General features: G+C 70.5%; 52 protein-coding genes (1 of these 52 only partly in view). 25 read left to right on the top strand and 27 right to left on the bottom strand.

Features of this window, described 5'->3' with window-relative positions:
- Together HGB44_RS27120 and HGB44_RS27115 are read right to left on the bottom strand one after the other, a co-directional pair.
- Positions 1-814 carry the 5' portion of an APC family permease gene (locus HGB44_RS27120; protein WP_061080968.1) on the bottom strand. Its footprint begins 458 nt before the window's first position, so only the first 814 of its 1,272 coding nucleotides appear in the window; the start codon lies at positions 812-814; its stop codon lies off the left edge, out of view.
- Between the two features lie 419 nt (positions 815-1,233).
- The gene (locus HGB44_RS27115) at positions 1,234-1,740 is read right to left on the bottom strand and encodes a dsRBD fold-containing protein (RefSeq protein WP_082768393.1); all 507 of its coding nucleotides are present in this window, start codon (positions 1,738-1,740) and stop codon (positions 1,234-1,236) included.
- Positions 1,741-1,880: 140 nt separating this feature from the next.
- Here HGB44_RS27115 and HGB44_RS27110 point away from each other — a divergent pair, with 140 nt between their 5' ends.
- The 4 genes from HGB44_RS27110 to HGB44_RS27095 all read left to right on the top strand — a co-directional run bounded on the left by HGB44_RS27110 (position 1,881) and on the right by HGB44_RS27095 (position 5,870).
- Entirely contained in the window at positions 1,881-2,558 is a 678-nt protein-coding gene (locus tag HGB44_RS27110) for a class I SAM-dependent methyltransferase (RefSeq protein ID WP_061080967.1), read from the top strand.
- A 123-nt stretch (positions 2,559-2,681) separates the two neighbouring features.
- Positions 2,682-3,242, top strand: coding sequence for a TrmH family RNA methyltransferase (locus tag HGB44_RS27105; protein WP_061080966.1), 561 nt, complete (start codon positions 2,682-2,684; stop codon positions 3,240-3,242).
- Positions 3,243-3,480: 238 nt separating this feature from the next.
- Positions 3,481-4,863 carry a hemolysin family protein gene (locus HGB44_RS27100; protein WP_061080965.1) on the top strand — a complete coding sequence of 461 codons (1,383 nt, stop codon included), beginning with the start codon at positions 3,481-3,483 and terminating at the stop codon, positions 4,861-4,863.
- Positions 4,860-5,870: a hemolysin family protein gene (locus tag HGB44_RS27095; protein WP_061080964.1), complete on the top strand. Its 1,011-nt coding sequence runs from the start codon at positions 4,860-4,862 to the stop codon at positions 5,868-5,870. The genes HGB44_RS27100 and HGB44_RS27095 overlap by 4 nt, the downstream gene beginning before the upstream one ends.
- A 180-nt stretch (positions 5,871-6,050) precedes the next feature.
- Here HGB44_RS27095 and HGB44_RS27090 read toward each other — a convergent pair whose 3' ends face one another.
- From HGB44_RS27090 to amaB, 4 genes are all read right to left on the bottom strand, one after another.
- The gene (locus HGB44_RS27090) at positions 6,051-6,317 is read right to left on the bottom strand and encodes a hypothetical protein (protein WP_231972457.1); all 267 of its coding nucleotides are present in this window, start codon (positions 6,315-6,317) and stop codon (positions 6,051-6,053) included.
- A gap of 608 nt (positions 6,318-6,925) precedes the next feature.
- Entirely contained in the window at positions 6,926-7,354 is a 429-nt protein-coding gene (locus HGB44_RS27085) for an organic hydroperoxide resistance protein (RefSeq protein ID WP_061080962.1), read from the bottom strand.
- A gap of 67 nt (positions 7,355-7,421) precedes the next feature.
- Complete coding sequence (locus tag HGB44_RS27080) at positions 7,422-7,889, bottom strand: MarR family winged helix-turn-helix transcriptional regulator (RefSeq protein ID WP_061080961.1); 468 nt, start codon at positions 7,887-7,889, stop codon at positions 7,422-7,424.
- A gap of 145 nt (positions 7,890-8,034) precedes the next feature.
- Positions 8,035-9,585 carry an L-piperidine-6-carboxylate dehydrogenase gene (gene amaB / locus HGB44_RS27075; RefSeq protein WP_061080960.1) on the bottom strand — a complete coding sequence of 517 codons (1,551 nt, stop codon included), beginning with the start codon at positions 9,583-9,585 and terminating at the stop codon, positions 8,035-8,037.
- A gap of 195 nt (positions 9,586-9,780) precedes the next feature.
- Between amaB and HGB44_RS27070 the strand changes: the two genes are divergently transcribed.
- Positions 9,781-10,875, top strand: coding sequence for a hypothetical protein (locus tag HGB44_RS27070; protein ID WP_061080959.1), 1,095 nt, complete (start codon positions 9,781-9,783; stop codon positions 10,873-10,875).
- Between the two features lie 79 nt (positions 10,876-10,954).
- On the opposite strand, the gene HGB44_RS31650 is transcribed toward HGB44_RS27070, so the two are convergent.
- A complete protein-coding gene (locus tag HGB44_RS31650) occupies positions 10,955-11,380 on the bottom strand; it encodes a hypothetical protein (protein WP_061080958.1) in 426 nt (141 codons plus the stop codon).
- Positions 11,381-11,766: 386 nt separating this feature from the next.
- Between HGB44_RS31650 and HGB44_RS27060 the strand changes: the two genes are divergently transcribed.
- Both HGB44_RS27060 and ctaD read left to right on the top strand, forming a co-directional pair.
- Complete coding sequence (locus HGB44_RS27060) at positions 11,767-13,590, top strand: polysaccharide deacetylase family protein (RefSeq protein WP_231972467.1); 1,824 nt, start codon at positions 11,767-11,769, stop codon at positions 13,588-13,590.
- Positions 13,591-13,697: 107 nt separating this feature from the next.
- Positions 13,698-15,377, top strand: a complete 1,680-nt coding sequence (ctaD, locus tag HGB44_RS27055) for an aa3-type cytochrome oxidase subunit I (RefSeq protein WP_168444162.1) — start codon at positions 13,698-13,700, stop codon at positions 15,375-15,377.
- 50 nt (positions 15,378-15,427) lie between these two features.
- Here the strand turns inward: ctaD and HGB44_RS27050 are convergent, their stop codons facing one another.
- Entirely contained in the window at positions 15,428-16,888 is a 1,461-nt protein-coding gene (locus HGB44_RS27050; protein ID WP_061081416.1) for an aldehyde dehydrogenase family protein, read from the bottom strand.
- A 61-nt stretch (positions 16,889-16,949) separates the two neighbouring features.
- Between HGB44_RS27050 and HGB44_RS27045 the strand changes: the two genes are divergently transcribed.
- Positions 16,950-17,639: a TetR/AcrR family transcriptional regulator gene (locus HGB44_RS27045; RefSeq protein ID WP_061081417.1), complete on the top strand. Its 690-nt coding sequence runs from the start codon at positions 16,950-16,952 to the stop codon at positions 17,637-17,639.
- A 208-nt stretch (positions 17,640-17,847) separates the two neighbouring features.
- Positions 17,848-18,915: a glycoside hydrolase family protein gene (locus HGB44_RS27040; RefSeq protein ID WP_061081418.1), complete on the top strand. Its 1,068-nt coding sequence runs from the start codon at positions 17,848-17,850 to the stop codon at positions 18,913-18,915.
- Positions 18,916-18,921: 6 nt separating this feature from the next.
- On the opposite strand, the gene HGB44_RS32885 is transcribed toward HGB44_RS27040, so the two are convergent.
- Genes HGB44_RS32885 through HGB44_RS27005 form a run of 7 tightly spaced genes read right to left on the bottom strand, consistent with a single transcriptional unit; the run spans position 18,922 to position 25,758 of the window.
- Positions 18,922-19,263 carry a Tn3 family transposase gene (locus HGB44_RS32885; protein ID WP_168444161.1) on the bottom strand — a complete coding sequence of 114 codons (342 nt, stop codon included), beginning with the start codon at positions 19,261-19,263 and terminating at the stop codon, positions 18,922-18,924.
- A gap of 34 nt (positions 19,264-19,297) precedes the next feature.
- Positions 19,298-20,992 carry an adenine deaminase C-terminal domain-containing protein gene (locus tag HGB44_RS27030; RefSeq protein WP_061081419.1) on the bottom strand — a complete coding sequence of 565 codons (1,695 nt, stop codon included), beginning with the start codon at positions 20,990-20,992 and terminating at the stop codon, positions 19,298-19,300.
- A 35-nt stretch (positions 20,993-21,027) separates the two neighbouring features.
- A complete protein-coding gene (locus HGB44_RS27025) occupies positions 21,028-21,993 on the bottom strand; it encodes a nucleoside hydrolase (protein WP_061081420.1) in 966 nt (321 codons plus the stop codon).
- On the bottom strand, positions 21,990-23,051 hold the full coding sequence (locus tag HGB44_RS27020) for an ABC transporter substrate-binding protein (RefSeq protein WP_061081421.1): 1,062 nt from the start codon (positions 23,049-23,051) through the stop codon (positions 21,990-21,992). The genes HGB44_RS27025 and HGB44_RS27020 overlap by 4 nt, the downstream gene beginning before the upstream one ends.
- On the bottom strand, positions 23,048-24,070 hold the full coding sequence (locus HGB44_RS27015; RefSeq protein WP_061081422.1) for an ABC transporter ATP-binding protein: 1,023 nt from the start codon (positions 24,068-24,070) through the stop codon (positions 23,048-23,050). Before HGB44_RS27015 ends, HGB44_RS27020 begins: the two co-directional genes overlap by 4 nt.
- Before the next feature lie 21 nt (positions 24,071-24,091).
- The gene (locus HGB44_RS27010; protein WP_061081423.1) at positions 24,092-24,880 is read right to left on the bottom strand and encodes an ABC transporter permease; all 789 of its coding nucleotides are present in this window, start codon (positions 24,878-24,880) and stop codon (positions 24,092-24,094) included.
- Positions 24,877-25,758 carry an ABC transporter permease gene (locus tag HGB44_RS27005; RefSeq protein WP_325097002.1) on the bottom strand — a complete coding sequence of 294 codons (882 nt, stop codon included), beginning with the start codon at positions 25,756-25,758 and terminating at the stop codon, positions 24,877-24,879. Before HGB44_RS27005 ends, HGB44_RS27010 begins: the two co-directional genes overlap by 4 nt.
- A gap of 233 nt (positions 25,759-25,991) precedes the next feature.
- Here HGB44_RS27005 and HGB44_RS27000 point away from each other — a divergent pair, with 233 nt between their 5' ends.
- Positions 25,992-26,984, top strand: a complete 993-nt coding sequence (locus HGB44_RS27000) for a LacI family DNA-binding transcriptional regulator (RefSeq protein WP_061081425.1) — start codon at positions 25,992-25,994, stop codon at positions 26,982-26,984.
- A gap of 239 nt (positions 26,985-27,223) precedes the next feature.
- Complete coding sequence (fabG, locus tag HGB44_RS26995) at positions 27,224-27,979, top strand: 3-oxoacyl-ACP reductase FabG (protein WP_061081426.1); 756 nt, start codon at positions 27,224-27,226, stop codon at positions 27,977-27,979.
- 194 nt (positions 27,980-28,173) lie between these two features.
- Here fabG and HGB44_RS26990 read toward each other — a convergent pair whose 3' ends face one another.
- Positions 28,174-29,169: a zinc-binding dehydrogenase gene (locus HGB44_RS26990; RefSeq protein ID WP_061081427.1), complete on the bottom strand. Its 996-nt coding sequence runs from the start codon at positions 29,167-29,169 to the stop codon at positions 28,174-28,176.
- Positions 29,162-29,755, bottom strand: coding sequence for a TetR/AcrR family transcriptional regulator (locus HGB44_RS26985; protein WP_082768432.1), 594 nt, complete (start codon positions 29,753-29,755; stop codon positions 29,162-29,164). Before HGB44_RS26985 ends, HGB44_RS26990 begins: the two co-directional genes overlap by 8 nt.
- A 77-nt stretch (positions 29,756-29,832) precedes the next feature.
- Between HGB44_RS26985 and HGB44_RS26980 the strand changes: the two genes are divergently transcribed.
- Genes HGB44_RS26980 through HGB44_RS26970 form a run of 3 tightly spaced genes read left to right on the top strand, consistent with a single transcriptional unit; the run spans position 29,833 to position 31,888 of the window.
- The gene (locus HGB44_RS26980; RefSeq protein ID WP_061081429.1) at positions 29,833-30,219 is read left to right on the top strand and encodes an MmcQ/YjbR family DNA-binding protein; all 387 of its coding nucleotides are present in this window, start codon (positions 29,833-29,835) and stop codon (positions 30,217-30,219) included.
- Positions 30,216-30,575, top strand: a complete 360-nt coding sequence (locus HGB44_RS26975; RefSeq protein ID WP_061081430.1) for an MmcQ/YjbR family DNA-binding protein — start codon at positions 30,216-30,218, stop codon at positions 30,573-30,575. Before HGB44_RS26980 ends, HGB44_RS26975 begins: the two co-directional genes overlap by 4 nt.
- Positions 30,572-31,888 (top strand): replication-associated recombination protein A, encoded by a 1,317-nt coding sequence (locus HGB44_RS26970; RefSeq protein ID WP_210752234.1) that lies wholly within the window; start codon positions 30,572-30,574, stop codon positions 31,886-31,888. The genes HGB44_RS26975 and HGB44_RS26970 overlap by 4 nt, the downstream gene beginning before the upstream one ends.
- A gap of 151 nt (positions 31,889-32,039) precedes the next feature.
- Here the strand turns inward: HGB44_RS26970 and HGB44_RS26965 are convergent, their stop codons facing one another.
- Complete coding sequence (locus tag HGB44_RS26965; RefSeq protein ID WP_061081432.1) at positions 32,040-32,648, bottom strand: TetR/AcrR family transcriptional regulator; 609 nt, start codon at positions 32,646-32,648, stop codon at positions 32,040-32,042.
- Positions 32,649-32,899: 251 nt separating this feature from the next.
- On the opposite strand from HGB44_RS26965, the gene HGB44_RS26960 reads away from it, so the two are divergent.
- Together HGB44_RS26960 and HGB44_RS26955 are read left to right on the top strand one after the other, a co-directional pair.
- Complete coding sequence (locus HGB44_RS26960) at positions 32,900-33,778, top strand: NmrA family NAD(P)-binding protein (RefSeq protein ID WP_061081433.1); 879 nt, start codon at positions 32,900-32,902, stop codon at positions 33,776-33,778.
- A gap of 63 nt (positions 33,779-33,841) precedes the next feature.
- Entirely contained in the window at positions 33,842-34,618 is a 777-nt protein-coding gene (locus HGB44_RS26955) for a tyrosine-protein phosphatase (RefSeq protein ID WP_061081434.1), read from the top strand.
- A gap of 431 nt (positions 34,619-35,049) precedes the next feature.
- Here HGB44_RS26955 and HGB44_RS26950 read toward each other — a convergent pair whose 3' ends face one another.
- Positions 35,050-36,060: a LacI family DNA-binding transcriptional regulator gene (locus HGB44_RS26950; protein ID WP_061081435.1), complete on the bottom strand. Its 1,011-nt coding sequence runs from the start codon at positions 36,058-36,060 to the stop codon at positions 35,050-35,052.
- 217 nt (positions 36,061-36,277) lie between these two features.
- Between HGB44_RS26950 and HGB44_RS26945 the strand changes: the two genes are divergently transcribed.
- The 7 genes from HGB44_RS26945 (at position 36,278) to HGB44_RS26915 (ending at position 45,143) form a co-directional block, all read left to right on the top strand.
- On the top strand, positions 36,278-37,324 hold the full coding sequence (locus HGB44_RS26945) for an ABC transporter substrate-binding protein (protein ID WP_061081436.1): 1,047 nt from the start codon (positions 36,278-36,280) through the stop codon (positions 37,322-37,324).
- Positions 37,325-37,371: 47 nt separating this feature from the next.
- Positions 37,372-38,181, top strand: coding sequence for an ABC transporter permease subunit (locus tag HGB44_RS26940; protein ID WP_210752233.1), 810 nt, complete (start codon positions 37,372-37,374; stop codon positions 38,179-38,181).
- Complete coding sequence (locus tag HGB44_RS26935; protein ID WP_061081438.1) at positions 38,178-38,939, top strand: ABC transporter permease; 762 nt, start codon at positions 38,178-38,180, stop codon at positions 38,937-38,939. The genes HGB44_RS26940 and HGB44_RS26935 overlap by 4 nt, the downstream gene beginning before the upstream one ends.
- Positions 38,936-40,054 (top strand): ABC transporter ATP-binding protein, encoded by a 1,119-nt coding sequence (locus HGB44_RS32880; RefSeq protein WP_061081439.1) that lies wholly within the window; start codon positions 38,936-38,938, stop codon positions 40,052-40,054. Before HGB44_RS26935 ends, HGB44_RS32880 begins: the two co-directional genes overlap by 4 nt.
- 72 nt (positions 40,055-40,126) lie before the next feature.
- Entirely contained in the window at positions 40,127-40,903 is a 777-nt protein-coding gene (locus HGB44_RS26925; protein ID WP_061081440.1) for an MBL fold metallo-hydrolase, read from the top strand.
- A 635-nt stretch (positions 40,904-41,538) separates the two neighbouring features.
- Positions 41,539-44,760 carry a GDSL-type esterase/lipase family protein gene (locus HGB44_RS32755; RefSeq protein ID WP_168444160.1) on the top strand — a complete coding sequence of 1,074 codons (3,222 nt, stop codon included), beginning with the start codon at positions 41,539-41,541 and terminating at the stop codon, positions 44,758-44,760.
- Between the two features lie 26 nt (positions 44,761-44,786).
- Positions 44,787-45,143: a hypothetical protein gene (locus tag HGB44_RS26915; protein ID WP_168444157.1), complete on the top strand. Its 357-nt coding sequence runs from the start codon at positions 44,787-44,789 to the stop codon at positions 45,141-45,143.
- Positions 45,144-45,427: 284 nt separating this feature from the next.
- Here the strand turns inward: HGB44_RS26915 and HGB44_RS26910 are convergent, their stop codons facing one another.
- From HGB44_RS26910 to HGB44_RS26890, 5 genes are all read right to left on the bottom strand, one after another.
- Positions 45,428-46,906: a tyrosine-type recombinase/integrase gene (locus HGB44_RS26910; protein WP_061081465.1), complete on the bottom strand. Its 1,479-nt coding sequence runs from the start codon at positions 46,904-46,906 to the stop codon at positions 45,428-45,430.
- Between the two features lie 2,732 nt (positions 46,907-49,638).
- Positions 49,639-50,124, bottom strand: coding sequence for a hypothetical protein (locus HGB44_RS26905; protein ID WP_061081443.1), 486 nt, complete (start codon positions 50,122-50,124; stop codon positions 49,639-49,641).
- 571 nt (positions 50,125-50,695) lie between these two features.
- The gene (locus HGB44_RS26900; RefSeq protein WP_210752232.1) at positions 50,696-51,613 is read right to left on the bottom strand and encodes a protein kinase family protein; all 918 of its coding nucleotides are present in this window, start codon (positions 51,611-51,613) and stop codon (positions 50,696-50,698) included.
- Positions 51,614-51,681: 68 nt separating this feature from the next.
- On the bottom strand, positions 51,682-52,425 hold the full coding sequence (locus tag HGB44_RS26895) for a hypothetical protein (RefSeq protein ID WP_061081444.1): 744 nt from the start codon (positions 52,423-52,425) through the stop codon (positions 51,682-51,684).
- A gap of 139 nt (positions 52,426-52,564) precedes the next feature.
- On the bottom strand, positions 52,565-53,077 hold the full coding sequence (locus HGB44_RS26890) for an ATP-binding protein (RefSeq protein ID WP_231972492.1): 513 nt from the start codon (positions 53,075-53,077) through the stop codon (positions 52,565-52,567).
- Positions 53,078-53,362: 285 nt separating this feature from the next.
- On the opposite strand from HGB44_RS26890, the gene HGB44_RS26885 reads away from it, so the two are divergent.
- The gene (locus tag HGB44_RS26885) at positions 53,363-54,847 is read left to right on the top strand and encodes a hypothetical protein (RefSeq protein ID WP_231972493.1); all 1,485 of its coding nucleotides are present in this window, start codon (positions 53,363-53,365) and stop codon (positions 54,845-54,847) included.
- Positions 54,848-54,857: 10 nt separating this feature from the next.
- On the top strand, positions 54,858-55,403 hold the full coding sequence (locus HGB44_RS26880) for a GNAT family N-acetyltransferase (protein WP_061081445.1): 546 nt from the start codon (positions 54,858-54,860) through the stop codon (positions 55,401-55,403).
- Between the two features lie 83 nt (positions 55,404-55,486).
- Here the strand turns inward: HGB44_RS26880 and HGB44_RS26875 are convergent, their stop codons facing one another.
- The 3 genes from HGB44_RS26875 to HGB44_RS26865 all read right to left on the bottom strand — a co-directional run bounded on the left by HGB44_RS26875 (position 55,487) and on the right by HGB44_RS26865 (position 57,044).
- Positions 55,487-55,666, bottom strand: coding sequence for a hypothetical protein (locus HGB44_RS26875; RefSeq protein ID WP_061081446.1), 180 nt, complete (start codon positions 55,664-55,666; stop codon positions 55,487-55,489).
- A 14-nt stretch (positions 55,667-55,680) separates the two neighbouring features.
- Complete coding sequence (locus HGB44_RS26870) at positions 55,681-56,184, bottom strand: hypothetical protein (RefSeq protein ID WP_168444159.1); 504 nt, start codon at positions 56,182-56,184, stop codon at positions 55,681-55,683.
- 86 nt (positions 56,185-56,270) lie between these two features.
- Entirely contained in the window at positions 56,271-57,044 is a 774-nt protein-coding gene (locus tag HGB44_RS26865) for a tetratricopeptide repeat protein (protein ID WP_168444158.1), read from the bottom strand.
- Between the last annotated feature and the right edge of the window lie 166 nt (positions 57,045-57,210).

The raw sequence follows: 57,210 nt of genomic DNA, 5'->3' as shown, positions 1-57,210 counted from the left end.
AGTCGAACCCGGCCACCCGGACGGCGTCGACCATCGGGGTGTCGGTGGTGGACAGGCGCTCGCGGCCCAGCACGATCAGCAGTCCGGTGCCGATGACCAGGTAGAGCACCAGTACGCCGCCCAGGGAGATGTTGACGGCGCGGGGGATGGTGGTCTGGGGGTCGCGGACCTCGCCGCCCAGGGTGGCCACCCTGGCGTATCCGGCGAAGGCGAAGAAGATCATCCCGGAGGCGCCGAGCACGCCGAAGGAGCCGGGCCAGGGCCCCAGCCCCTCCACCTGGGCGACGGCGGCCAGGCGCCCGCTGAGGAGCATGGCCACGCACACGGCGGCCAGGACCGCCAGGACCGCGGCCAGCAGGATCTTGATCACCAGTGTGGAGCGCTGGATCCCGCGGTAGTTGAGCGCGGTGAGCGCGACCACGGTGGCCACCGCCAGGGCCTTCTCCCATCCGGGGAGGAGGTAGGCGCCGAAGGTCAGCGCCATGGCCGCGCAGGAGGCGGTCTTGCCGACCACGAAGGACCAGCCCGCCAGGTAGCCCCACAGCTCGCCCAGGCGCTCGCGGCCGTAGACGTAGGCGCCGCCGGACTCGGGGTGGCGGGCGGCGAGCCTGGCCGAGGATACGGCGTTGCAGTAGGCGACGATCCCCGCGATGAGGATGGCCACGGGCAGCCAGGCGCCCGCGCCGAGCGCGGCCGGGGCGAAGACGGTGAACACCCCGGCGCCGAGCATCGCGCCCGCGCCGATGGCGACGGCGTCGACGGTGCCCAGGACGCGGGCGGGTCTGGCCTGGGGGCCGGAGGAGGAGGTGGTCAACGGGGTCTCCCTTGCGTGAGTACTCCCGGCTCGCGCCGGGCGGCAACGCTCCCTTCCCCGGACGCCTCCGGTAAAAGCACAGCGGTACCTCGGGACGTGACGGCGGACCTCGTGTGCCCTGCTGGCGCACCCTCCCCCGTCACGGCCTGACCGGACACGGCGGAGGTCCCGACCCTTCGGGGGCCGGGGCGTCCCCACGCCGCCGGGGCGGCGGTCGTGTCCGACTTCCGAGTGTGCCCGATCCCGGTGACCACCGGGAGCAGTCCCGCCATGACGAAGGTGGCCGGTATCGGTCCGTACGGTGTCCACGCGGTGGCGCGGGCCGCCCAGGCACGGCGCCGCGGGCCCGGACCGGCTGTCCGGTCCGGGCCCGCGGCCACTCCTGGTCCCCCGCGGTCGGCCGCGGGGCCGCCACCGGCTCAGGTGGGGCGCCAGGGCGTTCCGGTGTTGTCGGTGATGTCCTCGGCCGCGACCTGGCGGAGCTGGCGCGAGAGGTCGGACAGGGCGCGCGAGACCGCGAGCTCCTCGCCGATCTCGGGGATGTCCAGGTCCGTGGGGTGCTTGCGGGCCATCCCGTGTCCCCGCAGCGCCGTCCCGTCGTCGGCGACCAGGCCGACCTCGGCCCAGGTGCGTGCGCTGTCGCCCTCGCTCTCCTCGGCGACGACCACGTCGACGTTCCAGCGCTTCGTCGTCTGCATGGCATCGGCCCCCTCTGCGTTCGCGCCCGTGCCGCCGGGCGGGTGTTCGATGTGCGCGTCCGGTCCCGGGTAGACCAGGTCGTCGTGGCCCTGTTCGGCGTGGGCCCAGTGCACCCGGTACGGGGGCTCCCCGCCGGGCCCCCCGACCTCGGTGACGACGCCCGTCCTGCGGTGGGCTTCGGCGCACGGGCTCTCGACCACCAACCGGTCCCCTACGTGTGCTCGCATGGATTCCCCCGCAAACGTCGGATACCTCCATCTTCGGCACTGCGGCGCCGGCGGGCGCCGGGGTTGGCCCTTTGTTGGCGTGGGGCTGGGAGGTTTTTGCCGTGTGCCGTGGTCGGGGCCGCCCCTGGTAGCGTCACGGCGTGGCTCAGCACTACTTCGACTCCGATCCGGGCGCCGCCAGCCGCCCCTCCACCGCCGACCTGGTCCTGCCGGACCTGCACCTGCGGCTGCGCACCGACCGGGGCGTGTTCTCCCCCGACAAGGTCGACCTCGGCACGCGGGTGCTGCTGGAGTCGGTCCCGGCGCCGCCCGAGGGCGGACGCCTGCTCGACCTGGGGTGCGGCTACGGCCCCATCGCCCTGACGATGGCCTCGCGGGCGCCGGGGGCGCGGGTGCTGGGCGTGGACGTCAACGCGCGGGCCGTGGGGCTGGCGCGGCGCAACGCCGCCGAGCACGGGCTGGGCAACGCGCGGTTCGCGGTGGTGGGAGCCGAGGGCGGGCTGTCCGTGGAGCAGGGCGCGGCCGCCGGGGAGGGCGCGCAGGCACAGGAGGGCGCGGCCACCGCCGAGGACCTGCTGGGCCCCTTCGACGCGGTGTGGTCCAACCCGCCCATCCGGGTCGGCAAGGGTGTGCTGCACTCCATGCTGCGCACGTGGCTGGGGCGGCTCACCCCCGAGGGCGTCGCCCATCTCGTGGTCCAGCGCCACCTGGGTTCGGACTCGTTGCAGAAGTGGCTGGACCAGCAGGGACTGCCCGCCGAGCGGGTGTCCTCCCGGGCGGGTTTCCGGGTGCTCGCGGTGCGGCGTTCCGTGGCTTGACGCGGCTTTTGCCGCGATGTGTCACGGGTCATGCGTGCGCCCACGCACGGTGACCTGTACTCTGTGGCGAACAGATGGCCTCCGGGACCAGCCCGGGAACACCCGCCGAGGAAAACACCGCAGTTGAGCACGCAGTTGCGTCCCACGGACGTCAAACGCCTGAACCGCCAGTGGCGCAGGCGCACCGAGGGGCGACTCGCCCTTCTCGTCGAATCGGTCACCCAGCCCTACAACCTGGGCTCGATCCTGCGCACGGCTGCGACCTTCGGTGTCGACCGGCTCTGGTTGACCGGCAACAGCGCCGACCCGGACGATCCCAAGGTCGGCAAGACCGCCCTGGGCACCGCCGCCAAGGTCGAGCACACCCGGATGGCCTCCACCGCCGACGCCCTGGCCGCCGCACGCGCGGACGGGTACCGGGTGGTCGCGGTCGAGCTGGCCTCCGGCGCACTCCCGCTGCACGCGGCTCCCCTGGAGCCCGACGTGTGCCTGGCCGTGGGCGCCGAGGACCACGGCTGCTCCCCCGCCCTGCTCGCGGGCGCGGACGCCGTCACCTACGTTCCCCAGATCGGACGGGTGGGATCGCTCAACGTGGCCGTGGCCACCGCGATCGCGCTCGCCGAGGCCCGCCGCCGGGAGTGGGCCGGGTTCGGCGGAGAGGCCGACGCCCCCGCCGGAAGCTGATCCCCCCGGAAACACCGACCGCCGGGGAACAATCACCCCAGGCCGATCGTCTTCACCCCAGTAGTTCCATATCACCACAACGCGCATAAGGCGCAGAGAGAGGAACAGTGGACCCGTCCCGAAGTACCGGCAGCGTCCTGAACGGATGCTGTGACACAGACGACGAGCCCCCTTCTACGAAGGGTGCGCACCCTCGTAGGAGTCCGAGCCCGAAGCGGAACCAGGCGGTGTGTGCCCGATGATGAGCACCATCCTCAGTATCGCCTTCGGGGTCTTGGTGGTCTTCCTGATCACCGTGGCGACGGGTTACTTCGTCGCCCAGGAGTTCGGTTACATGGCCGTGGACCGCTCGCGACTGCGGGCGAAGGCGGCGGCCGGCGACGTCGGGGCCCAGAGGGCCCTGGGCATCACCAACCGGACGTCCTTCATGCTCTCCGGTGCCCAGCTGGGCATCACCGTGACCGCCCTGCTGGTGGGTTACGTGGCCGAGCCCATGATCGGCGAGGGCGTCGGTGAGCTGCTCGGCCTCGCCGGGGTCCCCACAGGGGTGGGCGTGGCCATCGGCATCGCCCTGGCCCTGTTGTTCTCCACCGTCGTACAGATGGTCTTCGGAGAGCTCTTCCCCAAGAACCTGGCCATCGCCCGGCCCGAGCCGGTCGCTCGCTGGCTGGCGCTGTCCACGGGGATCTACCTGAAGATCTTCGGTCCGGTCATCTGGCTGTTCGACCAGGCGGCGATCCTGCTGCTCAAGGCCGTGCGGATCGAACCGGTCGAGGACGTCCAGCACGCGGCGACCCCGCGCGACCTGGAGAGCATCATCGCCGAGTCCAAGGCCAGCGGCGATCTGCCGCCGGAGCTGTCCACCCTGCTGGACCGCACCCTGGACTTCCACGAGCGCACCGCGGGGCACGCCATGATCCCCCGCCCCGAGGTGACCACGGTGGAGGAGGGCGACCCGGTCAGCCGGGTCGTGGAGCTGATGGCCTCCGACCACTCGCGCTTCCCGGTGCTGGGTGACGGCGTGGACGACATCGTCGGTGTCATCTGCCTGCGCGACGTGCTCGCGATGGGCGACCGCGACCTGGCCCAGACCAAGGTCAGCGAGGTGGCCCGGCAGACCGTGATGCTTCCCGCGTCACTGCCGCTGCCCTCCGCGCTGGACCAGCTGCGCGAGGCTGGCGAGGAGTTCGCCTGCGTGGTGGACGAGTACGGCGGCCTGGCCGGGGTCATCACGACCGAGGACCTGGCCGAGGAGCTGGTCGGCGAGATCGCCGACGAGCACAGCCCCGCGGAGGAGTCCCCCTCCTACCTGGAGGGCGAGGGCTCCTACCTGGTCCCGGGCGCGCTGCACATCGACGAGGTCGAGCGGCTGCTCGGCCACGACCTGCCCGAGGGGGACTACGAGACCCTGGGCGGTCTGGTCGTGCACGAGCTGCACCGGCTCCCCGAGGCCGGTGACACGGTCTCCATCGCCCTGCCCCGCCCGCCCAGCGCGCACGACGAGGACCCCGACATGGGGTTGACCATGGTCGTCAGCGCGGTGCAGAGGCACGTTCCGCACACCGTGGAACTGCGGCTGCACGAGGTCCAGGGCAACGAGTCGCAGGAGGCGTCGGCATGAGTGACATGAACGTGTGGGTGGCGCTCGCGCTGACCGCGGTGATCATCGCGCTGAGCGCCTTCTTCGTGGCGATCGAGTTCGCCCTGGTGGCGGCGCGCCGCTACCGGCTGGAGGAGGCCGCCGAGTCCAGCTTCTCGGCGCGGGCCGCGGTCAAGAGCGCCCGCGACCTGTCGCTGCTGCTGGCCGGATCCCAGCTGGGGATCACCCTGTGCGCCCTGGCGCTGGGCGCGATCTCCAAGCCCGCCGTCCACCACCTGCTGGAGCCGCTGTTCGGCGGCCTGCCGGCGGCGGTCGGCTACGTGGTCTCGTTCGTGCTGTCGCTGTTCGTGGTGACCTTCCTGCACCTGGTGGTGGGTGAGATGGCGCCCAAGTCCTGGGCGATCTCGCACCCGGAGAAGTCGGCGATCATGCTGGCCGTGCCGATGCGGGCGTTCATGTGGTTCACCCGTCCGCTGCTGCTGATGCTCAACGGCATGGCCAACTGGTGCCTGCACCGGCTGGGTGTGGAGGCCGTGGACGAGATGTCGTCCGGGCACGGCCCCGACGACGTGCGCGAACTGGTGGAGCACTCGGCCAAGGCCGGAGCGCTCGACCCCGAGCGCCGCGCCCAGCTGGCCACCGCGCTGGAGGTCAACTCCCGTCCGCTGAACGAGATCGTCACGCCGCGCGAGGAGATCGCGTCGGTGTCCCCGAACTCGACGGTGGACGACATCAAGCAGGTGTCGAGGGAGACCACGCACCTGCGCCTGGTGGTGATGGACGGGGACGAGCCCGTGGGCGTGCTGCACGTGCGCGAGGCGCTGACGAGCCCGGAGGGGACCACCGCGGCCGACCTGATGCGGCCGGTGCTCACCCTGGCCTCGGAGACGCCGATGTACGCGGCGATGGGCATCATGCGGGAGAGCCGCAGCCACCTGTCCCTGGTGGAGTCGGACGGCGAGGTGATCGGACTGGTCACCCTCCAGGACATCCTGGACCGCCTGCTGCTGCTGGACACGGCCGCCTGATCGGGGCCGTGAGGCCGTGAGGGGCCGGGAGGGGCACGTCCCCTCCCGGCCCCTCGCGCGTCGCGGGGTCCCTGCGGTCCTCGCGGAGGGTCCGACGCCCGGCCTCCGCTGCCCCGTGGCACCGGGTGCCGTTGGCGGGGGGCTCCCGCATGAGGCGGGCCGTGTGTCAGCCCACGGGTGTCAGCCCACGGGTTCGATGCGAAGGACGGCGCTGGTGTCGAGGATCTCGACGACCTCCAGACTCATGGCGTCGTTGATGGTCGCGGCGGGCCCCTCGCCGCAGGTGAGCCCGACACCGCCGCCGCCTCCCGAGGTCACACCGCCGCCACCGGCACAGCCCGCGACGCTGTAGCCCGACCCTGTCAGCGGTGCGACCATCTCGATCTCGCCGTCGGTGATCGCCGTCACCTCGATCGGTCCGAGACCGTAGCTCTCCGGCACTGTCACGACGTCCCCCACGGCGACCTCGATCTCACACGTGCCGTCAGCGCACGGCCCGGTCGGCGTGTCCGCCTCCGTGGGAGTCGGACCCGGCTCTGACGCCGATGCCCCGGCCCCGGGCCCACTGGGGCGGTCTTCGGAGGGGGAGCCGTCCGAAGGATCCGGGGAACAGGACGTGAGAGCGGCGAGCACGACGGTGACGACGACGGCGGCGACGACGGCGGTGGATGACGTTCTGCGCATCATGGTCTCCATTGAACGCAGCCACGACCGGGGATGTCCACGGGGCCGGTCCTCCCGAGACCGCGGCGGGCCGCGAAGCAGCTCGGAGGCCGGCGGGGTGAGGACCGGGGACGAGAAGGACACGAAGCAGCGGACCCGGGTCTCAGGGACCGCGAGGCCGTTCCGTCCGGGGTGGTCCCTGAGCCCGCACGCGCCGTGTGTACTCGCGTGTACGAGAAGCGTTCCGGGTCGGGGGCGGGGCCGCGCCGGCCTGAGGGGTCCCGCCGCGCGGCCCGGACGCGAACGCCCGGGTGCGCGGACACGCGAGGGGGGAGGGCGCGGTGTGCGCCCTCCCCCCTTCGCGGGGCGGCGGAGCCCCGCGGGGGTGTCGCCTAGGCGGTCTTGGCCGTCAGGGTCACCTCGATGTTGCCGCGGGTGGCGCGGGAGTAGGGGCACATCTGGTGCGCGCCCTCGACCAGCTCCTCGGCCTTGGCCTGGTCCACGCCCGGGATGGTGACGGTGAGCGCCACGGCCAGCGCCATGCCGTCGTCGGCCTTGCCCAGGCTGACCTGGGCGTCGATGGTGGAACCATCGACGTCGACCTTCTCCTTGCGGGCGACGGCCTTGAGGGCGCCGTGGAAGCAGGCGCCGTAGCCGACGGCGAAGAGCTGCTCGGGGTTGGTGCCGGGGCCGTCGTCGCCGCCCATGCCCTTGGGCACGGACAGGTCGACCTCCAGGCGGCCGTCGTCGGTGCGGCCGTTGCCCTTGCGGCCCTCACCGGTGACGGTGGCGTTGGCGGTGTACATCACGTCGTAGGCCATGGTTGCCTCTTTCGTTCGTGGTCCGTGATCGGTGTGGTGGTGGTCCGGCGAAGGTCCGCGGCCCCGCTCAGCACGGGTCGCGCCTGCGGGAGGCGGTCTCCACCGAACGTGTGAGCAGACCGAGCGCCTCCTGCAACTCCCGGGCCCGCTCCCGGGGCAGCCCGGCCGAGCACAGGACCCGTTCGGGGACCTCCTCGGCGCGTGCGCGCAGCTCGTCTCCCTCGGGGGTGGCCGAGACCTCGACGACGCGCTCGTCGGTGGCGCTGCGTTCGCGGGTCAGGAGCCCGGCGCACTCCAGGCGGCGCAGCAGCGGCGAGAGCGTGCCCGAGTCCAGGTGCAGGGCCCGGCTGAGTTCCTTGACGGTGAGCGTGCCGCGCTCCCAGAGCACGAGCATGACCAGGTACTGGGGATAGGTCAGTTCCAGGTCGCCCAGCAGTTCCCGGTAGAGCCCGGTCATGGCCCGGGAGGCCGCGTAGAGGGAGAAGCACAGCTGGTTGTCCAGGGCGAGGGGGTTCTCCCCTTGCTCTTCGGCCACGGTGTTCCCTCCTGCGCGTGCGGGACCGTTCGGTCGGCACCACCGTAACAGAAATCAGTTGCACACAACATGATCGCGTGCAACTTTTTTGGTGTGTCGCGCGGGGGCGGTGTCCGCGCCCGGCCGGGCGCGGACACCGGACTCCTCAGAGGAAGCTCACTCCCTGGGCCAGCGGCAGCTCGCCGCCGTAGTTGACCGTGTTGGTCGCCCGGCGCATGTAGGCCTTCCAGGAGTCCGAACCCGACTCGCGGCCGCCGCCGGTGTCCTTCTCGCCGCCGAAGGCGCCGCCGATCTCCGCTCCGGAGGTGCCGATGTTGACGTTGACGATCCCGCAGTCGGAACCGGCCGCGGACAGGAAACGCTCGGCCTCGGACTGGTCCTGGGTGAAGATCGACGACGACAGTCCCTGGGGCACTCCGTTGTGCAGCTCCACCGCCTCCTCCAGCGTGCGGTAGGGCATCACGTACAGGACGGGCGCGAAGGTCTCCTCCCGCACGACGGCGCTCTGGCCGGGCATGCGCACCACCGCGGGCTCGACGTAGTAGGCGTCGGCGGCCTCCTCCTCCAGAACCCTGGCGCCGCCCACCAACACCTCGCCGCCCTCGGCCGCGGCCCGCTCCAGCGCCGAGCGCATCGCGGCGTACCCGCGCTCGCCCACCAGCGGTCCCACCAGCGTCGACTCCCCGAAGGGGTCGCCGACGCGGTCGCGCAGCTGCTTGTAGGCGTCCACGATCCGCCGGGTGACCTCCTCGGCCACGTCCTCGTGCACGATGAGGCGGCGCAACGTCGTGCAGCGCTGGCCCGCGGTGCCCGCGGCGGAGAAGACGCTGCCGCGCACCACCAGGTCCAGGTCGGCGGACGGGGCGACCACGGCCGCGTTGTTGCCGCCCAGTTCCAGCAGGTAGCGGCCCATGCGGGCGGCCACCCTGGGCGCCACCTCGCGGCCCATGGCGGTCGAGCCGGTGGCCGACAGCAGGGCCACCCGGGGGTCCTCCGCCAGGGCCTGGCCGATCTCGCGGCCGCCCAGCACGACCCGGTGCAGGCCCCGGGCGGGCGCGCCGACCTCCTCCGCCGCGCGCATGAGCAGGCCGTGGCAGGCCAGCGCGGTGAGCGGGGTCAGCTCCGAGGGCTTCCACACCACGGTGTTGCCGCACACCAGGGCCACACACGTGTTCCACGACCACACCGCGACCGGGAAGTTGAAGGCGGTGATCACGCCGACCACGCCCAGCGGGTGCCAGGTCTCCATGAGCCGGTGGCCGGGCCGCTCGGAGGGCATCGTGCGCCCGTACAGCTGCCGGGACATGCCCACGGCCAGGTCGCAGATGTCGATCATCTCCTGGACCTCGCCCAGGGCCTCGGAGCGGATCTTGCCCGCCTCGATGGTCACCAGCTCGGCCAGGTCGGCCTTGTGCGCGCGCAGCAGCTCACCGAGCCTGTGGACGACCTGTCCGCGCACCGGGGCGGGGGTGTCGCGCCAGGTGGAGGAGAAGGTCTCCTGGGCCGTGGTGACGGCTTGTTCGACGTCGCCGGTGGACTCGTGGCCCAGGGGGAAGAGGTCCTGGCCGGTGATGGGCGACCTCGCCGCGCCGCGGGCCCCGGCCGGTTCCTGGGGCGCCTCGACGCGGCACCGGTCCAGGGCGGCCCGCGCGCGGTCGGCGAGGGAGGCGGTGGTGGGGAGGGCGGAAGTCGGCATGTGCTGCTCTCTCCGTTGAGAGGAACGGGCGGTCACCTCACACCTTGCCAAGTCCGCCCCCGCCGGTCCAGTCCCCGTGTCTCGTTCGCCGGGCGCACCGGTTTCCCTGTCCCCGGGGCGGTCGCGGGCGGCGTTAGACTCGGCTGGCCCCTCCCCCGGCGGCCCTCCGACACCTCTGAGACAGACAGCGACCCCGTGCACCACCACACCACTCCCGAAGAGGACCGCGCCGGTCTCACCGAGCCCCGACTGGTCCTGACCCGCTCCGGTTTCGGCGCCGCCGAGCCCCTGTTCAGCGCCGACCTGCGGGCGAGCGCCGACCTCGCCCAGGCGCGGGAGGCGGTCGCCTCGCACGCCTCCCGGCTGTGGACGGAGGCCGCCCGCGACGGCTCCGACGACCGCCCCCTGTACTGGGCGCGGCTGGTGCTCTCGGCCCGGCTGCGCTCCTGGCGGCCGGGCTTCTCCCTCTCCAACGCCGAGCGCGCCGACCTGCTGCACCTGTTGGAGAAGGGCTCGCGCGGCATCGCCGACCTCGACTTCCCGCCGGGTGACCGGTGGGTACGGGTGGTCGTGACCGGCTTCGACCCCTTCCGCCTGGACGAGGACCCGGCGTGCTCCAACCCGTCCGGCGCGGCGGCGCTGGACCTGAACGGGTGGACGTTCCCCGCGGGCGGACGCACGGCCGTGGTGCGCACCGCGGTGTTCCCGGTGCGCTGGGCGGACTTCGACGCCGGGCTGGTGGAGGAGGCGCTGGCGGAGCAGCACCGGCGCGCGGACGCGGTGGTCACGCTCAGCCGCGGGCGGCCGGGTCGCTTCGACCTGGAGGTGTGGAACGGCGTCTGGCGCGGCGGGGGCGAGGACAACCTGCGGGTGTCGCGCACGGGCCGGGCCCCGGTACCGGGGCCCGACGCCCCGGAGTGGACGCTCTCCTCGCTGCCCCACGAGCGGATCCTGGCGGCGGTGCGGGAGGACCCCTACCCGGTGGTGGTCAACACCGAGGTGGCCGAGGCCGCACCGGACGGCCGCGGGACGGTGGTGCGCCCGGACGGCCCCACGGAGGGGTCGGCTGCGCGCCGCGGGGGCGGCGGGGACTACCTGTCCAACGAGATCGCCTACCGCAACACGCTGCTGCGGGACCGGGCGGGACGGCGGATCGCGGCCGGGCACGTGCACCTGCCCAAGGTGGCCTCCCCGCAGGAGAACCCCGCGGTCCTGGCGCAGGTCCGGCGGATCGTGGCGGCGGTGGCCGCCGACGCGGCGGAGCCCGGGGAGGAGTCGGGGGAGGGCTGATCCTCCCCCGTTTCCCCGGAGCGCCCGCCGCCGCACGGGGTCGGCCCGGGAGCCGCGGCGGTGGGCACCTCCGCCCGCCTCAGTAGGCCGAGTTGGTGGCGAAGACGCTCATGAGCCCCATCGCCCCGTAGAAGAAGAACAGGACGACGTACAGCGCGGTCCCGACGCCGAAGAGCACCCAGGAGATGATGGTGCAGGTCCTGGCTGTCTGGGGGTTGGTGGTGGTCATGGTGAGCGCGATGACGGCCAGGATGACGCCGACGATCGACAGCATCCAGCACAGGCACAGGCCGAAGATGTTGGCGATGAGCGCGCCGATGGCCGAGCCCTGGCTCGCGGGCGGAGGCGGCGGCTGGAAACCGGGGCCGCCGTACCAGCCTCCGGGGGGCGGGGGGAGGCCGCCGCCGGGCGGCGGATACCCTCCGCCTCCCCCGGGAGGGGGCTGGTGGCCACCGCTTCCCCCGCTCGGAGGGAAGTAGCCGCCGGTTCCGGGACCGTAACTCATGGGCGCCTTTCAGGGGTGGACGGAGCGGGAGCTCCGATGGGGGAGGACGTGTCACCGGCATCCGGATTCGCGGGGGAACACCGTGTACGTCCCTTCGGAATCAGTATGGCCGGAACGCGGACCCGCGAAGGACCGACGCCCCCGTATCCGCACCGGGTTTCGGACAGCGTGGGTGTGAGGCCGCAAAGCCCCGCGACCGGGGCCCGGCTCCGCGCCCCGGGCCCGCCGGGGGCGGCACTGCGGCGCCGCCCTCCTCTCGGTCCTTTCCGGAGGCGGCGGGCGGACTCCCGAAGGCGCGCCGGGTGAACGGAGCGTGACCGGATGCCGGCCACGCGGAGTGAGCGGACGCCTGCGAGGCGATTCACGCTGAGGTGAGCGGCTCAGATATGGTCCCCCTCGTGGCTGTCACCTCACTACGACGCAAACTCTCCGTCAGCGCGGCCGTGGGTCTGCTCCTGATCCCCGGCTGCCGTGCAGTGGACCAGGAGCTGCCCTACGTCGAGCCGGTCCGCTCCTCGCCCGACGACCTGGCGGGGATGGAGTCGCGCACCGTGTCGGTGGACACCGACGACAGCGTGGTGAGCTACCGCTACCCGCGGTTGGGCGGCGCCCACCCGCTGACGGTGGAGGCGCACACCGCCATGGCCGCCCGCCAGAGCGCCTTCCTGGAGGGCCTGCCCGAGGACGGGACCCCCGAGCTGCGCCAGGACACGGCCATCCTCGCCGCCTCACCGGAGGTGGTGGGCGCGCGGCTGACCGCGACCGTCTCCTCCGGAGGGGACGAGACCTTCGAGGCCAGCACCCTGTGGTACGACGCGGGCAGTGACGAGGTGCTGCCCTGGACGTCTCTGTTCCGGGACGAGGAGGCGATCGAGCAGGCCCACGTGGCCCTGGCCGACGTCCTGGAGGAGGGGTACAACCTGTCCGAGCGCCAGCTGCCCGGGTTGGTCGGCGAGGTCGCCTCGGGCGAGCGGTCGGCGCCGGAGGGCGGCGTGTCCGGTGACGGGCAGGACGCGACGGCGAACGGGGAGACGGGCGCAGAACCCGGCGGGGAATCCAGCGGGGAGGCGGACGCGACGTCTGGGCCGCTCGACCTGTCCGAGCCCGACCAGGCCCGGGAGGCCGCCGAGCGCTGGGAGGGCTCGCCGCTGGGCGACCTGGCCTTCAGCACGGCGGGCGGCCTGGCCGTGCGGATGGACCCCGACGAGGTGCCCGACGCGGGCCGGGTCAGCGAGGTGCTGGTTCCGGTGGAGGCCGCCGACGTCGAGGGGCTGCTGTCCGAGCTGGGCTACCGGGCCCGGGAGGCGGCTCTGAACGGGGACGGTCTGGGCGACGACCTCTCCGAGGACGAGGGGGGCCTGAGCGCCCAGGGGCCCACCCTGGACTGCCAGCGGCTCAGGTGCGTGGCGCTGACCTTCGACGACGGGCCCGGCAAGCACACCGACCAGCTGCTGGACAGCCTGGCCGAGTACGACGCGCACGCCACGTTCTACGTGCTGGGCTCGCTCGTGGACGAGTTCCCCGCACCGGTGGAGCGCATGGCCGAGGAGGGCCACGAGCTGGGCAACCACACCTGGAAGCACGACGACCTGGCGAAGATGTCGGCCGACGAGATCCGCAAGGACATCGAGCGCACCAACGCGGCCGTGCGCGAGGTGACCGGGTCGGACCCGCTGACCATCCGGCCGCCCTACGGGTCGCTGAACGGGACGGTGCGCAAGACGGTGGAGCAGCCCCTGGTGCTGTGGGACGTGGACACGCTGGACTGGAAGAGCCGCGACAGCGAGGACGTCAGTGAGGCGGCGCTGGACAACACCGTGCCGGGAAGCGTGGTGCTCTTCCACGACATCCACGAGAGCTCCGTGGAGGCGGTCCCGGACGTGCTGGCGGGTCTGCACCGGCAGGGCTACCACTTCGTGACGGTCAGCGACATCTTCGGCTACCAGGGCATGGAGTCGGGCGACGTGTACACCGACGCGCGGCTCTCCCGAGCCCCCTGTGCGCTCCCCCGTCCGCGCGGCGGGGAAGGGTCCGACCGGGGAGGGTTCCGGGACCAGGGAGAGGTCCCGGCCGGGAGTCCGGGAGGTCGCGGCCGGAAGGGTGCCGACGCGGGGGAGGACGCGCCTTTCCCTCGAACAAAAGGGACATTACCCGCCCGAGAAAGAAAACGCTGGAGGCAATCACCTCCCCCGGCGGACCCGATGGGCTAGGTTGCGTTTCCGAGGCCTGCACGATTCCTTTCCCAAACCACCCCCAAAAGGAAAAGCCTCGTTTCTCCCATTCGCCCGCACCCATCTTCCGCACGGAGGCACGAGCAGTGGCACCAGCGAAAACCGAGGCAGAGGAGTCCTCCGGGAAGGCCCCCAAGGGGTCGATCATCGTGAGTTGGCTGACCTCGACCGACCACAAGGTCATCGGGTACATGTACATCATCACCGCCTTCGCCTTCTTCGCCTTCGGCGGAATCCTGGCGGTGCTCATCCGCGCCGAACTGTTCTTCCCGGGCATGCAGATCATGTCCAACGAGGAGTTCAACCAACTCTTCACCATGCACGGCACGATCATGCTGCTGCTCTTCGCGACCCCGCTGTTCGTCGGTTTCGGCAACGTGATCATGCCGTTGCAGATCGGCGCGCCCGACGTGGCGTTCCCGAGGATGAACCTGTTCGGCTACTACCTGTTCCTGTTCGGCGGGCTGATCGTCGCGGCCGGGTTCCTCACTCCGGGCGGCGCGGCCAGCTTCGGCTGGTTCGCCTACACGCCGCTGTCCTCGGCGGTCCACTCACCGGGGGTGGGGGGCAACCTGTGGATCATGGGGCTGGTGGTCTCGGGTCTGGGCACGATCCTGGGTGCGGTCAACTTCATCACCACCGCCCTGTGCATGCGCGCGCCCGGCATGACGATGTTCCGCATGCCGATCTTCACCTGGAACATCATTCTCACCAGCGTGCTGGTGCTCATCGCGTTCCCCGTGTTGACGGCGGCCCTGATCGCGCTGGGCGCGGACCGCATCGTCGGCACCCAGGTGTTCAGCGCCGAGCACGGCGGCGCCATCCTGTGGCAGCACCTGTTCTGGTTCTTCGGCCACCCGGAGGTGTACATCATCGCGCTGCCGTTCTTCGGCATCGTGACCGAGATCCTGCCGGTGTTCAGCCGCAAGCCGATCTTCGGCTACAAGGGGCTGGTGGCGGCGACCATCGCCATCACCGGCCTGTCGGTGACGGTGTGGGCGCACCACATGTTCCCGACGGGTGCGGTGCTGCTGCCGTTCTTCTCGTTCATGAGCTTCCTCATCGCGGTGCCGACCGGCGTGAAGTTCTTCAACTGGATCGGCACCATGTGGCGGGGCCAGATCACCTTCGAGACGCCGATGCTGTTCTCGATCGGGTTCCTGGTGACCTTCCTGTTCGGCGGTCTGACCGGTGTGCTGCTGGCCTCCCCGCCGATCGACTTCCACGTCACCGACTCCTACTTCGTGGTGGCCCACTTCCACTACGTGGTGTTCGGCACGGTGGTGTTCGCGATGTTCGCGGGCTTCTACTTCTGGTGGCCCAAGTTCACCGGGACGATGCTCAACGAGAAGCTGGGCAAGTTCCACTTCTGGCTGCTGTTCCTGGGCTTCCACGGCACGTTCCTGGTGCAGCACTGGCTGGGCGCCGCGGGCTTCCCGCGCCGCTACGCCGACTACCTGCCCACCGACGGGTTCACCGAGCTCAACCAGATCTCCTCGGTCTCCTCGTTCGTGCTGGCGGCCTCGACTCTGATCTTCTTCTGGAACGTCGTCCTGACCGCGCGGACGGCTCCCCAGGTGGGGATGGACGACCCGTGGGGCTACGGCTGCTCGCTGGAGTGGGCGACGTCCTGTCCGCCGCCGCGACACAACTTCGCGTCGCTGCCGCGGATCCGTTCCGAGCGTCCCGCGTTCGACCTGAACCACCCGCACGTGGCGGCGCAGGCCCTGGACGCCGGGCGCGAGGAGGCCGCCCCGAGGCGCTGACCCGCGTGCGCGGGGGCGGGCGGCGCTGACGCCCTCCCCCGCGCGGATGCTCAGAGGAACCGGCGCAGCAGCTTCTGCTTGAGGTCGGTGACGGGCGCGTAGGCGATGCGCATGGTGTCCATGAACAGCGACTTGTCCAGCACCGACTTGGTGTGCGAGAAGGTGTCGAGGGAGGCCGCGGAGTGGTAGGCGCCCATGCCGCTGTCCCCCACGCCGCCGAAGGGCAGGTCGGGGACGGCCAGGTGGGCGATCGGCAGGCCGAAGGCCAGGCCGCCCGAGGAGGTCTCGGTGGTCAGGCGGCGTTTGGTCTCCTCGGAGTCGGTGAAGGCGTACAGTGCCAGCGGCTTGTCGCGTTCGTTGACGAAGGCGATGGCCGCGTCCAGGTCGGGGACCCGCAGGACCGGCAGGACGGGGCCGAAGATCTCCTCCGACATCACCGGGGAGTCGGGGTCCACGTCGCCCAGGACGGTGGGGGCGACGTAGAGCCGGTCGATGTCGTGCTGTCCCCCGGTGACCACGGTGCCGCTCCCCAGCAGGGCGGTGATCCGGGCGAAGTGGCGCTCGTTGACGATGCGCCCGTAGTCGGCGCTGTGTGAGGGGTCCTCGCCGAACATCTCGGTGATGGCGGCGGTCAGCTCGCGCTGGAGCGGTTCGGCGGTGTCGCCGACGGCGAGCACGTAGTCGGGGGCCACACAGGTCTGTCCGGTGTTGGTGAACTTGCCCCAGGCCAGGCGGCGGGCGGTGGTGGCCAGGTCCACGCCGGGTTCGACGATGGCGGGGCTCTTGCCGCCCAGTTCCAGGGTGACGGGGGTCAGGTGCTTGGCGGCGGCGGCCATGACGATGCGGGCCACGGCGCCGTTGCCGGTGTAGAAGATGTGGTCGAAGCGCTCCTCCAGCAGGGCGGTGCTCTCGGGGATGCCGCCCTCCACGACCGCGACCGCCTCGGTGTCCAGGTAGCGGGGCAGCATCTCGGCCAGGACGGCGGAGGTGGCCGGGGCGAGTTCGCTGGGCTTGACCAGGGCGGCGTTGCCCGCGGCGAGGGCGCCGACCAGGGGCGCCAGGGACAGGTTCACCGGGTAGTTCCACGGGGCGATGATCAGCACGGTGCCCAGCGGCTCGCGCACGCGGCGGGCCCTGGCCGGGGCCAGGGCGACGGGTACCGGCACCCGCTGCGGGCGCAGCCAGGAGGCCAGGTGCCTGAGGGTGTGGTCGATCTCGTTGACGACGAAGCCGATCTCGGTGGTGTGGGCCTCGATGGGGCTCTTGCCGAGGTCGGCTCCGAGCGCGCCTTCGAACGCGGTGCGCTGTTCGGTGAGCATGCGGCGCAGCGCGCGCAGCTGGGCGCGGCGCCAGGCGACGGGCTTGGTGCGGCCGGAGGCGAAGGCGGCGCGCAGGCGGGCGACCACCGGCGGGATCTCGGTGGTCAGGGTCAGCGGCTCGGCGGGGGGACGGGGGGCGGCCTCGGCGACGTCTGCGGCCTCGGCTGCGGGAGCGCCTTGGGTGTTGGTCATGGGGCGATACTAAACGAAACGCTTTCGTTTCCCTAGGCCTCACTCGCATAGAATTCGGGGTATGACCACCGACCATCTGCCCGACGCCTCGCGCGCCCCCCACCGGGGCCGACCGCGCGACGCCGCCCGGGACCGCGCGCTGATGGACGCCACCCTCACCGAACTCGAACTGCACGGGTACGGCGGCCTGACCACGGCCGCCGTCGCCCGGCGGGCCGGCGTCTCCACCGCCACCCTCTACAGGCGCTGGCGCTCCAAGGAGGACCTGGTACTGGGGGCCGCCCGGGACTGGGCGGAGAACCTGGGGCCCGACCGCGACACCGGCGCGCTGCACTCGGACCTGTCCCGGCTCCTGCACGACAAGGCCGCGGCCCTGGAGGGTTCCTCGGGAAGGCTGCTGCGCGCGGTGCTGGGCGAGGCCGCGCACAACCAGGCGCTCGCCGACGCGCTCTTCGGCGACTTCGTGGTGCCGCTCCAGGAGCGGGTGCTGGCGGTGGTGGAGCGCGCCGTCGCGCGCGGGGAGATCCCGCCGGTGGAGGACCCCCTGGTGGTCGCGGAGATGGTCATCGGCCCGATGGTCAGCCACACGTTCCTGGTGCCGCCCGCTCCCGGCGCCTCCCCGGGCCACGACATGGCCGACCGGCTCCTGCCCTACCTGCTGCGCGCCCTGGGGCACCCGGAGACGGAAGACACCGGAGGGGCCCGGCCCTCCGACCTGGCCGAGAGTGCCCCGGGCGGTCGCACCGGCTGAGGCCGTGGGACCGTACGGCCCCCAGAGGGCCCTCCCCGGGCGGCGGCAGGACGCCGCGGCCCGGGCCCCACCGCACCTGGAGCGGTGGCGACAGGAGTGGGAACACCTCTGGCCTCCTCGCGTGGACGCTGTTACTGTCGGGGCAACGACCTACCTGATCCCCAGGGGAGTCCGCGCCGTTCGGCGTGCTCGATCCCCGGAGGTAGGCATGTTCTCGATCGATGCTCCAGGTCAGTCCACGGCGCTGTGGGACATGGTCGACGGACCGATGCCGCGCGGACTGCTGGGCGCCGGTGACCCCGATGTACACGTGATCGACGGCGTCCCGACGATGTACCTGGGCGGCTTCTCCACGACGTTTCGCAACCGTCTCTACCGTGCGCGTCTGGCACCCGGTCAGGCGCTGGACAGCGGACGGTGGGTGTTCGACACCGACGCACGCGGCCGGGTGAGGCCGCTGGTCGTGGATCCTCCCCGTGACGGATGGGACCGCGCGGGGATGCACACGCCCTCGTTCGTGCCCGGAGCCGACGGCCGTCCGCCGCGCCTCTACTACACCGGGCGCGCCTCGCTCCGGCACTACGGAACCCGCAGCAGCTACGCGATCGGGGTCCTGGAGTACCGCGGGGGACGGTGGGAGCGCCGCGCGAAGCCCGTCCTGCGCGGCAGCGCGCCCCGAATGAGCGTTCTGGAACCTCTCGTGGTCCATGACCGGGGCCGCTACCTGATGTGGTTCCAGGCGAACCCGAACGAGATCGGGCCGGGCGAGCTGCCCGACTACGAACTCCGGGTCACCGAGAGCACCGACGGCATCTCGTGGTCGGCGCCGAAGGTATTCGCGGGGCCCGAGGAGGGGTTCTTCGACAACGCCGTCCACCGCGTGGGCGACCGGTGGGTCATGGTGCTGGCCCGGGGATCGAATCTGCACGGCACACCGCGCTTTCCCGCCCAGGGCCTGTGGGTCACCACGGCCACCGAACTCGTCCCGGAACGGTCGGGGTGGACGGCCCCGGTGCGGGTGCTGGACACCGACCGCGCGGACACGCCGGAGTGGATGGCGCGCGGTGTGTACGGGCCCGCACTGCACGCGCTGGAGGGAGCCGGTGAGGCGGTGCTGATGTACACCGCGACCAGGGACGCCCCGAAGTGGGCCGAGTTCAACGTGCGCCGCCTGCTACAGGGCAGGCGCCCGGTCGTGCCCTCCCCCTTCTATCTCGCGGTGGGGCGGTCGCGCCTGACAGCCCTGCCCCGCGGCACGGGCGGGAACGAGGGCTGAGAGCGGTCAGCGGGACGATGCGGCTCGCGAGTCGGTCGAAGACCAGCGCCAGGCAGGCCGTGCGACGGCCGCCGTCGCGGTCCCCCCCGCCCGCGGGAGGGGCTCTCGTCCGCGGGCGGCTGCGCGATGCCGTTGATTGGTGACGGCCGCCGTGTACACGGTGTTCCACACCACGGTGCGGTCCAGGACCGGGCCCAGAGCGCCGAACCGGTCCTCCGTGGCCCCGATGCGGCGCTGGCGCGGCTCGCCGCGTCTGCCGTGGCCGACGCGGCGTCCCAGCGCGTGGCGGGACTCCCGCGGCGTGGCCCGGGGCCCGCGGACCGCCGGACCGGCCCCGCGCAGCCGCACCCCTTTCCGGGGTGCGGCTGCGCCCCGCCCGACGTCAGCCCACCGTCGCCGGCTCCCAGGCGCGCTCGACCACGCGCACCAGGCCCCGGTCGGTGATCTTCACGCTCGGGGACACCGCCAGGGTCAGGGTCGACAGGCTCATGAACGCGTTGCGGTTGTCCCAGCCCCACGCCGCCAGCTCCGCCCGCAGCTCCCGGGTGGCCCGGGCCACCTCGTCGGCGGGCCGCTCCGACATGACCCCGCCGATGGGCAGGGCGATCCCGGCGCCCGCTCCGCCCTCGCGGACCAGGTTCATGCCGCCGCCCCAGGACACCACCCGGGCGGCGGCCTCGCGCAGCGCGTCCTCGCTCGTGGCCACGACCGTGAGGTTGTGGCTGTCGTGGGCGTAGGTGGTGGCGAAGGCCCCCGCGCCCAGTTCCTGGCCGGTGACCGGCGCGAACGCCACCCCGCCCGCCCCGGTGTGGCGTTCGAAGACCGCCACCACCGCGGTCCTGCCCTGCCAGTCGACCACTCCCCCGCGCACGGGCAGCACGACCTCGTCCGGCTCGGTGTAGGTGTCCACCGCGTTCACCCGCAGCGCGCGGAAGGCGTGTTCGCCGTCGGGCAGGTCCACCCGCCATCGGGCCGCCTCCGCGTCGGGCGCGCTGATGCGCACCGTGCCGCCGAACGGGTGGTCCGGCGCGGGCCCGGGGCCGGTGAGCGGGGCGCCGTCGCGGCCCACGACCGTTCCGCCCGCGATCGCGACCACGGGGGTGAGCTCGGTGAGCGAGCGCAGCAGGACCAGGTCGGCGCGCTTGCCCGGGGTGACGGTCCCCCGGTCGTCGAGGCCGAGCCTGCGCGCGGGCTGGAGCGTGAGCGCCCGCAGCACCGCCAGCGGGGGCAGCCCGCGTTCGAGAGCCACCGACCCCACCCGGTCCAGGTGGCCGGTGCTCACGATCGCGTCCACGACGATGTCGTCGGTGACCAGGCAGAAGTCGGGCAGGTGCGGCAGCTCCAGCAGCGCCCGCACGACCTCGGGGGTCAGGCACTTCTCCTGGAGCATCAACAGCATGCCCAGGCGGGCCTTCTCCACCGCCACCTCAGCGGTGTTCTTGCAGTGGTCGGAGTCGATCCCGGCCCACAGGTACTCGCCCAGCTCGGCCCCGGACAGGTTGGGGCAGTGCCCGTCCAGGCGCACGCCCCGGCTGCGGGCCTCGGCGATGATGGCGCCCATCCTGGGGTCGCCCGAGACCACCGCGCGGTAGTCCATCACCTCGCCGAGGGTGGTGACCCCCTCCCAGTCCAGCATCTCGGCGACGTCGCCGGCGTCGAGGCGGGCCCCGGCCGTCTCGAACCCGTCGAGCGCGGGCACGCACGAGGGCACCGCCCAGCGCATGGTCTGCCGGGTGGCCCCGCCCTGCCCGATCATCCACGCCTGCCCGTCGCGCCCGGCAACGTTGACGATCTCGTGGGCGTCGGCGAGCACGGTCGTGGTGCCGCGCGCGAGCGTGACCCGGGCGAACTCGGCCGGGGCCAGCAGCGAGCTCTCGATGTGCATGTGCGCGTCCACGTACCCGGGCGCGACCACGAGCCCGTCGGCGTCGACGGTCTCGCGGGCCTCGACCGGGGTCCCCGGCGGCAGCACCGCGCGGATCGCGTCGCCGACCACGGCGACGTCGGCCCGCCACACCTGGCCGGTGTGGACGGAGACGACGTCTCCGCCGCGGATGAGCAGGTCTGCGGTGAACATCGGAGTCGGTTCCCCTTCCGGTGCGCGGTCGCGGTTCACGGCGTCCTCGCGCTGTCGTTCGGTTCTGCGGCGTAGCTGGCGATGCCCTCGGTGAGGCGGGCGGCGAACCCGTCGGCGTCGACGGTGCGGGCCACGCGGACGTGCCGTGCGCGGCCGGGGGTGCGCAGGTCGGCCACGAGGGCGCCGCGGGTGAGCTCTCCGGCGCACTCCACCGAGGCGGTGCCCTCCTCCCAGCCGAGCAGTTCGGGGTGGGCCACGGCGGCCACCGCCAGCGCGTCGTGCACCGGCACGGCGGCGACGCCGAAGCGGTCCCGGTAGCGCAGGGCGTAGTCGCGCAGCAGTCCTGCGGCGATCCCGGCGGTGCCGGGCAGCGCTGCCAGCTCCTCGGCCTCGCGCAGCGGGTACAGCGCCGCGCGGGTGACGTCCAGGCCCACGATCCGCACCGGCAGGCCCGACTCCAGGACGTAGCGGGCGGCCTCGGGGTCGGCGTGGAAGTTGAACTCCGCCGCCGGGGTGATGTTGCCCTGGGCGAAGGCGGCGCCGCCCATGACGACGATCTCGCGCAGCGCCGGTCCGGCCTGGGGGTGGCGGGCGAGCAGGGCCGCCACGTTGGACAGCGGGCCGATCGCCACCAGGGTCAGCTCGCCCGGCGAGAGCAGGGCCTGCTCCGCCAGCCAGTCGACCGCGTGGCCGGGGCCGAACGCCCGGGGCGGGGAGGCGGGGACCAGCCCGCCCAGGCCGCCGACACCGTGCATGGGCTCGTCGCGCAGGCGCGCGGTCCGCGAGATCGGCCCGGCCAGCCCCGACACCAGTGGCAGGTCGGCCGGGGCTCCGGCCAGGTCCAGCACGTGCGCGGCGTTGCGGTCCACGTCGGCGAGGGAGGCGTTCCCGGCCACCGTGGTCACCCCCCGCACCTCCAGTCCGGGTGAGGCCAGCGCGAGCAGCAGGGCGAGGGCGTCGTCGACGCCGGGGTCGCAGTCGATGACGACGGGGACGCTCATCGCGCCACCTCCTCGGTGAACCGGTCCAGCCAGGTGGAGCGCTCCTGCGCGATCAGGGCCAGGTCGCCCTGGTGGTAGCCGCTGTCGGACGGGGAGGAGGCGGCCTGGCCCGAGACCTGTTCCATGAGCGGGGTGGGGTCGGCCTCCAGCGCCACGGGCTTGTCGTAGAGGGCCTCGGCCATCCCCTCCTGCACCTCGGGGCGCAGCAGGAAGTCGACGAAGGCCAGGGCCCCGGCCTCGTTGGGGGCCCCGTCGACCACCTGCGCGGTGTTGGCGGTCATCACCCGCCCCTGTTCGGGCGCGGCGAAGCCGATCGGCTGTCCGGCCTCCACCGAGCCCATCGCGAAGTTGTCCAGGCCGGGCGCCATGGCGATCTCACCGCGTTCGAGCAGGCTGGTGAGCTCGGTGGAGCCGGTGTAGAACTGGAGCGCGTCCGAGCCGATCCGGCCCATCGCTTCGAAACCGGCGTCCGGGTCGGAGGGGCCCGAACCGAAGTGCTCGCCCGCGGCCAGGACGAACATCGGGCCCGCCGAGACCGAGATGTCGGGCAGCACGTACCCCGCCTCGGGTTTGGCCCACAGGTCGTCCCAGGAGTCGGGCGCCTCCTCGACCAGGTCGGTGCGGTAGAGCAGGCCCAGGAGCTGGAAGGTGTAGGCGGGGCCGTACCCGTCCGGGTCCACGGCCCAGGGCTGGATGGCGTCGAGGTTGGGGACGTCGGCGGGGTCGACGGGGGCGAACAGCCCCATGTCCTTGCCGATCTGCGCGTAGTAGTCGGAGATGAGCACGACGTCGGTGTCGGGCGTCTCGGCGTTGATCCTGAGCTTGGTGAGCCGACCGGCGTTGTTGCCGGTGTCCAGGACCACCCGGATCCCGGTCTCGGCCTCGAAGGGGTCGGCCACCACCTCGGTGAACTCCTCGGTGGCGAAGGCGAAGGTGCTCACCACCAGTGTGTCGGGGTCGTCCTCGCGCACCGGTGCGCACGAGGCGCTCACCAGGGCCAGCGCCGCGGTCCCGGCGAGCGCGGCTAGCATGCGGCGCGGGCGTGTGGGACGGCTCATCCGGTCTCCTCGGCGAGTTCCACCAGGTGGCGGTGGGGCAGGGCGATGCGCACGGGGTCGCCGGGGCGCAGGTCGTCGGCCGGGTGCAGGGAGCGCAGGACCGATCCGGGACCCTCCACCCCGTCGATGCGGGCCTCGACCAGGCAGTTGCTGCCCTGGAAGGTGACCTCGGCGACGGTGCCGTCCAGGCCGGTCTCGCCCTCGCCCTCACCGGTTGCGGCGGGCAGCAGGCGCACGTGCTCGGGCCGGATGGTGACGGCTCCGCGCCCGGGCACCCGCGGGAAGTTGTCGTAGCCCAGGAACTCGGCGACGAAGCGGTTGGCGGGCCGGGGAAAGACCTCCCGGGGCGCGCCCTGCTGCTCCAGGCGCCCCTCGTTGAGGATGACCATGGTGTCGGACAGCTCCAGCGCCTCGTCCTGGTCGTGGGTGACCAGGACGGCGGTCAGCCCGGTCTCGCGCTGGACCCGCAGCAGTTCGCGGCGCATCTGCACGCGCAGCTGGGCGTCGAGGTTGGACAGCGGCTCGTCCAGCAGCAGCACCGAGGGGCGGATGGCCACGGCGCGGGCCAGGGCCACGCGCTGCTGCTGGCCGCCGGACAGCTCGGCGGGCTTGCGGTCGGCCAGGTGCGCCAGTCCCACCAGGTCCAGCGCCTCACCCGCGCGCTTGGCCACCTCCTGGGCGGCGATCCTGCGGGTGCGCAGTCCGTAACCGACGTTGTCGCGCAGCGTCATGTGCGGGAAGAGCGCGTAGGACTGGAAGACCATGCCGATGTTGCGCTTCTCCGGCGGGGTGCGGGTGGCGTCCCGGCCCTCCAGCAGGATCCTGCCGGAGGTGGGCTGGAGGAATCCGGCGATCATGCGCAGGGTGGTGGTCTTGCCGCAGCCGCTGGGGCCCAGCAGCGTGGTGAACTGGCCGCTCCGCACGGCCAGGTCCAGGTCGGCGACGGCGGCGGGGCCGTCCTTGCCCTTGCGTCCGCCGAAGCGGTGGGTGACGCGGTCGAGTTCGACGACGGGTGTCATGTGGGGTGTCCTTCTTCCCGGTTAGCGGCCGAAGACCTTCGTGAAACCGACCATGCGTTCGGTGGCGAAGGCGACTGCGACGCTGAGCGCCAGGAGCAGCACGCTGACCGCCGCGACCACCGGGTCGAACGAGGACTGGACGTAGTTGAGCATCTCCACCGGCAGGGTCGCCACGCCCGGTCCGGTGAGCAGCAGGGACAGCGGAACGTTGTTCAGGGAGGTGATGAAGGCCAGGATCGTGGCGGACACGATGCCCGGCGCCATGACCGGCAGGGTCACGGTGAAGAAGGCCCGCACCGGCCCGGCGCCCAGCCCCCGCGCCGCCTCCTCCAGGCGCGCGTCGGCCAGCGACAGCGAGGCGCCCACGACGCGGACGGTGTAGGGCAGCAGCAGGACGGTGTGCCCGACGATGAGCGCGCCCAGCGCGGTGACGCGCATGCCCACCATGAGCTGCTGGAACAGGGCCAGGCTCAGGACCAGTTCGGGGACCACGATCGGGGCGAAGAAGAGGTTCTCCATCACCCTGCGCCCGCGCGGGTTGCCCCGGTGCAGCGCCAGGGTCGCCGGAACACCCAGGAGCAGGGCGATCGCGGTCGAGGCCAGCGCCACGGCGACGCTGGTGCCGAAGGAGTCGACGAAGGGCCCGTAGTCCAGGGCGGCGGCGAACCAGCGCAGGGACAGGCCCTCCGGCGGGAAGGCCAGGGTGCTCCCTGCGGTGAAGGCGACCCCGATCAGGATCACCACGGGGCCGAGCATGAGGACGAAGGCCGCCGCCGCGAGCAGCGACAGGAAGGGGCGTCTCAGGATCATGACGTGGTGCTCCCGATCTTGCCGAGCCGGCCGGACAGCGCGCTGACCGCCAGCACCAGCACCGTCATCACCAGGGCGACGGCGCTGGCGGAGGGCCAGTCGAGGCTGACGTTGACCCGGCTGTAGAGCAGGGTGGACAGAAGGCGTTCGCGCGGCCCGCCGAGCAGTTGGGGCGTGGTGAAGGCGGTGACCGCGCCCGCGAAGACGAGCGTGCAGCCCACGAGCACCCCGGGCAGGGCGAGCGGGAGGACCACGGTGCGGAAGGCCCGGCCGGGCGAGGCGCCCAGGCCGCGGGCGGCGTCCTCCAGGCGGTGGTCCTGCTGGGCGAGGCTGGAGTAGGAGGACAGGATCATCAGCGGCAGGAAGAGCTGGACCAGGCCGAGCACGATGGCGGTCTCGGTGTAGAGCAACTGGACCCGGCCCATGCCCAGGGCCTCGCTGATGCCGCTGATGAGGCCGTTGCCGCCCAGGACCATGATCCAGCCGTAGGTGCGCACGACGGTGTTGAGCAGCAGCGGGAAGATCGCCAGGGCCAGGAGGCGGCCGGGCCAGCGGCCGGGGGCCCGGGAGATGAGGTAGGCCACCGGGAAGCCCATGAGCAGGCACAGCGCGGTGGTCACCACGGCGACGCGGACGGTGCGGGCGACCACGGGGAGCAGGTAGGGGTCGGTGAGCAGGCCGCCCGTCTCGCGCGCGACCGTGGCGGGGTCGCCGTCGGGCGGCCAGGCCAGGGTGGCCACGACCGGGTAGCAGAAGGCGAACAGGACCACGGCCAGCCCCGGGACCAGCAGGACCGTGACGGGTGGTCGTGGAAGGCGGCCGCGGCGCGGAGCGGCCGCGTCGGCGCCGACGGTGGGTGACGGGCGGGGCAATTCCACTCCCGGTCGCTGTCGAGGGGACGGTCTGGGTTCGGCACGGCGCCTGAGCTGCGCGATGCCTTGTCTGCGCGAGGATTCGTCTGCACGATGTTTGGCCTGAACAGCGATTCATCTGCGGAAACATCTGCAAGCGCTTGCACAAGCGCTTGCACACCGTAGCCTGTGTCGGGGACATGAGCCAACCCCCGGGTCGCGAGTGTGACAGGGGGCACCACCGGGCGTGAGGAGCTGCAATGGCGAGTCTGGACGACGTGGCCAGGGAGGCCGGTGTGTCGGCGTCCACCGTTTCACGGGCCCTGTCGCGGCCGTCCATGGTCTCCGAGCCCACCCTGCTCAGGGTGCGCGCCGCCGCGGAGAGGCTGGGGTTTCGGGCCAACCCGGCCGCGCGGGCGCTGACCACGGGCCGCAGCGGCTTCTTCGCCCTGCTCGTCCCCGACCTGGACAACCCCTTCTACTCGACCACCGCCACGGCCGCGCAGGAGCTGGCGGGCAGGAGCGGGCGCCGGGTGATCATCGCCGTCACCGGGGGCGACGCGGACCGTGAGGCCGAGGTGCTCGGCGAACTGGAGAGCCAGGTCGACGGTTTCGCGCTCCAGTCGCCGGTGGGCTCGGCAGCCGACCTGAAGGAGGCGCACCGGCGCAAGCCGCTGGTGGTGATCAACCGCCGCGTCCCCGGGCTGACCTCGTTCACCGTCGACACCCCCGGCGGCCTGGGCACCGTCTACGACCGCCTGGTGGAGCTGGGGCACCGCGACGTCGCCTACCTGGCGGGCCCGCCCAGTTCGTGGATGGACCGGCGCAGGCGCGAGGAGCTGGTGGAGCACGCCGCCCGCTCCCGGCTGCGGGTGCGGGTCTTCGGGCCCGTGCGACCGGCCTTCGCCGAGGGGGCCGCGGCGGCGCGGGAGATCGTGGACTCGGGCTGCACGGCGATGCTCGTCTACAACAGCCTGTTGCTCCTGGGAGCGATGTTCGAGTTCGGCCGCATGGGGGTGCGGGTGCCCGAGGACATCAGTGTGGCCGCGGCCGACGACATCGCCCTGGCCGACCTGCCGGGGCCGCCGATCTCGGCGGTGCTGGCCCCGGCGGACGAGCTGGGCCGCGCGGCGGTGTCGGCGCTGGTCGAGATGGTCGACGGGCCCGCGGGGACCCGCCCCCGGGGGCGCAGGCTGCCCACCGAGGTGCGCATCACCGACTCCCTCGCGCCGCCGCGCACGGCACACGGTTGACGGAGGTCAGGCTGCCCGGTGCCCACCGGTCGTGAGCCGGGGTGCCGGGGGTCCGCGCGCTGGGAGGCCGGCGGTCCGGGCAGCCGCGGTGGACCCGACCGGCCCGGGAGCCGAAGTCGGTGGTGGGAACCGCGCGAAAGACCTCGCCCGGTCACCGCAAAGCCGGGCGAGAGCGCGCACCCGTACGGAATCCTGAACGGGACGGAGCAGCGTTCGACCGGACCACAGGAGTCGGCTGTATGGACAGATCAGTTCTGGTGACCGGCGGGACCCGGGGCATCGGGCTCGGTATCGCCCAGGGGTTCGCCGAGGCCGGGGACCGGGTGGTGATCGTGGGCCGCGACGAGGCCCGGACGCGTGAGGCCGCCCGGAGCGTCCCCGGGGCGGAGTGGGTGGTCGGCGACGTGGCCAGTGCCGCCGACTGCGAACGCGTCGTGGAGCAGGCCGTGCGGCGCACCGGCGGGCTGGACGTGGTCTGCGCCAACGCCGGGATCTTCCCCTCCTCCCCGCTGGTGTCGATGGACCCCGACGAACTCGACCGGGTCGTGGACACCAACATCAAGGGCACCGTGCTGACGGTGCGCGCCGCGGTGGAGGCCCTGACGGCCTCCGGGCGGGGGCGCGTGGTGATCACCTCCTCCATCACCGGTCCCCTGACCGGATACGCGGGCTGGTCCCATTACGGGGCCACCAAGGCCGCCCAGCTCGGGTTCATGCGCAGCGCCGCGCTGGAGCTCGCTCCTCGGGGCATCACCGTCAACGCGGTGCTGCCCGGGAACGTGCGCACCGAGGGCCTGGAGGATTTGGGGCCGGACTACCTGGAGCGCATGCGCGCGGTGATCCCGCTCGGACGCATCGGCGAGGTCGAGGACATCGCCGCGGCCTGCCTGTTCCTGGCCGGTCCCGGCGCCTCCTTCATCACCGGGCAGACCATCGTCGTCGACGGGGGCCAGGTGCTGCCCGAGGACGGTCAGGCCTTCGGTGGTCCGGTGTGAGAGAGGCGGGTCCCAGGCGTGGTGGGGCATCAGGAACCACGACCTTTACGACGTAGATTCATGGTATCGCCCGAGCGCGTCGGACCCCGCGCGCTCGGGCGCTTCGCTCCCCGGCTCCCGAGGCATGCGTCTCCAGGAGCCGGGGTGCTGGTACGGAGCGTGTCACCAGGTGCCGTCTGACTTGTAGCAGTTGTTCATCCCCCGGCGAGGACGACGACGTGCTTTCCGGGGCGATGGCCGGACTCCAGGTCGTGCTGCGCTTGCGCCACCTCGTCGAGCCCTTCGTAGGTGTCGGCGATGACGACCTTCAGCGCCCCGTCCTCGATCGCTCGGAGGTACCGCCCGAGCGCGTCGGCGGGGAGGTCGTCGGCGCCGCCGGCGTAGCTGGTGAGGCGGACTCCGGTGGGGATGGAGAACGGGGAGAAGTCGGGGACGGTCCACTGGCCGCTGAGGGCGCCCACGAAGCAGACCGTGCCGCCGGGGCGGACGAGGGAGAGCGTGGCCGGGAGCGCGGTCGCGCTGACCAACTCCAGGGCTGCGTCGAGGCCGCCTGGTACGAGCGCGCGGACCGCGTCTGTCAGGGTGTCGTCGTCGAGCAGGGCGTGATCGGCGCCCAACTGCGTGAGGAGCTCGAACCTGGCGGGGTTCCGGGTGGTGGCAAGGACTGTGGCGCCGAGCCGGTGCGCGATGGAGATCGCGGTGAGGCCCACGGTGGACGTGCCTCCCCGGACGAGCACGCACTGTCCGGCCTGCAGCCCCAGTCCGGCGGTGATGGAGCCGTGCGCGGTCTGCAGCATCTCCGGGAGCGCACCGACAACGTCCCATCCCAGGCCGGTGTCGAACGGGATCGCGTTCGCCGCGTCGACGACGGTGTACTCCGCGTAGCTACCGTCGATGGAACGGCCGAGGCCGCCCATCATCGTCGCGACCTTCTGCCCGGGAACCAGCTCGACGCCGTCGCCGACGCCGTCGACGAGGCCGACGGCCTCGATGCCCAGGATCCGGGGGAAGGAGAAGTCGGGTCCGGATTCCCCCTTGCGGCTGGTGACCTCGGACTCGTTGACGCCGAACGCCCTCACGCGGATGCGCACGCGCCCGGGACCGACGTCGGGGACCGGCACCCGGGAGACGGTGAGCTCGTTTGGTGCGACCGGTCCGGTGAGTCGGATCGCGCGCATGGTGTCAGGCATGGTGGGCCTCCTCGGCTCGTGGGACTGCTGGGTTCGTGGGGGCGGCGAGGAGCGCTCTGTAAGCGCGGCGGACCATGTCCTCGTCCAGTGGCACGGCCTGGTGGAACAGGCGGTAGCTCCACCACCCCCACATCAGGGCGTCGACGGCGCGGGCCTGAGCGTCGGAGAGGCGGCCGCGGAGCAGCGTGAGCGATTCTTCCTGAAAGGTGCGGACGAGGTCGGCGGCGCGGGTGCTGCGTGCCGCGTAGTGGTAGAGCTCGGTGTAGAGGCGCACGTCCGCGGTGCTCGGACTCGTGGCCCCCACCGTGGCCGACACGAGCGCCTCGACCACGGCGTCCATGGTCGAAGCGTTCCGCAGCGGTGCGGCGAACCGGGGCTCCAGCTCGCCTTCGAGCGTCTCGAACGCGGCGACGACGAGCCCGTCCAGAACGGGGAAGTAGTACGTCATCGACCCCAGCGGAACGCCGGCCTGTGCCGCGATCCGCCGGTAGGAGGCCGCGTGCACCCCTTGCGAACGGATCACGTCGAGCGTGGCGTGCAGGATCCGATTTCGTCGTTGCGGATCGTTGGGTCTGCCCTTCCGCACTGGTGTCTCCTTGCGTCGTCCGAAGTACGTACCATGGTACGTACTTTTGCTCTTGCCGTTTCGACCTCGGGGGACACATGCGGGAAGACACGCTGCAGCAGTACGCCAGGGACCGTGCCGAGGAGCTTCCCGGTGCCGGGCTCGAACATCCCTTCGGTCCGGACTGGGAGGTGTTCAAGGTGCGGGGCAAGGTGTTCATGCTGCTGACCGAGATCACCGGCGAACCGATCGTGATCATCAAGGCCGCACCGGAAGAGGGCAAGGCGCTCCGGGAGCAGCACGAGGACATCACGCCCGGCTACCACATGAACAAGCGGCACTGGATCACCCTGCACCCCGGCGGAGACCTGCCACAGCGCCTCGTCGAGGACCTGGTGACCGAGTCCTATCTGCTCGTCGTGGAGAACCTGCCCCGAGCGCAGCGTCCCGTGGACCCGGAGACCTTCGAAAGGAGCGGACAGTGACACTCTCCGGCGAACAGCTCCAGCAGACCGCCCGTGACACCGCGGCCGCACTCGCGCACGTTGATCGCGGGCGGCCGTTCACACCGCACCTGGACGTGTTCAAGGTGCGGGGCAAGGTGTTCCTCATCGTCACCGAGGACGATCCGGACCTGCGGATCATCACCGTCAAGGCGGACCCGCACCACGGGGACGCGCTCCGCCGCGACCACGAGTCGATCACGCCCGGGCACTACCTCGACAAGCGGCACTGGATCTCCGTCGGCGCGGGCCGGGGCGTCACCAAGCGGCTGGTCGAGGACCTGGTGCACGACTCCTACGACCTGGCCGCCGGACACCAGGAGGAGCGGGAATCGTGAGCGAGCAGCCGCCGTCCCTGTTCGATGTGGATGACGCCTCCCGGCCGCTGGCCGACCGGCTGCGCCCCCACACCCTCACCGACGTCGTCGGCCAGGACCACCTCCTCGCCGACGACGCCCCGATCGGACGATTGGTCGGCGCGCACCGGCTGGTGTCGATGGTCCTGTGGGGGCCGCCCGGCTGCGGGAAGACCACGATCGCCCGCCTCCTGGCGGAGCAGACGCACCTGGCGTTCGAACCGCTCTCGGCGACCTTCTCCGGTGTCGCGGACCTTCGCAAGGTGTTCCAAGCGGCACAGAGGCGCAGGGAGGTCGGGCGGGGAACACTGCTGTTCGTCGACGAGATCCACCGCTTCAACCGCGCGCAGCAGGACTCCTTCCTGCCCTACGTCGAAGACGGCACGATCGTCCTCGTCGGCGCGACGACCGAGAACCCCAGCTTCGAACTCAACGGCGCGCTGCTCTCGCGCTGTCAGGTGTTCGTCCTCAAGCGCCTCGACGCCACCGCCCTGGGTGCCCTCATCGGCCGCGCCGAGGCCCTTCTCGGCGCACCGCTGCCGCTGGACGAGGACGCCCGGCAGGCTCTCGTCGCCATGGCGGACGGGGACGGCCGGTACCTGCTGAACATGATCGAGCAGGTGCAGGACCTTCCCTCGCCCGTGGACTCGGCGGCCCTCGCCGCGGCGGTGCAGAAACGGGCGCCGTTGCACGACAAGACGCAGGAGGGCCACTACAACCTCATCTCCGCACTCCACAAGTCGATGCGCGGCTCCGACCCAGACGCGGCCCTGTACTGGTTGGCGCGGATGCTCGACGGCGGTGAGGATCCGCTGTTCATCGCCCGCCGCATCACCCGGTTCGCCACCGAGGACATCGGTATGGCCGACCCGGGCGCGGTCCAGCAGGCCCTGGCCGCATGGGACGTGTACGAACGCCTCGGCTCGCCCGAAGGCGAACTCGCGATCGCGCAGGCCGTGCTCTACCTCGCGACCGCGCCGAAATCGATCGGTGTGTACCGCGGCTTCAACAAGGCCCGTGCCGCGGCCGAACGCACCGGATCGCTGATGCCGCCGGCGCACATCCTCAACGCCCCCACCCGCCTGATGAGGGACCTCGGCTACGGCAGGGGCTACCAGTACGACCCCGACACCGAGACCGTTTTCTCCGGGGCGAACTACTTCCCCGACGGCATGGCCCGGCAGACCTTCTACGAACCCACGACCGGCGGATACGAGCGAGCCATCACCGAGCGGCTGCGCCACTGGGCGCAGCTCCGCAACGGTGGCACCACTCACGAGGCCGCCGAGGACTGACCGCGCCAGCGCTCCACCGGGCCAGGGCCTTGCCCCGCAGGCCCGGCCTCAGCCGCCCAGGGCCAGGCGATTGCCCGTGTTCAGACGGATTCGGCTGTATGGAGAACGCCTAAGTTACTCGCGGGTTAGTTGGCGCCTGGTGACACGCTCCTCACCGACACCCCGAGTCAGGCGGACTCCCGGGCCCGCGGATCCCGTCGAGGAGGAAGGCGGTGCGGCGGTCGTAGTCCTCCCGCGGCGGGCGGGTCCCGTGCTTGAGGGCGAGCGCGGTGTCCACGACGAGCGCGTGGAGGTCGTCCGCCTCGAACTCGGGACGCAGCGCGCCGCAGGCCCGGCCCGCCGCGACCAGCTCGTCGTTGATCTCCCCCGCGGCCCGGCAGATCTCCAGGAGCCGCCGCGAGTGCGGATACGCCTGCAACAGGAGGTCGACCGCGGCGGGCTGGCGGTACAGGAGGTCGCGCATCGCGGTGACGTAGTGGGCGATCCGCTCCCCGGCGCCGTCCAGGGCCCGGGTGCGGTCGATGGCGGCGTACAGCTCGGCCGCGACCACCTCCTCGACCACGGCCTCGATGAGGCCGACCCTGCCGCCGAACCGGTTGAAGATTGTGGCCTTGCTCACCCCGGCCGCCCGGGCGACCTCCTCCAGCGGCACGGACAGGCCCCGCCCCCGGAAGGCGTCGATCGCGGCGCGGCGGATCTGCTCGGCGTTGCGCTTGGCGTCGGCCCGCAGGCGGGTCCCCGAAGAGGTCTCACCGGTCATGGCCGCCCACCGTCCCCCACCGCCGACACAACAACTTGACTCACATGGTCAGTTTACCTAGTGTCGTCGGCGCAAGCGAAGTTGACCATGCTGGTCAACTTAAGTGCTGGTGACCGAACGCCGTGTCCGGGCCGCTTCCGCCCGGGCCCGGGGACCAGTGCACGGGCGTCCCGCCGGGGCGTCGGGCTCCCCCGTCACCGCCGTGGCCCGCCCACCGGGGCGGACCCGGACACATGGAAAGGACCACGGACATGATCGTCGTCACCGGCGCCACCGGCGCCCTCAACGGAGCCACCGTCGAGCACCTCCTCAGGCGCGTCCCGGCCGACCGGATCGGCGTCAGCGCACGCGACGTCACCAGGGCGCGGCACCTCGCCGACCGCGGGGTGCGTGTGCGGCGGGGGTCCTACGACGACCCGGCCGCGCTGCGCGACTCCTTCGAGGGCGCCGACCAGGTGCTCCTGGTCTCCTCCAGCGACACGGAGGCCGACGTGGTCGGCCAGCACCGCGTCGCGATCGAGGCGGCCGTCGCGGCCGGCGCCCGGCGGGTCCTCTACACCAGCCAGCACGGCGCCGCAGCCGACAGCCCCTACCCCCCGGCGCGCCTGCACGCCGCCACCGAGGCGGTCCTCGCAGAGTCGGGAACCGCCTGGACCGCGCTGCGCTACGGGTTCTTCGGCAGCCTCGACCACCTGCTCGGCCCGTGGCAGCGGACCGGGGTGATCGCCAAACCGGCGGACGGCCCCCTCCCGTGGACCGATCGCGCCGACCTGGCGGAGGCCGCGGCGGTCATCCTCACCGGCGAGCGCTCCTTCGACGGCCCGGTCACCCTCACACCGCCCGAGCCCGTGACCCTCGGAGACTTCGCCCGGATCGCCTCCGAACTCACCGGCCGCGGCATCGAACGCGTCGTCGTGGACGACGAGCGGTGGAGCGCCGAGCAGGTCGCGAGCGGCGTCCCGGAGCACATGGTCCGGATGACGCTCATGATGTCGCGGGCCGCTCGCGACGGGCACTTCGCGGGACACCACCCGCTGCTGACCGAGCTGCTCGGCCGCGAGCCCCGCAGCGCCGCCGAGCAGCTCGCGGACCACGTCGCGGCCTCGGGGGTCTCCTCCCCGACCGCCTGACCGCTGGCCGGCAAGGGACCAAGGAACTTTTCTTCCTCCGCCAGGTGAAGTACTCCTTCGTCCATGAGCGACAGCAGAAGGATCACCTGGGAAGGCTTCTTCAACACCCGCGACCTCGGCTGCCTCCCGAGCCGGAACGGACGGAGCGTCCGCCGGGGCGCCTTCATCCGCTCCGCCGACCCGCGCTTCGTCACCGACAGGGGTTGGCGGGCCGCCTACGAGGCGGGTGTGCGCACCGTCGTGGATCTGCGCAACCCCGACGAGATCCGTTCGACTCCGGGTGAGGGCCTGACGAGCCGGGGCGGGTCCGCCGCGTTCCCCGCGGAAGCGGCCCCGACTCCCCTCCCCGCGGGGATGACGCGCCTGGAGGTTCCCCTGGACCATGTCGAGGACGTCGGGTTCTGGCAGGACGTCAACCGCCGGCGGTTGAACGGAAGCCCGCTCTACTACCCGCCCTTCCTCGAACACAAGGGTGAGCGGTGCGCCGCGGTGGTCACCGCCCTGGCCCAGGCCGGGCCCGGCGGCGTCCTGTTCCACTGCGGGGCCGGACGCGACCGCACCGGCCTGGTCGCCCTGCTGCTGCTCGCCCTGGCCGACGTCGAAGCCGACGCGATCGCCGACGACTACGAGCTGTCCACGACCGAGCTCGTCCCGCTCTTCGCCGCGATGGGGCAACGGGACCAGGGCCCCGTGATCGAGGCCGTGCTGTCCGAGCGCGGCCTGACCCTGCGCGGCACCGTCCTGGACGCCCTGCGCGGGCTGGACGCGCACGCCTACCTGCTGGAGGCGGGAGTCCGGGAAGAGGACCTGGCCGTCCTCCGGAACCGGCTCCTGGACTGACCACCGCCTCTGCCCGGTCCGGGGCACCGTCCGTCCAGGCAGTGGAACCCTTCCGCCCCCGCCCCTCCCCCGCACCGACAGCAGACGGGAAAACGCTGTGAGTCGGGGCACCCGAACGAACACCCCACACCGGCCCTGACCTGCCCTGTCAGCACCACCCACCCTGTTCGCACGCTTAGCCGAACACCCTGGCGAACACCTGCGAACACCCTGAACCCGGCGAACAGCCGTCCTCCTCCTGGCTGACACGGTCCTTCCCGGGCAGCGCGCCGCGGCTGTCAGCACCGCGTCGGCCGTGCTGTCAGCCGCGGTCGGGAGCGCCTCGGAGGTTCCGCCGCCTCGGAGGCGAACGTTCGGCCGGGCAGGTCTCGAACGGGGTCACCCCCCGGGGGACGGTCCGCTGCGGCGGGGGCGGGGGACGGGCGGCGGCCTCACGCCAGGACCGCGACCGATCCCCGCTCCACCAGGCGCACGGGCAGCCGCACGGCGGTGCCGGGGCCCTCCACGAGCAGGTCCATGATCCGCTCTCCCAGGGCCTCGCGCTCCACGGCGATCGTGGTCAGGCCCGGGTCCAGCAGGGCCGAGGTGGGCAGGTCGTCGTGGCCCACCACGCTGACGTCCCGGCCCACGCGCAGGCCCAGGGAGCGGGCGGCGTCGTAGACGGCGGCGCTCAGGTGGTCGGAGTTGACGACCAGGGCGCGGTGCCCGGGACGCGTCATCATCTCCGCGGACCTGCGGGCCACCGCGTCGTAGTCCAGGGGGCCGCGTGCCACCGTGCCGGCCACCCCGTGCTCGGCGCAGTGGCGGTGGAAGGCCTCCTCACGCCCCCAGTCGGCGGCCAGGGTCTCGGGGGCCATCAAAAGCGCGGCCTCGCGGTGACCCCGCTCCGCCAGGTGCGCCACGGCCCGGGCGACGGCCTCCTCGTCGTCGGGGCCGACCGTGGACAGGCGGCTGGCGGTGCCCTCCCGGTCGGGTTCCGGTGTGCAGTTGAAGGCCACCACCGGGACGTGGGAGTGGCGGTCCATCCACTCCAGGAGGCGGTCGCGCCGTCCGATGGGTGCGATGGCGATCCCCGCGACCGCCTCGGCGGCGAGCCTGCGCAGCGCGGCGCTCTCCCGCTCCTGGTCGTAGTCCGAGCTCATGATCAGCAGGAGCGCCCCCCTGCGGTGCGCGACGGTCTCCATGCCGCGCAGCACGTCCAGGAAGAAGGGGTTGCGCATGTTGCGGATCACCACGCCGTAGGCGGAGCGCCGGCCGGTGCGCAGCGCCCGGGCCCGACCGTCGGCCTGGTAGTCCAGTTCCGCGGCTACCCGGCGGACCCGCTCCGCGGTCGCGGCGGCCACGCGGCCGGTGCCGTTGAGGGCGAAGCTGGCCTGGGCGACCGAGACGCCCGCCCCGGCCGCGACGTCCCGCAGGGTCGCGCGCTTGGTCGGTTCCGGCATGGCTCTCCTCGGGGGGACTGTGGCCGTGGACTCGAAAGTACCGTGCGCCCGCTCCGGCCGGGCACCGGCGGGTCGACGGCGCGGGACGCTGTTCCACCAGCGTTCGACCCACGGTCACCGTTTGCGAAACCTCAGGTCACCGCACTGATTAATCGTTTAATCACGCACTTCCGCACAGCGGTGCCCAGCGGGTACCGCAGCCGACCCCGGAGTCCCCATGACCCTCACCCGCGGCCGCGGCGTCCTGAGCGCCGCCGCGATCATCTCCGTCCTCGCCCTGACCTCCTGCGGCAACGCCGACCTGCCCCCGGCCTCGGCCACCGGCGACGGCGGCACCGTCATCACCTACAACTCGCCCGCCGAGTGGGGCAACTACGGCGAGGTCCTGGCCGCCTTCACCGAGGAGACCGGGATCCAGGCCCCCAACGACCCGAAGAACTCCGGGCAGGCCCTGGCCGCACTCCAGGCGGAGAAGGGCGCGCCCGTCGCCGACGTCGCCTACACCGGCATCGCCTTCGCCGGACAGCTCGTGGAGGCCGGAGTCCTGCAGTCCTACGTGCCCGAGGGCGCGCAGGAGGTCCCCGAGGACCTGCGCGACCCCGACGGGAACTGGACCGCCGTCCACACCGGCACCATCGCCTTCATCGTCAACGAGGACCACCTGGACGGCGCGCCCGTGCCGAGCAGCTGGGAGGACCTCCTCGACCCCGCCTACGAGGGCAAGGTCGGCTACCTCGACCCCACCCAGGCGGCCGTGGGCTACTCCGCCGCGACGGCGGTCAACCACGCGCTCGGCGGCGACCTGTCCGACTGGCAGCCGGGCCTGGACTACCTGGCCGAGCTGAAGGACAACGGCGCCTCCACCTCGGCCCAGACCGCCACCGCCAAGGTCGCCCAGGGCGAGATCCCCATCCTCATCGACACCGACTTCAACGGCTACAAGCTCCGTGACGAGGGCGCCGACGTCAGCGTCGTCATCCCCGAGGAGGGCTCACTGCAGATCCCCTACATCGTCGGCCTGGTCGAGGGCGCCCCCAACGCCGAGAACGGCATGGAGCTCCTGGACTTCTACTTCTCCGAGCAGGGCCAGGGCCTCTTCGCGGACGGGTACATGCGCCCGGTGGTCGGCCCGATGCCCGAGGAACTCGCCGACCAGGTCCTGCCCGAGTCCGACTACGAGCGCGCGATCACCATCGACTACCTCGAACAGGGCGAGCGGCAGCAGGAGTTCATCGACCTGTACCAGAGCGAGGTCGGCTTCTAGTGTCCCCCGGTACCGCGCGCGTGCGTCGCGGCACACCGCCCCCGTGGTTGGCCGCGCTCCCGGCCCTCATCCTCATCTGCCTGTTCAGCGCCTACCCGGTCGTGGTGCTGGTGGCCAACTCCCTCGGTCTGGGCCGGTCCCCGGCCGACGGGGGCCCCACCCTGGAGCACTACGCCGACGCCCTGGCCTCGGCGGCCGTCCGTGAGTCCCTGACCGCGTCGGCACTGGTCGCCGGGGTGGCCGTCCTGGCCACGCTCGTGATCGCCGTCCCCGTCGTCCTGCACCAGGCCCGGCAGGACCGCGCCGGGGGCGGCGGGGCCGCCACCGACGCCCTGCTCACCCTGCCGATCGCCCTGCCCGGCATCATCATCGGGTTCTTCGCGATCGTGCTCAACGGCAGGACCGGGCTGCTCGCGCCACTGTGGGAGGGCTTCGCGGGGCTCGCCTACACCCTGCCCGGCCTCCTCGTCGCCTACGTCTACTTCTCGCTGCCCCGCGTCCTGGGGCCGCTGCGCGCCGCCGCGGCCGGGCTGCCGCCCTCGCTCACCGAGAGCGCCCGCACCCTGGGTGCCTCCAGGGTGCGGGTACTGGTCACGGTCACCCTTCCCCTGCTGCTGCCCGCGCTCATCGAGACCGGGGGCACCGCGGCGGCGATCGCCCTGGGCGGCTACGGCACGGTCGCCACGCTCTCGGAGGGCATCCGCCTGCTTCCGCTCAACGTCGCCAACGAACTGACCACCGGCTACCGACTGGCCGCCTCCTCCACCCTGGCGGTGCTGCTGGCGGCCATGGCCGTCGCCGCGCTGGTCCTCGGCCGCGGCATGGGTCGCCTGGTCGGACGGGCGGTGGCCTCGTGAACCGCGTCGTCACCTGGGCCGTGTGCGCCTTCGTCCTCATCCCGATCCTGGCGACCCTGGTGGTCGCCACCAGCGTCGACTTCTCCCAGGGGCCCTGGGGCGAGGGGTTCACGCTGGACTGGTTCGCCCACGCCTGGCCCCCGCTGGCCCCCGTCATCGGCCGCAGCCTGGCCGTGGCGGCGCTGGTGGTGGTGCTCAACCTCGCCCTGGGCGGTCCGATGGCCTGGTGGGTGGCCCGCCACCCCTCGCCGCTGACCCGGCTGACGGGGTATTTGGTCAACGTGCCCCTGGCCGTGCCGGGCATCGCGTTGAGCGTCGCCCTGGTGAGCGCCTACGCGGCGCTGCGTCCCAGCGGACTGCTGCTGGTCATGGGACACGTGGTGTTCACGCTGCCCTTCACCCTGGCCGCCCTGGTGCCCGCGCTGGCCGACGACGAACTGCGCATCAACGAGGGGGTCGCCCGCAGCCTGGGGGCCGGCCCGGCCAGGGTCCTGGCCACGGTCACCGTCCCCGGCTGCCTCATCGCCCTCACCCAGGCGATGACGATGGTCTTCGCCCTCTCCTTCGGCGAGTTCAACATCTCCTTCTTCGTCAACCCGCCCGCCACGCCCACCGTGCCGTTCGCCCTGTTCGACTCCTACTCCACCCAGAGGCTCGAACCCGCGTCCGCGCAGTCGATCATCTTCATCGCCTTCGTCGCCCCGGTGCTGACGGCCATCGTGCTGGCCCGGCGGCACGCCCTGAGGAGCACTCCGTGACCGATCTCCGTGAACCCGGGACCCGCGCGTCCGACCCCGCCGCTCCCACGCCAGACCCCGCCGCCCGCGCGTCCGGCCTCACCGTGTCCGACCTGACCATCCGCTACGGCGACACCGAGGCCGTCCGCGGGGTGTCCATGGAGGTGCTGCCCGACGAGACCGTGGCCGTCGTGGGCCCCTCCGGCTGCGGCAAGAGCAGCACCCTGCGCGCGGTCGCCGGACTCACCCCGGTCGCCGAAGGAGGCATCGGCCTGGGCGGACGCGACATCACGCACCTGGACCCGGCCCGCCGGGGCGTGGGCCTGGTCCCGCAGAACTACGCGGTGTTCCCGCACCTGAGCGTGGCGGGCAACATCGCCTACGGCCTGCGCGCCCGGCGGCTCCCGGCCGACCGCAGGCGCCGCCGGGTCGCCGAGATGCTAGAGCTGACCCAGCTCACCGAGCTCGCGGAGCGGCGGCCCGACCAGCTCTCCGGCGGCCAGCGCCAGCGCGTGGCGCTGGCGCGCGCCCTGGCCGTCGAACCGGACGTCCTGCTCCTGGACGAGCCCCTGGCGGCCCTGGACCCCCAGTTGCGGGGCGGCCTGCGCAGGGAGCTGTCCACCATGCTCTCCTCCTCGGGGTGCGCCACGCTGATCGTCACGCACGACCAGCGCGAGGCCCTCTCCCTGGGGTCGCGGATCGCCCTGATGCGCGAGGGGTCACTGGTGCAGTTCGGGACGCCCCGGGAACTGTGGGAGGACCCCGCCGACGCCTTCGTCGCGGACTTCCTGGCCAACGCGGTCCTGCTGGACGCCGAACTCTCCCAGGGCGAAGCCGCGGTGCTCGGCGGCCGGTGGAGGATCCCCGCGTCGGACCTGCGGACCGGGCCGACCCGGCACGGCCGCACCCGCCTGCTCCTGCGCGACGACAGCCTCACCGTCACCGACCGCCACGACGCCTCCGCCGTGGCCGCCCAGGTCACACATGCCGAGTTCGTCGGCGACGCCGTCCACCTCACGGTCGACGCGCACGGCCACGTGTTCGGCGTCCGGGTCCCGCCCGACGCCCAGATCGGCCGTTCCGTATCGCTGGCGGTCGTTCCCGGCCGCGCCACCCTGCTCGTTCCCGCTCTCTGAGGCCGCTCCCCGAGGCCACCGCCCCGGCCCCGCGCCCTGAGGCCACCGGACCACCCCACGACGGAGGAACCCATGCTCGAACTCGAAATCCTCGGATCCAACGCCACGGCGCCCACCGCGGAGGGCCCCGCGTCCTGCTACCTGCTGCACACCGACGAGGGCGTCCTTCTGGTCGACGCCGGACCGGGGTCCCTGCTGGCCTACTGCGCGCGCTACGGGCTCGACCGGCTGCGCGGGATCGTGGTGACGCACCTGCACGCCGACCACAGCCTGGACCTCATGGCCTGGGCCTACCGGTGGACCTTCCCCGAGGTCCTGCCGCGCATCCCCCTGTACTACCCGGCGGGAGAGGCCGAGCGCCTGGCCGCCTTCGACGCGGTCTTCGGCATCCCGACGCTGCCCACGATGAACAGCCCGATCGCCCAGTCCTTCGAGCCCAGGGAGATGGCCATGGACGGGACCACACGCTACGAGGTGGCCGGGACGGCCTTCCGCTCCTTCCGGGCCCACCACAGCGTCCCCTCGGCCGCGCTCCGGTTCGAGGGCCCCGACGGCAGGGTGGTCTCCTTCTCCTCCGACACGGGGTACTGCGAGGCCGTCGTGCGCGCGGCCGAGGGGGCCGACCTGTTCGTGTGCGAGGCGACCTACCTGGAGGCGGACGACCAGGCCCTGACCGGCCACGGCCACCTCACCGCCGCGATGGCCGGGGACCTGGCCGCCGAGGCCGGAGTCGACCACCTGGTCCTGACCCACTTCGCCGACCCCGGCATGTGGGAGGAGGGCGCCCGGGACGCGGCACGCGGGTTCTCCGGCGCGGTGAGCGTGGCCAGGCCCGGCAGCCGCTTCTGAGGGGTCGGCCGGGGCCGCATGACCGCCCGGGGGCGCCGCCGCACCGTCTGCCACGCCCCCCGTGGTCCCGTTCTCAGCCTTGGTCCCTGGCCGGGACCATGGGCTGCTCTCCCCGCCCTGCGGCACACAAGGACACCTCGGCGTAGGGCTCGCGGATACGCCACCAGGGACGGCAACAGCACTGCGCGGGCATGCGCCCCGGACGAAGATGTCGCGGGCCTCTAGCTCGTTTGACAGACCAGCGGACTTCTAATCCGATGGTCGCAGGTTCGAATCCTGCCGGGTGCACCACAAAACACCAGGTCAGGCGGGGTGCGCGAGTCGAACAGGCGAGGCGCGCGGCCCGGACCGGGGCCTGAAATGCTCCCCGTGTGCTCCCCAGTGCAAGGTCCAGTACAGGTGGGCGCCCACCTCGCGGAGCACTTTGCCGTTCCGTGACCTCCATAGACCCGTCAGCGCCGGGCGGCGAATCCAGAAATAAGGTCTCTCGTCTCCTTGTTCGGATGTGAACGATGGCCTAGCCTGCTCCTGACTTATCCCCCAACAAACGCCTTAGGTTGACTGTGCACCTCCCCCGCCGCAACGGTCCAACTGAAAGCCCCTCCTCCTGGCATCCGCTTCTTCTGGTCTTGGCTGTGCTCGCCTCACTCCTTGTCTCCGTTCCCTCCGCCACCGCGGAAGAGGAGACCACCACCACCGGCGACATCGCCGAATCAGCAGCCGAGCACTTCTCCCGCAACCCACCTGAACCCCCCGTGGCACCGCCCACCCCCGAGTTCGGGGATGCCGACAAGGTCGTACCCGCATGGGAGCGTGGAGAGCTCTCCACCGATGAAATGGTCGAATACGGCCTATTCAACGCAATCTCACCCGAACGTCTCCCTGGTGAGTACCAGCCAGAGCCTGGCAGCACATTGCCCTTCGAGGAGTACGTGACATTCGTCCTGAGCCACATGGACGAAGCTTCCGAGTCCACCCGGGAGTGGGTTGACGACTATGTCTCCCCACACACGCCCGGGGAAGAAGGGGCGCCAAGAGCTCAGTCGAACACGGACGTGGCAGATTGCTATATCAGCGAAGTGATCGAGGATCAGGAGTTCCTGTGTGTCTCCTCCTCAGCGCACTTCCGGGTCTACTACAATGTCGGATCTTCGGGAGTACCAGAGACCGACACAAGCCCCACGAATGGCAAGGCCGACTCCGTCGATACCATCCTGGAGTCTTTGGAGAGCGCCTACAACACCTACCTAGGGATGGGATTGGAGCACGAGGGCGAGGGGCCCATCGCCGTGGTCCTTGGCCTAGCGCCCCAAGGAAGCGCCGTGGTACCTCCGGGCATCCGAATCAACGGAGCTCCCACGATCTGGTTGTCCGCTGATCCCGCAGAGCTGTCAGACGGACGTTACACGAACCGCTATTCCTATCTGCCTCGGCACGAGCTCTACCACGTCTTTCAGTACAACTACTTCACCGATGCCCTCTCTGTCGGTGGCACCATGAACTGGTGGATGGAGGCAACCGCCGAATGGGCCACCCACGAAAGCCTCAGATCGGGGGTTGGCGCCAACCTCTACGCGAGCAGTCTCGACCAGTTCCTGGGGCACCCAGAACGGGCCCTGAACGCCCATGACGGTCTGAGCGAAGAACGCCAGTACGGGGCCTTCATCCTCGCCAGCTACCTCACCGAGGCCGTCTCTCGGAATTTCGTCCTCGACACCTGGCGCGTCATGGACGACGCAGGCACCCCCGTGGCCGCGATCCAGTACGCGGCGAACTACTACGGCCGTGGCATGGACGAGCTGCTTCTGGGTTTCGCTGTGTCCAACTACCGGCTCGAGCGGTACACGAACATGACCTTCGCTTTGGGTGCCCGCGACGGCTACAACGACGCCCATGCCGGAAGCGTGTGGCAGAACCAGCTCGTCGGAGGACGGCCAGCACGAACGGAGAGATCCCTGAGTTGGGGCTCGTCCACATCCGGTACGGCCCAGGTCGGCCCAGGTGGTGCGACCTACGTCGAGCTGACCTCTCAGGGGGGTGGCCGCGGACGGCTTATCGTGAACGTCACGGCTTCTTCCGATTTCAGGTACACGCTGTTCACATCGCGGACCACAGCCTCCGGACGCCCCGACATGGTTCCCCTGGAGCATTCGCAGGAACAGGGGAACGGGCAGGTCGTCGTATCCGTCGGCGAGGGCGAAACCGCAACCCTGGTCGCCACCCGCACGACTCTCATCCAGGACAGCGGTGACGCGGAGAGCGACCGGGCCGGCATCTCCTGGAACGCCCGCCTCACCTCATCCGGAAGCGGAGACAACATCATGGTTGTGGGTGACTCGATCACCCATGGCAACGAGGGTTCCCACAGTTGGCGTTTCGCTTTGGACCGGCACCTCGATATCACCGGTGAGACGGTCGACTTCGTCGGCCCCCGAGTGGGGGCTTACGACATCTACACCGACATTCGCAACCGGGCGATCCTCGACGGTCAGGATCCTCCTCCGCAGGAGTATTACCCGGGCCCGAGTACAGCCCGGTACATGAACAACGACTTCGACCGAGACCACAACGCCATGTGGGGATGGACCTTCGCGGACGCCAACAACACGATCCAGCGGGACGTGGAGCAACACGACGCCGATTACCTGCTCATCGCGTTGGGTTTCAACGACATCACATGGGGCTACAGCGACGCGTCCGGAACCGTGGCCTCAGCTCGAAGGATGGTCACGGAGGCTCGAGCCGCCAACCCGGACATCAAGATCCTCATATCCAACGTCGTGACGCGAACCCCCCTGCCCGGTTTCGAATGGCTCAACGGAGAGATCCGCGAGTACGGAAACCTGCTGGAGGGCGCGGTAAGCGACCTGTCCACCTCGCGCTCCCCGGTGCACCTGGTCGACATCTCCAGTGGATTCGATCCCTACGATCATGCCTGGGACGGATTGCATCCCAACACCCAAGGGGACTACTTCATCGCGTCGAAGTTCGCTGATGCCTTGCACGAAGAGTTCGGTATGGGCGCGCCGTACGGCAACATTCCCTCCCCTCTTCCAGACGTCGAACTGGAACAGGTGGACTGGGTCTCCGCAGGCGTCACGGACCAGGGGTTCCGGCTAAGCTGGGCACGGGAGTTCGGAGCTTCCGGTTATTACATCTGGACCAGAGACGCGACATTGGCGGAACCGTGGGAGCTGCTCCCGCTACCGGCTCCTGGGGACTACTTCCGCTCTACCTGGGTCAGGGACGGGCACACCTACGAATTCCGTGTGGCCCCGGTCAGGGGAGACCAGGTCGGGCCCATCAGCCAGGTGGCCTCCGCTGTCGCCGAACCCAAGACCTTGCCTGGACCTTCCAATGTCACCGCGAGGGTGGAGGGGCGAGATGTTCTGGTCGAATGGGACCACCGTAGTGGAGCCACCGGATACCGCGTCTACTGGATCGAGGCGGTGGGGGACTATCCGGTGATGAGGCACGAGTACGTGGGGGCCGGGGGCGACGACCGTTACCGGATCCAGAACCTGACCCCAGGCATGACCTACAACGTGGGCGTGTCGACGGTCAATTACTACGGTCCTGGAATCCCGACCGGCGTACTGAACGACGTGACCATCCCCGGAACACTCACCGCACAGGAGGCGGAAGCCGTGTTGGAGACGGCGTGGACGCCCGGCACGGAAGCGCTCGAAGGACTACAGGAGCCCTGGGAGGGTTATCCGGAGGGTGCGGCACCGATCGTCAGCCAGATTCGGGCGGCAGAACTGACCGAAGACCTGCTCGGTCCGGAATCGCCTGGTGTTCCTGCGGACGAACGGGTCGTCGACCCGGTCGCACCACGCCGCGAGGAGGACGAGTGAGTGCATGCGCCAGGAACAATAGGGCGGTGGTGCTCGCAGCATGTCTGATCACGGTTTGTACGTCCTGCCAACCTCACAACGAGCACTTCGTCGTGGAGAACGGACTCGACGTCCCGGTCCAGACCTGGCCCTCCGACTCCCCAGAGCTCTTTCCTCCCGAGGAGGACAACTTCGACTCAGGCCTACAGCCGGGCGAGGCCTGGCCCTACAGCCTCGTCGAATCCGGAGAACGGCCTTGGTATCACCGTGTGTGGCCGTTCAGGAACTGGGCCCCCGAGGCGTGCAGAGACGATCTCTACATCCACGTCTACGCTGAGGACGGACGCACGTGGACTCGCGAGCCACCTCTGTGCTCGGACGAGGTCTGGGTCATCGACGGCTGAACGGCATCGCGCGAACACCGGTACCGCAATACCTGAGGTTTGCGGTACCGGGGCTGCCTCTGCGAGACGAGGCAAGCGCTTCTCCCAAGCTCCGACTACGTCGCAATTCTTACTCGGTGGTGCACGACACCGCAGGTCACAGTCGAATACTTCCACGATGGGACCTTTGATCCGATGGACTACCGGACCCGGGCATGAGGAAACCCCAGGCCAGTCGGGGTGAACCCGTGCGTTGGCCTGGGGTCGGTGACGCCGTGTGGCTCCTGGTGTGCTCGCCGGTTCGGCTACCCGGCCCTCACCGGAGCCGGGCCTCGTAGCAGCGCGGCGGTGGCCTCGGCCGCCGCTTTGGCCACGTCCGGGAACACCGACTGGTAGGTGTCCTGGGTGAAGTGCGTGGTCGCGTGCCCCAACTCGCTGGACACGACCTTCACGTCCGTTCCCGCGGCCAACGCCAGCGAGGCGGCTCCGTGGCGGAGCCCGTGCAACGTGATCGGCGGCAGTCCAGCGGCCCTGGCGATGCGTAGGAACCAGTCACTGACCTGACCTGGGTGCCATCCTGCGCCGTTCTCTTTGGTGAAGGCCAGGCCGCTGTCCGTCCAGCCTGCTCCGGCTTTGAGGCGGGCTTCGTTCTGGAACCTCCTCCAAGCCCGCAGCACCTTGATGGTGTCGGCATCCAGGGTGATGGTGCGCTGGCCCGCTGCGCTCTTGGGGGTGGAGGTGATCGTCTCCCACGCGAGTTGTACGACTTGGACGCGGATGTCGATCTGTCCGTCCGTCAGCCGGGTGTTGGACCAGGGCAGCCCGACCGCTTCTCCTCGTCGTAGGCCCTTGACCGCGATCAGGTGGAACATCGGGTAGAGCCACGGGTACTTCCTCGCGTGCACCAGAAAAGTGCGGGTCTGTTCCGGGGTCCACACCATGACTTCTCCCGGCACCGTGCCGTCCTTCTTCCAGTGGCGCACCCGGTCGGGTGTCCACACCAGCGGACACTTTCTGGGGCAGGAGGGCAGGCGTACGTGCGAGGCGATGTTCACCGACACCGGCAGATCCGGACGGCGCACCGCCTCCGACAACGCACTCCGGAGAGTGGCGCGGATCCGGTGCTTGGTCGACAGCGAGATCACCCGCCTCCCCCTGACCGAGGCCCGCACCTTCACATCGTCGGACTCGCGGCACTCCAGGATGTGAGCATTGGTCTCCTCAATCGCCGCGAACATCGCTTCGACGTGGCGGGCCTGGAGCTTGTCCACACGGAGCTGGCCCAGGTGCGGGACGAGGTAGGTGCGGATGTGCCCGGCGTAGGAGGCTCGGGTTCCTGCGGCCAGATCGGGCTTGCCCTTCAACCACTCCCCCAACCACGCGGCGAGGGTGGGGGGTTCGGTGCGCACGTCCACCGCCATCACCACCCGCTTGCGCACCTCCTCCAGGTCCGGCAACGGGCGGCGTTGCTTCAACGCCGCCTGGACCAGGTCAGCGATCTGTATCTCGACCGTGGGGTCCTTCTCCGCCAGGGCGATGAGCGCCTTAACGTGTTCCAGTCCTTTCCGGGCCTGCTCCTGAGAGGTCAATCCGACGCGGCGGGCTTGGCGGCGCCCACCCTGACTGGTCGGGGGAAGTTCGTACTGGAACGCCCACGCCCCATGGGCCGGGTTCCAGCCCCCGGTCCGGCGTTTGAGCTGCGGACACCTGACCCCCAACGCCCTACCGGTGCTCTCGTCGCGGCATCCGCACCGCTTGAACGTGGACCCCTCACGCGCGGCCATACACGGCCTCACCTTCGTCTCGCTCCCCACGCACACCACACCCGCCACACCTGCCGCTGATCGGCACTCCGAGGGGGTCCAGGACTCCGGTGATGGACACCACCGGCAGCGAACCAATCTCGGCCACCGTGACCGGAGTACTCACACCCACACGACCCACCTCGCTACCACCTCTGAACTGGACGGATACGGCGTACGGCCCCGCGTGTGGCGGGGTACCACGCATCCACGCTCGACCTCGTAGAGGTGGTCAAGCGGATTCAGCAGGAACGTCGTCCGATGGGTGCACACCCCCGCCCCGCTGTCCGATACGCCCGCCATCGCCCCGTTCCTGCCACCGCCCTGACCAGAGCCGTTCCAGGGGTCAACAACGCGGGCCCCACCGAGCCCGCCACACGGCCCGTCCGCGCCGACCAGCCCGCCCCAGGACACCCAGGGCACCGCCGCGCGGTCGGGCCGACGTCGGGGCGCTGACAGCCCCACACCACCCGCCTACGTCCCAGGGCCACACCATGGGCTTCGAACCCGCTGCGAACCGTCCCGTTCCCGAACAGTGCTTCTCCTCGCCACCGCGCCTCAGCCTCTCCTCCTTGTTGCCGTGGGCCTCTTCGCCCTGATGAACCCCTATGAAGACACGCCCGATGAAGATGCGACACCCAACCTCAGAACCTCACCCGGCTCGGCCTCCGCTACCGCATACCGCTGACAGACGAGGCCGCGCGAAACACGACGTGAGACAACAAAAAAGCACGTGGCAGGAGTCAACAGGGAATGCTGTGACGCAGCGCCCGGAGCTGGTCGATCTTGAGCTCTACACAGGAATAAGGGATCAGATTTATCTCTCACGATGAAGCCGAAAGACTTTCGCTGAGAAAGAGGCGAAGAAAGAAGGGATACCGCGCGAGCAGAGCGCCCGTGGAGGCGGGCGGGGCGGGCGCGCTCGCCCGCGAGCGAGGGCGCCCCGCCCGCCTACGTGAGGAGAACTACCCACTTGGGTATAAGTCTGGACGGCCGTTGGCCCACCCACAGGGGCGTTGACCTGCGCATCAGCACGAGTAGGGGTGGGCCAGCTAAGAGTGGCCCACCCGCTGGCCCAGTCGGTGGCCCATGCGCTGGCCAGGGGTTCACTTCGGGTTCAGTGGAGGTTCACACCCCACCTTCACGCTTCCAAGGAAGTCGGAGGAAAAGCGCGCATGCACTTCTCACAGAAGCAGCAACCCGCGCTTTACAACTCGGCAGGCGAGAGCAATCCGCCCACCTCGACTACACCAGATCAACTCTCCATGGAAAGAGAACGCGAATGTCACCCGAGAGGAGAAGATCCTTTTTCCATGGCTTCTCAACCAGGAGAAGTCCGCGCGTGGCAGGTGACCGGACTTGCACGCCCCTGGTCTGGTGAGAGGAAGAGAGGGTAGACGAGGCGATCAGGGAAGGGACACAGCGGAGGGGTGGGGGCAGGCACAGGTGGGCGAGGGCCACGGTAGACGTAGGCGGGCGGCTCCGCCCCCGCTTGTCGGGGCGGGCCCGCCCGCCTACGTGAAGAGGACTACCCACTGGGTGTAAGTCTGGCTTCCCAACGGCCCACCCGCAGCCGCTCCCACCTGCACTGATAACGCGCGCGAGGTGGGCCGATCACAGCGGCCCACCCACGGGCGGAGGCACAGGCGGAGTCACAGGCCCCCGGAAAGGCCCAGTCACCGGCGGAGTCACAGGCCCTCCAACGGCCCCCGCCCGGCATGACGCGCGGATGGAACGCTCTCTCCCGCACTAACGGACAGGCTGCGCGAGTGAGGCCACCTTGACCGCACTCTCCACAAGAGGGCGCCCTGCGGTTCCAGGACGCCCCACCACAGCCTCTTGCCAGCCGCGAAACTAAGCCCTCATATCCAGCCAGATACGCACCGCAGAGGCCAGCTCAGCGAACTCTCCGTTCTTCTCCGCTCCAGGTGATAGTTGTCCTGTTCCAGGGCCACACGTGTGGCCCTGCGCCTGCGGGACCTTGAACACATACGGGCGAACCCCGCGCACCCCGTCATCGTCCACACACCACCCCCGCTCCTCAGGACGGGGCTCGCGCGGGCGGGGTACAGCGATGGTGCCACCGCCAGAACGGCTCTGGCGAGGTCGGGGAACCTCAGGGCCATCTGAGGCCTGACGAGAAGGCTCCGGAATGCCTGCCGGGCCTGCACCGACACCTTTGGGCGGCAGTGGTTTCGTCATGGTGGGGGACGCCGGGTCCGCGCCCCGGCCGAGTGGGCTGCAGAACACGAGCGCCAGCAGCGCTCCGAGCATCCAGCACAGGCGCTCCGCCCAGCCCTGGCAGCGCTTGCGGTGCCGCCCGCTATGCTTCTCCACGATCTCCTCCTGCTGTCGTCAGGTGGGAATCACGCCCCGGACCGGTGTTCTCAGCACCGGCTCGGGGCACCCTTTTCTCTTGCCAGCGACCTCATGGTCGCGGTCTTTCCCTCCGCGTGCGGTTGCGGCATGGGTGTCAATGGCCCCGGAGGCGTACGCCTCTGAAACTGCGCTTCCCAACCGAACCGCGCGAAAATACGCAGAGAGCCGCCCCTGGAAAAGCGCACCGCTTCCCAGGGGTGGTTGATGTTCACTTGGACTCGCGAGGTTTTTCAACCCGTTGCGCCAGAAAAAGCACCCCGCCGTTCCATCCAAGGCTCATAGTTCGGATAAATAGGACATTCGGCCCCGGATATTCACAGAAGCCGGAGCCCGGCTCACCTACTCCTGACGGCATATGGCCGAAACGGGACAGACTCCGGCCTGCCGAGTACCTCGAGCACGTGGTCGAGGTGTTCCCGGGGGAAGAAGAGATGCGTGTCCCTGGTGCGTGCCGGTCCGCCGTAGACGTCCGGCACGACGGGGCGTACGCAAAGCCAGGACTCCGCTCTTCCCCACTCGTTCATTGCGATACAGATGTCCCGATCCGCTCCGAGGAGGGTGATCAGGTGTTCGGCGGGAGCGGGTCGCAGTTTGAGCCACACCCGGTCGGCGTAGAAGGCGCTCCACCGCGGGTCTCCCGGAGGCATCCCCGGCCCCGAGCCCTTCAGGGATTCGCCGAAGTTCTGGCAACTGGCCCTGGTGTTCATGCCGAGGGACCACAGGCGGAGGACGAGCGGGACGAGTTCACGGTCGATCGGAACACGCACTCCACTGGGTGCCTCGAGCAGCTGGGTCTCGTGGGTCTTCAAGGGGACGCTCATGGTGGTTCCCAGCGGTGTCGTGGGCCTGCGTGAGGGAAACTGCCCAGAGCCGGATGGCCGCTATGTGGTGGCGGCCCAGCCCCGCATACGGGTCCGGCTGGAGCAGCAGAGTGGGTGCGCCGCGCCGGGTTCGCTCCGCGGCCCAGTCGTAGTCCGGTGGCGCGAAGTCGTCGTCGATCCAGGCGACGGGCGCGTTCCCGAGCCAGTCGACTACCGGGTCGCGTTTCCAGAGGTAGCCGCGCGGGTGCGGGGTCGAGATGTCGGGCGTGCCCAGATCGACGTGCGGGAAGTGGGGCATGCCCACGCGTGGCGCGATCAGAAGGTTCGCCTCGGCTCCCCAGCTCGTCGCCCAGCACGGTTGGACGAGGCCGGTGGAACACAGTGCGTTGACCGTCGCACCGTGGTCCGGGTTGAGCCAGATCGGCACACCTCGGTGCCCCCTGAAGTCGACACGGTGGGGAAGGTACTCCGGTGGCACGGAACCGCCCGGGCCGGGGAACGGGTTGAGGACTCCGTCGACGTCGATCAGCAGGTACGGGGGAACGGCTGCCATGGGTTCACCCTCCAGGGCTCAGACATCGAGGAGACGGGCCGCGTCGTGGGTGTGGCGCCGCACCACGTTCGTGTAGGCGGGATCGGCGGCGGTGTCACCGATCCAGACCAGGGACTGGGCGAGGAACCACTCCAGGGCCCACACCCGGTGCCAGCCGAGCGCCCAGTCCTGTGGCGGCAGGCCTGCGCGTCGGGTGAGCACTCCGGCGCTGCCTCCGGCCTCCACGTAGGACTCCAGGAACGCCCGGGTCCGGTCGGAGTCGGGGGGCTCCACTGTCCCGTGCCAGGAGGCGAGGTCGATCAGGCCCGGACCGTGGAAGGCTCGGGCCAGGTCGTAGAGACGGACGCGTCCGTCGCGGATGTGCAGGCTCTCGGGATGGAACTCCGAGTGGACCCATCCGTAGGGTGCGGTCGTGGTGCCCTCGGCTCGTGCGCAGGCGGCTCGATCGATGTCGCTCAGTGTCTCCCTGATGTCGTCGGCGTCGGACCAGCGTCCCTGGGTGTTCAGCAGGTCCAGGGTGCGCGTCGCCCTGCGCGGGAGCGAGGCCAGCCATGTGCTGTCGGCCAGTGGAAGGTGGGGCGGGGCCGCCGCGCTGTGGAGTTGGACCGCCGCCGCGACGCCGTCGTGGTCCGTGGCCTCTCGGTCGGGTTCGCCCAGGTCCTCCATCAGCATCGCCAAGGTGGTGCCCGAGCGCAGGGATGCGATGAGGTGGGGAACGCTGACGCCCGCCTGCCGGGCGCTGGTGAGCGCTTCGTGTTCGTGTGTGAAGGGTTCGGTGGCGCACTTGAAGACGACGGTGGACCCGTCCGTCAGGGTCAGGCGCTCCACGTGTGAGAGTTCCCAGCTGTGCAGCGGCTTGGCTTCGGCGAGTTTGTCGACCATGTCGGCGGCGGCGAGTACCTCGTCGCGCATCCGGTCGATGTCGGGTTGGTGCATGTGTGGCTCCTCGTGTCGAGGAGGGGCTCTCCGTGAACGGACGGAGAGCCCCTGGGAGTCGGGGAGGGTCAGGGGCGTTCGCTGTAGGAGCGGACCGTGGTGAGCCAGGTGTCCCGGAAGGCGTCCAGCTCGTCGCGGAAGCGCTTCATGTCAGTGCCGTAGGGGGCCACGACTCCGCCCCTGCGGTCGGGGGCAGACTGGCAACCGTGCACCAGGCGCCCACCCAGGGCGGCGTGGGCCTTGACTCCCTCGATGCGCCGGTACTCGTTGAACCAGGCGCCGTGGAAGACCTCGTCCAGGAGCTCGGTGGTGGGCTCGTCCAGGTCGTAGACGACCTGTGCGGTGTCGGCGAAGAACCAGGTGGGGCCGACGACACTGATGTGGCCGTCGTCCTCGACCTTGTTCAGGGCGGTGAAGGTGGAGACCTCCGCGAGCATCCGCAGGTGGTCCGCGGTGACCCCGTCGATGCCCAGCGAGGTCAGGTGTTCCTCGCGGAAGAGGTGGCTGTAGACCTGCCAGGCGATGTGCAGGACCTCGGCCGGATCGTGGGTGGTGCGGGAGTTGCGGGCGATGTAGTCCAGGGCGATCTGTTCGATGGCCGACTCCGAGGTCTCCTCGACGGGAAGGAGTTCGGCGGCGACCTTGTCCCAGTCGATGACGGTCCAGGTGTCGGACTCCAGGCGGAAGAAGTACGCCTCGGGGTCGATGGTGACCGTGTCGTCCTCGACCGACATTCCCGCGACGCGGTTCCAGCGGGGGTCGAAGTTGTGGCCGGGGATGCTCAGGCTCGTCGGGGCCAGCTTGACGGACATGGAGTGGTTCCTCTCTCAGGGTTCTTTGTGGAAGGGGTGTTGGACTGGGCCGCGGCCGTACCAGGGCCGCCGTCCAGAGCTGTGGGGCAGGGGGTGTTTTGTTGTCACCGGCAGGTGTTCGGCCCACCGCTTGTCGCTCTCACCGCAGCGCCGATCGCGAGATGGCGGCCCACACCGTGAGGGGTGTCCCCTGGACGCCCAGGAATCCCCAGCGGCGGCTGAGTCGCTCCACCAAGGCGAGGCCACGCCCGTTCTCCAGGCCGGGGTCCATCGGCCGCACGCGGGGAATGGAAGGGACCGCACCATGCCGGGGGCCGGCGTCCTCGACGGCGAGGCGGATCACATCGGTGTCGAGGTAGGCGATCGTGACCGTGAAGTGGCCGTTCTGGCCCGATGCCGTGTGCCTCAGAGCGTTGGTCACCAGTTCGGAGAGCACCAGTTCGATGACGTCGGCTTCCTCCTGCGAGAGACCGGTGACCGTCCTCGCCCAGCGGCGGGCCTCACGGACCTGCGGCGGTGTGTGCCCGAATCTGGCGGCGTGACGGCGGTGGGCTCCGCCCAGTCGGGGCATCGTGGAGTACCCGGGCACCCGGTGGGGCAGCGCCGGTGTCACCTCGGCATCCGCGCAGCCGTCCTGTATGGGTGCGTTCATGGTTTTCATCCGTGTTGCGGTCGTCATCCGCGCCTCGATCTTCTGACCCGTACCGCACGAGTCCTGGGGTGTTCCCTGCCTGCACCTCCCATCGAACACTGAGAGCAACCACAGGTCACGGGGTGTACGGACATGGTTTCTATGCCACCCGCGACGCCCCTGAACTGGCGTTTTCCCGATGGGAAGCGCGTTTCCATGTCAGACCGGTGAGTGCGCGCGACGAAGTGCCGGTTGCAGGCTTAGCGGTTTCGGGCAATCTGGATACCGAAGCCTGAGGAGAGCTGCATGAAGTGGACGAAAGCCCAGCTCCGGAAACTGCGCGAGCAAATGCGCGAGCAGGATCGCACGAACGATGAGATCGCCGACGAGATCCGTATCCGCTGCGGGTGCTCGCCTTTGGCCGCTTATCGCCACATGCGCGGGTGGAGCCAGGCCGAGGCGACCGAGCGGTATCGCGGTTCCGCTGGCGGGTTGCCGCTGGACCAGGCGGGACTCAGCCGCCTGGAGCTCTGGCCCGAGGTGGGCGGGCGGGCACCACAGGCGACACAGGTCGTCGCTCTGGCGACGCTCTACGGCACCTCCCCACGGAGACTGCTGTCTCCCGAGGGGTTCGACAAGCTGAGCGAGCACGAGCGCAATGTCCTCAAAAGGATCGGAAACCAGCTCACTCCCACTGGAGCAACCCAGACAAGCACGGAACAGGCATATTTCTCCGTCAACGAAGAAACCAGAACGCTACCGCCAGAAAGGCAGATCGAGATGGCCGCGAAACGCGCGATGAGGTTCGGAGCGATGGCGGAGGGGACGAACGTGGGGGTGGAGACCATTCAGGAGCTCTTCGCGGAGGTGTCCAGGCTGGCGAAGGCCTATCCCCGTGCTCCCCTCCACGAGGTTCTGGGAGACCTGGTCGAGGCCCAGGACGTGGCGTTCATGTTGTTGGAGGGGCGGCAGCGTCCCAACCAGACCAGGGACCTGTATCTCCTGAGCGGCCTGTTGAGCATCATGCTCGCCAAGGCCAGTCATGACCTCGGTGATCCGCACGCCGCGATGAAGCAGGCCCGGACCGCCTTCATCTGCGCCGACAACGCAGATCACGACGGGCTGCGCGTCCGGGTTCGAGCCCAGCAGAGCCTGATGGCCTACTGGGCGGGGTGGCCTACCGAAGCCGCCCGGTACGCGGAACTGGCTCGCGATCTGGCCACCGAGCGCACCGGCACGGCCGCCATCTGGCTGATGTCCCAAAGCGCCCGCACGTGGGCCTCGCTGGGCAGCGCGGAACGCGCGCTCGACGACCTCCAGGCGGCCACGGCCCTGCGCGAAGGACTGCGCGGCGACGACCTGGACGAGCTCGGCGGCCTGATGCGCTTCGCGCACTGCCGCCAGTTCTACTACGGAGCCGAGACGCAGATCTGGATTCCTGGACGTGAGGAACAGGCCCAGCAGGTCGCGCAGGAGGCCGTGGGTCTCTACGAGACCGCCGCCGCGCAAGGGTCCGACGACTGGGCCTACCAGGACGAGGCCGGAGCACGCGCCGACCTCGGCTACGCCCGGGTCTGCCTGGGAGAGATCGAGGGTGCCGCGCAGGCCCTTGAACCGGTCCTGGGCCTACCAGCCACGAAGCGGGTGTCCGGCGTGGTGAACAGCGTCATGCGCGTACACGGCGCCCTACGCGGCCCGGACTACACCGGAAGCAAAGCCGTAGCCCGGCTCCGCCAGGAGATCGAGGCCTACAGCCGCACTCCCGCCTCGGCGCTGACCTCGGGCCGCTAACCTGCCGGACATGCACCCAGTCGAACTCTCCAGCGCCAGGCTCAGCCTTCGGGAACTGCGCCCCACCGACGTCGAGGACCTGCTCCGGGTCTACGGAGACGCGGAGGCGGTGAGGCACCTGTCCTTCACACCGCGCACCAGGCAGCAGTGCGCGGCCATCGTGGAGGCCGCGCTCACCGACGCCGAGCAGGAGGGCAGGGGCGTCTACATGCTCGCTGTCGCACGGCAGGAGGAGCTTGTCGGCGCCGCGCGCTTGGCCGTGGACGAGCGCCCCCACAGCGCGCAGATCGGTTTCGCCCTGCGGCCGGACCTGTGGGGGCGGGGGTTCGGTAGTGAACTCGTCCAGCTCCTGCTCCGGCTCGGCTTCGACGAACTGGGGCTCAAGCGGATATGGGGCGCCCGCTCTCCGGAGAACCAGGCCTCCGAGCGCGTCATGCTCCGGGCCGGGATGGTGGCGGAGGGCCGGATCCGGCGGCACCTGTGGACCCGGGACGCCTGGCGCGACTCCATCGTCCACTCGATCCTGGACAACGAGTGGACACCGCGAACCCGATAACGCATAAGCCGTAGGTCCCTACCCCAAGTGCAGGTCACAGGCCGAGTGCCGGGAGGCGATCCCGGCACACGCGAGAGCCTCCATCACACTCGGCACGAGACACCCAGCGTCGGCGGGTCCACATGCAGCATGTACGGCGGGTTCAGGTCACGGCCCTGCCACCGGCGAAGCAGGACACCTCTCCGGCGGGTGGCCTCGTCGGCTGAGCCGTCATCCAGGTTGAGACGGTGCACGAGTTCGGTGAACAGGTATGTGTCGTCCATGAGCCCTCCAGCGCCTACCCGCGCCGGGGGTAGGCAGTGATGATGTTGCGTGACTCGTCGGCAACGGAGACCAAAGGCCGGTAAGTACTGACAACGTTTCCGTCACTGTCTCGGATCTGCACTGGCGCCGTGAAAGCATAGGTGTCGTTCCCGGACTTGTAGGCAGCTGATTCAGGCGCGATCAGAATCTGCTCGATCGCGAAATCAGCGAACGGCCTCCAGTTATCGCCTATCTGAACGGCGATGTTGCCCCAGTCACCCATATGCCTGTCCTGAATGTGTCGATAACCCCAACCCGACGACCCGCACTTGAGATAAGCGCTTCGCCCGGAGGGGCCACCGTTTTTAGTGAAATTACGGACAAGCTTGTGGTTGTCGCCCTGCACCCCACAGGCCGCCCATGCCTGAGAACGCTCCTGCGATGACCGGTACTCGACCCCGTTGATCTCCGCGTAGTAGCCCTCGGCCGCTACCGCCAGCGAAGTGAACGCGCCACATAGCCTGGGCTCGAAGTGCAACTGAAGCCGTGGCCGCAACCACGAGTGCTGCCCAGCCTGGAGCTTTGTGGTGCACCCGGAAGAATTCGAGCCCCAGGCCATCGAAATTATAATTTTTGCCATCCGGGATCAGAATCTGACCACTCACCCACCATCTTCTCCCATCGTGCCATTTCTGCCTCCTCTCCCTCAACAAAGAGAATCAGAGACACCAAGGACGCTTTGTATTCGTCACCGCATTCGCGCATCCAGGCTGCAGCATCTTCATCCTTTCCTTGCCGCATGAGCGCTACTGCAAGCCATTCGATACCTGGAACGGCGCTAGCGACTGCCCTGCGGAGCCAGGGCTCCGCCTCCACAGGACGGCCACATTCCACCAACATGATTCCGAGCGCGGCGGCGGCATTCTCATCCCCATTCTCAGCGGCCTTCAGGAACCATTCCTCGGCTTCATCAAAACGACCTTGCTCCTGGAGTAGTCCTCCGAGGTCAACCATGGCGGAGCCTAGGCCATGATCGATGGCTTCTCGATACCATTGCTCGGACAGATCAGGGCGCCCTTGATCGGCGAGCATGCGGCCGTATCCATAGAGCGCCAGCGGGTCACCTGAGAGAGCGAATTTTCGGTACCAGCTCAGGGCCTCTTCGGTCCGCCCCTGCTCACGGAGCAGGCTGTAGAGACCGTTCATGGCAAACCGGTCGTTATGATCGACAGCCTTGCGCAGCCACTCCTCCGCCTCATCGGCGTTCCCCTGCATCCGGAGTGCATGGCCGAGCTCTCTCATAGCACCGATACTCCCGGCGGCCACGGCCCTGCGGGACCACTCCTCGGCCTCCCGGAAGCGCCCGGAACGCCGATTCCAGTGAATCAGGAGTCTCATTGCCCCGACATGTCCCGTGTCGGCTAAGGAGCGCGACCCTGCTGACTTTTAATTTGTGGGGTTATATCTCCAAGGACAGTCCAGTTCCGGCCAGACACCCCTTGAGCAGCTCGGGACGGTACTGCATGGGTCTGAGTCGAGCGCGCATCAAAACGGCGAGCTGGTC

It is taken from the genome of Nocardiopsis alborubida (genome assembly GCF_012396365.1).
GTDB classification, from domain to species: Bacteria; Actinomycetota; Actinomycetes; order Streptosporangiales; family Streptosporangiaceae; genus Nocardiopsis; species Nocardiopsis alborubida.
Note: the sequence above shows the minus strand (reverse complement) of the source record. Positions and strands in the feature narration are given on the sequence as shown.

Coding starts and splice junctions, on each gene's coding strand:
- HGB44_RS27115 (WP_082768393.1), bottom strand. CDS start 1,740: ATGCGAGCACACGTAGGGGACCGGTTGGTGGTCGAGAGCCCGTGCGCC.
- HGB44_RS27100 (WP_061080965.1), top strand. CDS start 3,481: ATGATGAGCACCATCCTCAGTATCGCCTTCGGGGTCTTGGTGGTCTTC.
- HGB44_RS27095 (WP_061080964.1), top strand. CDS start 4,860: ATGAGTGACATGAACGTGTGGGTGGCGCTCGCGCTGACCGCGGTGATC.
- HGB44_RS27085 (WP_061080962.1), bottom strand. CDS start 7,354: ATGGCCTACGACGTGATGTACACCGCCAACGCCACCGTCACCGGTGAG.
- amaB (WP_061080960.1), bottom strand. CDS start 9,585: ATGCCGACTTCCGCCCTCCCCACCACCGCCTCCCTCGCCGACCGCGCG.
- HGB44_RS31650 (WP_061080958.1), bottom strand. CDS start 11,380: ATGAGTTACGGTCCCGGAACCGGCGGCTACTTCCCTCCGAGCGGGGGA.
- HGB44_RS27060 (WP_231972467.1), top strand. CDS start 11,767: ATGGTCCCCCTCGTGGCTGTCACCTCACTACGACGCAAACTCTCCGTC.
- HGB44_RS27050 (WP_061081416.1), bottom strand. CDS start 16,888: ATGACCAACACCCAAGGCGCTCCCGCAGCCGAGGCCGCAGACGTCGCC.
- HGB44_RS27045 (WP_061081417.1), top strand. CDS start 16,950: ATGACCACCGACCATCTGCCCGACGCCTCGCGCGCCCCCCACCGGGGC.
- HGB44_RS27040 (WP_061081418.1), top strand. CDS start 17,848: ATGTTCTCGATCGATGCTCCAGGTCAGTCCACGGCGCTGTGGGACATG.
- HGB44_RS27030 (WP_061081419.1), bottom strand. CDS start 20,992: ATGTTCACCGCAGACCTGCTCATCCGCGGCGGAGACGTCGTCTCCGTC.
- HGB44_RS27025 (WP_061081420.1), bottom strand. CDS start 21,993: ATGAGCGTCCCCGTCGTCATCGACTGCGACCCCGGCGTCGACGACGCC.
- HGB44_RS27020 (WP_061081421.1), bottom strand. CDS start 23,051: ATGAGCCGTCCCACACGCCCGCGCCGCATGCTAGCCGCGCTCGCCGGG.
- HGB44_RS27015 (WP_061081422.1), bottom strand. CDS start 24,070: ATGACACCCGTCGTCGAACTCGACCGCGTCACCCACCGCTTCGGCGGA.
- HGB44_RS27010 (WP_061081423.1), bottom strand. CDS start 24,880: ATGATCCTGAGACGCCCCTTCCTGTCGCTGCTCGCGGCGGCGGCCTTC.
- HGB44_RS27000 (WP_061081425.1), top strand. CDS start 25,992: ATGGCGAGTCTGGACGACGTGGCCAGGGAGGCCGGTGTGTCGGCGTCC.
- fabG (WP_061081426.1), top strand. CDS start 27,224: ATGGACAGATCAGTTCTGGTGACCGGCGGGACCCGGGGCATCGGGCTC.
- HGB44_RS26990 (WP_061081427.1), bottom strand. CDS start 29,169: ATGCCTGACACCATGCGCGCGATCCGACTCACCGGACCGGTCGCACCA.
- HGB44_RS26980 (WP_061081429.1), top strand. CDS start 29,833: ATGCGGGAAGACACGCTGCAGCAGTACGCCAGGGACCGTGCCGAGGAG.
- HGB44_RS26965 (WP_061081432.1), bottom strand. CDS start 32,648: ATGACCGGTGAGACCTCTTCGGGGACCCGCCTGCGGGCCGACGCCAAG.
- HGB44_RS26960 (WP_061081433.1), top strand. CDS start 32,900: ATGATCGTCGTCACCGGCGCCACCGGCGCCCTCAACGGAGCCACCGTC.
- HGB44_RS26955 (WP_061081434.1), top strand. CDS start 33,842: ATGAGCGACAGCAGAAGGATCACCTGGGAAGGCTTCTTCAACACCCGC.
- HGB44_RS26950 (WP_061081435.1), bottom strand. CDS start 36,060: ATGCCGGAACCGACCAAGCGCGCGACCCTGCGGGACGTCGCGGCCGGG.
- HGB44_RS26945 (WP_061081436.1), top strand. CDS start 36,278: ATGACCCTCACCCGCGGCCGCGGCGTCCTGAGCGCCGCCGCGATCATC.
- HGB44_RS26925 (WP_061081440.1), top strand. CDS start 40,127: ATGCTCGAACTCGAAATCCTCGGATCCAACGCCACGGCGCCCACCGCG.
- HGB44_RS26910 (WP_061081465.1), bottom strand. CDS start 46,906: ATGGCCGCGCGTGAGGGGTCCACGTTCAAGCGGTGCGGATGCCGCGAC.
- HGB44_RS26905 (WP_061081443.1), bottom strand. CDS start 50,124: ATGAGCGTCCCCTTGAAGACCCACGAGACCCAGCTGCTCGAGGCACCC.
- HGB44_RS26900 (WP_210752232.1), bottom strand. CDS start 51,613: ATGCACCAACCCGACATCGACCGGATGCGCGACGAGGTACTCGCCGCC.
- HGB44_RS26895 (WP_061081444.1), bottom strand. CDS start 52,425: ATGTCCGTCAAGCTGGCCCCGACGAGCCTGAGCATCCCCGGCCACAAC.
- HGB44_RS26890 (WP_231972492.1), bottom strand. CDS start 53,077: ATGAACGCACCCATACAGGACGGCTGCGCGGATGCCGAGGTGACACCG.
- HGB44_RS26885 (WP_231972493.1), top strand. CDS start 53,363: ATGAAGTGGACGAAAGCCCAGCTCCGGAAACTGCGCGAGCAAATGCGC.
- HGB44_RS26880 (WP_061081445.1), top strand. CDS start 54,858: ATGCACCCAGTCGAACTCTCCAGCGCCAGGCTCAGCCTTCGGGAACTG.
- HGB44_RS26875 (WP_061081446.1), bottom strand. CDS start 55,666: ATGGACGACACATACCTGTTCACCGAACTCGTGCACCGTCTCAACCTG.
- HGB44_RS26865 (WP_168444158.1), bottom strand. CDS start 57,044: ATGAGACTCCTGATTCACTGGAATCGGCGTTCCGGGCGCTTCCGGGAG.